This window comes from Kitasatospora cinereorecta (genome assembly GCF_024172095.1).
Classification (GTDB): Bacteria; Actinomycetota; Actinomycetes; order Streptomycetales; family Streptomycetaceae; genus Kitasatospora; species Kitasatospora cinereorecta.
On record NZ_JAMZDX010000003.1, the window covers coordinates 933,014 to 990,684 of the forward strand.

The 57,671-nt window shown below is 72.9% G+C and carries 49 protein-coding genes and 3 tRNA genes (2 of these 52 running past the window's edge); 35 read left to right on the top strand and 17 right to left on the bottom strand.

The window, feature by feature from the left end:
• Both FHR36_RS17670 and FHR36_RS17675 read left to right on the top strand, forming a co-directional pair.
• Positions 1-28 carry the 3' portion of an SCO2584 family spore wall biosynthesis protein gene (locus tag FHR36_RS17670; protein WP_253798278.1) on the top strand. The gene continues 548 nt to the left of window position 1, outside the view, so the window shows 28 of its 576 coding nt (coding positions 549-576); the start codon falls outside the window, past its left edge; the stop codon is at positions 26-28.
• An 89-nt stretch (positions 29-117) separates the two neighbouring features.
• Positions 118-1,185 (top strand): SCO2583 family membrane protein, encoded by a 1,068-nt coding sequence (locus FHR36_RS17675; protein WP_253798280.1) that lies wholly within the window; start codon positions 118-120, stop codon positions 1,183-1,185.
• Positions 1,186-1,222: 37 nt separating this feature from the next.
• On the opposite strand, the gene FHR36_RS17680 is transcribed toward FHR36_RS17675, so the two are convergent.
• Complete coding sequence (locus tag FHR36_RS17680; protein WP_253798282.1) at positions 1,223-2,269, bottom strand: M48 family metallopeptidase; 1,047 nt, start codon at positions 2,267-2,269, stop codon at positions 1,223-1,225.
• Between the two features lie 172 nt (positions 2,270-2,441).
• Between FHR36_RS17680 and FHR36_RS17685 the strand changes: the two genes are divergently transcribed.
• The 8 genes from FHR36_RS17685 (at position 2,442) to FHR36_RS17720 (ending at position 6,807) form a co-directional block, all read left to right on the top strand.
• A complete protein-coding gene (locus FHR36_RS17685; protein WP_253798283.1) occupies positions 2,442-2,588 on the top strand; it encodes a hypothetical protein in 147 nt (48 codons plus the stop codon).
• 140 nt (positions 2,589-2,728) lie between these two features.
• Positions 2,729-2,878, top strand: coding sequence for a hypothetical protein (locus tag FHR36_RS17690; protein ID WP_253798285.1), 150 nt, complete (start codon positions 2,729-2,731; stop codon positions 2,876-2,878).
• A gap of 74 nt (positions 2,879-2,952) precedes the next feature.
• Positions 2,953-3,579 carry a nicotinate-nucleotide adenylyltransferase gene (gene nadD, locus FHR36_RS17695; protein WP_253798286.1) on the top strand — a complete coding sequence of 209 codons (627 nt, stop codon included), beginning with the start codon at positions 2,953-2,955 and terminating at the stop codon, positions 3,577-3,579.
• A gap of 16 nt (positions 3,580-3,595) precedes the next feature.
• A complete protein-coding gene (locus FHR36_RS39930; protein ID WP_253798288.1) occupies positions 3,596-5,380 on the top strand; it encodes an LCP family protein in 1,785 nt (594 codons plus the stop codon).
• Between the two features lie 51 nt (positions 5,381-5,431).
• Positions 5,432-5,872: a ribosome silencing factor gene (gene rsfS / locus FHR36_RS17705; protein ID WP_253798290.1), complete on the top strand. Its 441-nt coding sequence runs from the start codon at positions 5,432-5,434 to the stop codon at positions 5,870-5,872.
• Complete coding sequence (locus FHR36_RS17710; RefSeq protein ID WP_253799387.1) at positions 5,869-6,516, top strand: histidine phosphatase family protein; 648 nt, start codon at positions 5,869-5,871, stop codon at positions 6,514-6,516. The genes rsfS and FHR36_RS17710 overlap by 4 nt, the downstream gene beginning before the upstream one ends.
• A gap of 109 nt (positions 6,517-6,625) precedes the next feature.
• Positions 6,626-6,698, top strand: a tRNA-Ala gene (locus tag FHR36_RS17715).
• Positions 6,699-6,734: 36 nt separating this feature from the next.
• Positions 6,735-6,807: transfer RNA gene (locus tag FHR36_RS17720), tRNA-Ala, on the top strand.
• A 60-nt stretch (positions 6,808-6,867) separates the two neighbouring features.
• Here FHR36_RS17720 and FHR36_RS17725 read toward each other — a convergent pair.
• Complete coding sequence (locus FHR36_RS17725) at positions 6,868-7,764, bottom strand: helix-turn-helix transcriptional regulator (RefSeq protein ID WP_253798292.1); 897 nt, start codon at positions 7,762-7,764, stop codon at positions 6,868-6,870.
• A 101-nt stretch (positions 7,765-7,865) separates the two neighbouring features.
• On the opposite strand from FHR36_RS17725, the gene FHR36_RS17730 reads away from it, so the two are divergent.
• The 6 genes from FHR36_RS17730 (at position 7,866) to FHR36_RS17755 (ending at position 16,240) form a co-directional block, all read left to right on the top strand.
• The gene (locus FHR36_RS17730; protein ID WP_253798294.1) at positions 7,866-9,335 is read left to right on the top strand and encodes an MFS transporter; all 1,470 of its coding nucleotides are present in this window, start codon (positions 7,866-7,868) and stop codon (positions 9,333-9,335) included.
• Positions 9,336-9,400: 65 nt separating this feature from the next.
• Positions 9,401-9,473, top strand: a tRNA-Ala gene (locus FHR36_RS17735).
• A gap of 103 nt (positions 9,474-9,576) precedes the next feature.
• A complete protein-coding gene (locus FHR36_RS17740; RefSeq protein WP_253798297.1) occupies positions 9,577-10,866 on the top strand; it encodes an NsdA family TPR-like regulatory protein in 1,290 nt (429 codons plus the stop codon).
• A 260-nt stretch (positions 10,867-11,126) separates the two neighbouring features.
• Positions 11,127-14,000 (top strand): leucine--tRNA ligase, encoded by a 2,874-nt coding sequence (gene leuS / locus FHR36_RS17745; protein ID WP_253798300.1) that lies wholly within the window; start codon positions 11,127-11,129, stop codon positions 13,998-14,000.
• A 141-nt stretch (positions 14,001-14,141) separates the two neighbouring features.
• The gene (locus FHR36_RS17750; protein WP_253798303.1) at positions 14,142-15,581 is read left to right on the top strand and encodes a hypothetical protein; all 1,440 of its coding nucleotides are present in this window, start codon (positions 14,142-14,144) and stop codon (positions 15,579-15,581) included.
• On the top strand, positions 15,578-16,240 hold the full coding sequence (locus FHR36_RS17755; RefSeq protein WP_253798307.1) for a hypothetical protein: 663 nt from the start codon (positions 15,578-15,580) through the stop codon (positions 16,238-16,240). The genes FHR36_RS17750 and FHR36_RS17755 overlap by 4 nt, the downstream gene beginning before the upstream one ends.
• A 24-nt stretch (positions 16,241-16,264) precedes the next feature.
• Here FHR36_RS17755 and FHR36_RS17760 read toward each other — a convergent pair whose 3' ends face one another.
• Positions 16,265-17,218 carry a helix-turn-helix transcriptional regulator gene (locus FHR36_RS17760; protein WP_253798309.1) on the bottom strand — a complete coding sequence of 318 codons (954 nt, stop codon included), beginning with the start codon at positions 17,216-17,218 and terminating at the stop codon, positions 16,265-16,267.
• Positions 17,219-17,506: 288 nt separating this feature from the next.
• Between FHR36_RS17760 and FHR36_RS17765 the strand changes: the two genes are divergently transcribed.
• The 4 genes from FHR36_RS17765 to FHR36_RS17780 all read left to right on the top strand — a co-directional run bounded on the left by FHR36_RS17765 (position 17,507) and on the right by FHR36_RS17780 (position 23,091).
• On the top strand, positions 17,507-18,313 hold the full coding sequence (locus FHR36_RS17765; protein ID WP_253798312.1) for a hypothetical protein: 807 nt from the start codon (positions 17,507-17,509) through the stop codon (positions 18,311-18,313).
• Positions 18,314-18,445: 132 nt separating this feature from the next.
• A complete protein-coding gene (locus tag FHR36_RS17770) occupies positions 18,446-19,291 on the top strand; it encodes a DegV family protein (RefSeq protein ID WP_253798315.1) in 846 nt (281 codons plus the stop codon).
• 376 nt (positions 19,292-19,667) lie between these two features.
• Complete coding sequence (locus tag FHR36_RS17775) at positions 19,668-20,369, top strand: ComEA family DNA-binding protein (protein ID WP_253798317.1); 702 nt, start codon at positions 19,668-19,670, stop codon at positions 20,367-20,369.
• 232 nt (positions 20,370-20,601) lie between these two features.
• Positions 20,602-23,091 carry a ComEC/Rec2 family competence protein gene (locus FHR36_RS17780; RefSeq protein WP_308199440.1) on the top strand — a complete coding sequence of 830 codons (2,490 nt, stop codon included), beginning with the start codon at positions 20,602-20,604 and terminating at the stop codon, positions 23,089-23,091.
• Between the two features lie 27 nt (positions 23,092-23,118).
• Here FHR36_RS17780 and FHR36_RS17785 read toward each other — a convergent pair whose 3' ends face one another.
• Complete coding sequence (locus FHR36_RS17785; RefSeq protein ID WP_253799391.1) at positions 23,119-23,376, bottom strand: hypothetical protein; 258 nt, start codon at positions 23,374-23,376, stop codon at positions 23,119-23,121.
• 181 nt (positions 23,377-23,557) lie between these two features.
• Here FHR36_RS17785 and holA point away from each other — a divergent pair, with 181 nt between their 5' ends.
• Complete coding sequence (gene holA / locus FHR36_RS17790; RefSeq protein ID WP_253798319.1) at positions 23,558-24,553, top strand: DNA polymerase III subunit delta; 996 nt, start codon at positions 23,558-23,560, stop codon at positions 24,551-24,553.
• Between the two features lie 29 nt (positions 24,554-24,582).
• Here holA and FHR36_RS17795 read toward each other — a convergent pair whose 3' ends face one another.
• From FHR36_RS17795 to FHR36_RS17805, 3 genes are all read right to left on the bottom strand, one after another.
• Positions 24,583-25,206 carry a hypothetical protein gene (locus FHR36_RS17795; protein WP_253798320.1) on the bottom strand — a complete coding sequence of 208 codons (624 nt, stop codon included), beginning with the start codon at positions 25,204-25,206 and terminating at the stop codon, positions 24,583-24,585.
• 496 nt (positions 25,207-25,702) lie between these two features.
• Positions 25,703-25,966: a 30S ribosomal protein S20 gene (rpsT, locus tag FHR36_RS17800; protein WP_253798322.1), complete on the bottom strand. Its 264-nt coding sequence runs from the start codon at positions 25,964-25,966 to the stop codon at positions 25,703-25,705.
• Positions 25,967-26,159: 193 nt separating this feature from the next.
• Positions 26,160-26,465 carry an antibiotic biosynthesis monooxygenase family protein gene (locus FHR36_RS17805; protein ID WP_253798324.1) on the bottom strand — a complete coding sequence of 102 codons (306 nt, stop codon included), beginning with the start codon at positions 26,463-26,465 and terminating at the stop codon, positions 26,160-26,162.
• Positions 26,466-26,604: 139 nt separating this feature from the next.
• Here FHR36_RS17805 and lepA point away from each other — a divergent pair, with 139 nt between their 5' ends.
• The gene (lepA, locus tag FHR36_RS17810; RefSeq protein WP_253798326.1) at positions 26,605-28,473 is read left to right on the top strand and encodes a translation elongation factor 4; all 1,869 of its coding nucleotides are present in this window, start codon (positions 26,605-26,607) and stop codon (positions 28,471-28,473) included.
• Between the two features lie 100 nt (positions 28,474-28,573).
• Here the strand turns inward: lepA and FHR36_RS17815 are convergent, their stop codons facing one another.
• The 4 genes from FHR36_RS17815 to FHR36_RS17830 form a co-directional block, all read right to left on the bottom strand.
• A complete protein-coding gene (locus FHR36_RS17815; protein ID WP_253798329.1) occupies positions 28,574-29,161 on the bottom strand; it encodes a hypothetical protein in 588 nt (195 codons plus the stop codon).
• 90 nt (positions 29,162-29,251) lie between these two features.
• The gene (locus tag FHR36_RS17820; RefSeq protein WP_253798332.1) at positions 29,252-30,322 is read right to left on the bottom strand and encodes an NAD(P)/FAD-dependent oxidoreductase; all 1,071 of its coding nucleotides are present in this window, start codon (positions 30,320-30,322) and stop codon (positions 29,252-29,254) included.
• Between the two features lie 103 nt (positions 30,323-30,425).
• Complete coding sequence (locus FHR36_RS17825; protein WP_253798334.1) at positions 30,426-31,304, bottom strand: sigma-70 family RNA polymerase sigma factor; 879 nt, start codon at positions 31,302-31,304, stop codon at positions 30,426-30,428.
• A 60-nt stretch (positions 31,305-31,364) separates the two neighbouring features.
• Positions 31,365-31,910, bottom strand: a complete 546-nt coding sequence (locus FHR36_RS17830; protein WP_253798336.1) for a MarR family winged helix-turn-helix transcriptional regulator — start codon at positions 31,908-31,910, stop codon at positions 31,365-31,367.
• A gap of 72 nt (positions 31,911-31,982) precedes the next feature.
• Between FHR36_RS17830 and FHR36_RS17835 the strand changes: the two genes are divergently transcribed.
• Both FHR36_RS17835 and FHR36_RS17840 read left to right on the top strand, forming a co-directional pair.
• Positions 31,983-33,308 (top strand): MFS transporter, encoded by a 1,326-nt coding sequence (locus tag FHR36_RS17835; protein WP_253798337.1) that lies wholly within the window; start codon positions 31,983-31,985, stop codon positions 33,306-33,308.
• Positions 33,309-33,379: 71 nt separating this feature from the next.
• Positions 33,380-34,333 (top strand): EamA family transporter, encoded by a 954-nt coding sequence (locus FHR36_RS17840; RefSeq protein ID WP_253798338.1) that lies wholly within the window; start codon positions 33,380-33,382, stop codon positions 34,331-34,333.
• On the opposite strand, the gene FHR36_RS17845 is transcribed toward FHR36_RS17840, so the two are convergent.
• Both FHR36_RS17845 and FHR36_RS17850 read right to left on the bottom strand, forming a co-directional pair.
• Positions 34,309-36,207, bottom strand: a complete 1,899-nt coding sequence (locus FHR36_RS17845; RefSeq protein WP_253799393.1) for an ABC transporter ATP-binding protein — start codon at positions 36,205-36,207, stop codon at positions 34,309-34,311. The genes FHR36_RS17840 and FHR36_RS17845 overlap by 25 nt on opposite strands.
• Before the next feature lie 89 nt (positions 36,208-36,296).
• On the bottom strand, positions 36,297-38,030 hold the full coding sequence (locus FHR36_RS17850) for an ABC transporter ATP-binding protein (RefSeq protein ID WP_253798339.1): 1,734 nt from the start codon (positions 38,028-38,030) through the stop codon (positions 36,297-36,299).
• 272 nt (positions 38,031-38,302) lie between these two features.
• Here FHR36_RS17850 and FHR36_RS17855 point away from each other — a divergent pair, with 272 nt between their 5' ends.
• The 3 genes from FHR36_RS17855 (at position 38,303) to FHR36_RS17865 (ending at position 44,776) form a co-directional block, all read left to right on the top strand.
• Positions 38,303-40,201, top strand: a complete 1,899-nt coding sequence (locus FHR36_RS17855) for an AMP-dependent synthetase/ligase (RefSeq protein WP_253798340.1) — start codon at positions 38,303-38,305, stop codon at positions 40,199-40,201.
• A gap of 70 nt (positions 40,202-40,271) precedes the next feature.
• The gene (gene hemW, locus FHR36_RS17860; RefSeq protein ID WP_253798341.1) at positions 40,272-41,501 is read left to right on the top strand and encodes a radical SAM family heme chaperone HemW; all 1,230 of its coding nucleotides are present in this window, start codon (positions 40,272-40,274) and stop codon (positions 41,499-41,501) included.
• Positions 41,502-41,596: 95 nt separating this feature from the next.
• Positions 41,597-44,776, top strand: a complete 3,180-nt coding sequence (locus FHR36_RS17865) for a discoidin domain-containing protein (RefSeq protein WP_253798342.1) — start codon at positions 41,597-41,599, stop codon at positions 44,774-44,776.
• On the opposite strand, the gene FHR36_RS17870 is transcribed toward FHR36_RS17865, so the two are convergent.
• From FHR36_RS17870 to htpX, 4 genes are read right to left on the bottom strand one after another with little or no spacing between them, the layout of a single operon-like run.
• Positions 44,769-45,599 (bottom strand): DUF3097 domain-containing protein, encoded by an 831-nt coding sequence (locus tag FHR36_RS17870; RefSeq protein ID WP_253798344.1) that lies wholly within the window; start codon positions 45,597-45,599, stop codon positions 44,769-44,771. The two genes, FHR36_RS17865 and FHR36_RS17870, sit on opposite strands and share 8 nt — an antisense overlap.
• Positions 45,600-45,637: 38 nt before the next feature.
• Complete coding sequence (locus tag FHR36_RS17875) at positions 45,638-46,408, bottom strand: DUF2785 domain-containing protein (RefSeq protein ID WP_253798345.1); 771 nt, start codon at positions 46,406-46,408, stop codon at positions 45,638-45,640.
• A 42-nt stretch (positions 46,409-46,450) separates the two neighbouring features.
• The gene (pspAB, locus tag FHR36_RS17880; protein ID WP_253798346.1) at positions 46,451-47,035 is read right to left on the bottom strand and encodes a PspA-associated protein PspAB; all 585 of its coding nucleotides are present in this window, start codon (positions 47,033-47,035) and stop codon (positions 46,451-46,453) included.
• A gap of 50 nt (positions 47,036-47,085) precedes the next feature.
• A complete protein-coding gene (htpX, locus tag FHR36_RS17885) occupies positions 47,086-48,009 on the bottom strand; it encodes a zinc metalloprotease HtpX (protein ID WP_253798347.1) in 924 nt (307 codons plus the stop codon).
• A 186-nt stretch (positions 48,010-48,195) separates the two neighbouring features.
• Here htpX and hrcA point away from each other — a divergent pair, with 186 nt between their 5' ends.
• The 8 genes from hrcA to ybeY all read left to right on the top strand — a co-directional run.
• Positions 48,196-49,269, top strand: coding sequence for a heat-inducible transcriptional repressor HrcA (hrcA, locus tag FHR36_RS17890; protein WP_253798349.1), 1,074 nt, complete (start codon positions 48,196-48,198; stop codon positions 49,267-49,269).
• 70 nt (positions 49,270-49,339) lie between these two features.
• A complete protein-coding gene (gene dnaJ / locus FHR36_RS17895) occupies positions 49,340-50,479 on the top strand; it encodes a molecular chaperone DnaJ (protein WP_253798351.1) in 1,140 nt (379 codons plus the stop codon).
• Between the two features lie 152 nt (positions 50,480-50,631).
• Positions 50,632-51,381: a 16S rRNA (uracil(1498)-N(3))-methyltransferase gene (locus FHR36_RS17900; RefSeq protein ID WP_253798353.1), complete on the top strand. Its 750-nt coding sequence runs from the start codon at positions 50,632-50,634 to the stop codon at positions 51,379-51,381.
• A gap of 72 nt (positions 51,382-51,453) precedes the next feature.
• The gene (locus FHR36_RS17905) at positions 51,454-54,657 is read left to right on the top strand and encodes a S41 family peptidase (protein ID WP_253798355.1); all 3,204 of its coding nucleotides are present in this window, start codon (positions 51,454-51,456) and stop codon (positions 54,655-54,657) included.
• A gap of 143 nt (positions 54,658-54,800) precedes the next feature.
• The gene (locus tag FHR36_RS17910) at positions 54,801-55,154 is read left to right on the top strand and encodes a histidine triad nucleotide-binding protein (RefSeq protein WP_253798358.1); all 354 of its coding nucleotides are present in this window, start codon (positions 54,801-54,803) and stop codon (positions 55,152-55,154) included.
• A 5-nt stretch (positions 55,155-55,159) separates the two neighbouring features.
• The gene (locus FHR36_RS17915; protein ID WP_253798362.1) at positions 55,160-56,077 is read left to right on the top strand and encodes a ribonuclease Z; all 918 of its coding nucleotides are present in this window, start codon (positions 55,160-55,162) and stop codon (positions 56,075-56,077) included.
• A gap of 152 nt (positions 56,078-56,229) precedes the next feature.
• The gene (locus FHR36_RS17920) at positions 56,230-57,333 is read left to right on the top strand and encodes a PhoH family protein (RefSeq protein ID WP_380232536.1); all 1,104 of its coding nucleotides are present in this window, start codon (positions 56,230-56,232) and stop codon (positions 57,331-57,333) included.
• Between the two features lie 14 nt (positions 57,334-57,347).
• Positions 57,348-57,671 carry the 5' portion of an rRNA maturation RNase YbeY gene (gene ybeY / locus FHR36_RS17925; RefSeq protein WP_253798365.1) on the top strand. 171 nt of this gene lie beyond the right edge of the window, so only the first 324 of its 495 coding nucleotides appear in the window; its start codon is at positions 57,348-57,350; the stop codon falls past the right edge of the window.

Below are 57,671 nucleotides of genomic sequence, written 5' to 3' on the forward strand. Positions count from 1 at the left end.
GTCGGTGGCCGCGCTGCGGAGCGGTTGAGCCGCTCCGCACGGCCCGCGCGCCCCGCGCGACGGACCGGTTGAGCCCGGCCCCTCGTACCGCGCCCGGCCCGCGTCTACCCTGGTGTTATGGGTGACCCGCTCGAGCCTCCCGAGGGTACGCCCGAGGGTGGTTCCGGGAACGAGGACGAGTTCCGGTCCGTCGTCTTCGACGAATCGTTCGTGAGGGCTGCCCGGATCCAGGAACTCTCCGCCCGGGAGCGGCTCGGCAACAACTATCAGCGGGCGACCCGACCCAAGGTCGGGCTGGGGCCGATCGGCACCCTGCCCCGGCAGGCCGTCGCCCTGCTGCTCCTGGTCGTGATGGCCTTCGCCGCCGCGGTGTACTTCGGCATCAGCTCACCGCACCGCCAGGTCAGCCCGCCCACCGGCAACCAGCTCACCGAGAGCCTGGTGGCGCTGGCCCCGCTCACGCCGGTCACCGCGGTCGCCGACCCCAAGCACCCGTTCGCCGCCCTCCCGGCCGGCTACGCCGAGGGCACCGCCGGACTCGGCACCCCGCCCGGCTCGGCCACCACCCACTTCACCCGCTCCGAGGTCAACCGGGCGCTGGACACCGTGCAGCGCTACCTGGTCGCCTCCGCGATGGCGCCGACCACCCTGGTGCAGGGCGAGACCGGCGAGGCGCGGGCCCTGGTCACCCCGGGGGAGCAGGCCCAGTACGACGACAGCGTGACCAGCCCCCGCGACGACCAGCACCACGCGGCCACCGGCTGGCTGGTCCGCTTCGACCCCGGGCAGGTGGCGCTGGCCGACAGCAATGTCCAGGCGAAGGGCGCCATCGAGGTCGCCGAGGCCGACAGCGGCACCCTGGAGGTCACCACCGACCACACCTTCGTCTACGCCCTGCGGCCGGCCGGCACCACCAGCGACCCCTCGGTCACCCTCCAGTACGTGCGGCGCGAGCTGCGCTTCGAGCTGGACCGCACCGACCTGGGCTCGGCCCGGCTGCGGCTGGTGGACGCGGTGACCCAGACCGGTCCGACCTCCTGCGGTGCGCAGTCGGCCGGCTACCTGCAGCCCACTCTCGCCACCGCGGCGGGCGTGACGCCGCCCGTCCCGCCCGCCGTGGACCCGGCCGACCACACCGCCGCCGCCTGGCAGGTGTGCGGTGTGCTCGGCCAGCCGGCCCGCTGAGCGGAGTTCTCGGGCGTCGTCTCTCAGGCGTTGTCTCTCAGGCGTCGTCGCGACGGGTACCGGCGCCGGTGAAGGTCTCCCGCAGCTTGCCGCCGACCGTGCCGACCCCCTCGGCCATGTCCCGCAGCAGGCCCAGCAGCGGGTCCTTGCTGTCCTTGACGGACTGCGAGTAGGAGTCGGCGGCGGCCCTCCACTGCGCGCCGACCGAGGCGTCCGGGTCGTCGCCGCGGCGCGGGTAGGCGCCGGCCATGATCGAGCGGTACTCCTCGCTCTCGGCCCACTTCTTCAGCTTGGCCACCCGCACCACCGCGAACGGGTGGGTCTGCGGCAGCACCTGCAGCAGCTTCAGCACGCCGTCGCGCAGGTCGCCCGCGCGGTCGTACTCCTCGGCCTGCTCCAGGAAGGCGTCCACGTTCATCTCGGCCAGGTAGTGGCCGCCGGCCAGCTTCATCAGGCCGCGCATCGAGGCCTGGACGTCCTGGCCGGCGAGCAGTCCGGCCCGGTCGCAGGAGAGCTCGGCCTTGCGGAACCACTCCTTGAGAGCGGTGATCAGCGCCATGATCGCCAGGTTGCCGAGCGGGATCCAGGCGATCCGGGTGGCGATGTTGGTGAGCACCAGCAGCATCGTCCGGTAGACCGCGTGCCCGGACATCGCGTGGCCGACCTCGTGGCCGATGACCGCGCGCAGCTCCTCCTCGTCCAGCAGCTCCACCAGGCCGCTGGTGACCACGATGACCGGGGTGTCCATGCCGATGCACATGGCGTTGACCGTCGGATCCTGGGTCACGTACAGGTCCGGGACCTTCTCCAGGTCGAGCACGTACGCGGCGTCCCGGACCATGTTGAACAGCTCGGGGAACTGCCGCTCCGAGGTCTTCACCGCGCCGGCCAGGTACATCAGTCGGACGCTGCGCTCGGAGACCAGGCCGGCCAGCTTCTTGAGGATGTCGTCGAATCCGCTCAGCTTGCGCAGCGCCACCAGCGCCGAGCGGTCGGCCGGGTGCTCCCAGGCCCGGGTGGAGATCTCCGGGAAGCGCTGCCGGCGCCGGCTGGGCGTGCTGCCGTCCTTGGTCATGTCGGTCATCTCTCGCGTACCTCCCTGTCGATGCCGGCACCGGCTCCCCGGCCGGCCCCCGCTGCTGATGGCTCCAACGTCCGTGGGTCCGTACTCGTCCCCGCTGTCGCGGGGGGCGCCGCCCGGAGCGGCCCGTAAGCGGGGCTACCCTGGCTGTGCCGTACGAACAAGGAGTGCCCCGATGACTGCTGCCGACCTGGTCCACCTGGCCGGACCGATCTCCGACGAGCCCGGCCCCGGGCTCTTCCTGCGGATCGTCCTGATCGCCTCCTTCGTGGGCGTCGGACTGCTGGCCTGGATCCTGCTCCGCGCCGGCAAGAAGAACTGAGGCCCCACCAGGGGTGGACGCGGAGGGCCGCCGAGCGGTTGCGGTGAGCGCCCCCGTACGATGAGCGAGCAGGCCACCGTGGCCCGCATCACTGGCCTCAGTCCACTGGTCTCCATCGAGCCGAGAAGGTCCTGCCGAGCATGAGCACTGCTGCCCTGACCGCCCTCACCCACATCGCCGAGGGCGAGGTCAACCACGACAGCCTCAACCCGTTCCTCACCGGCGGGTCCGCGCTGTTCATCCTGCTGCTGCTCCTCTTCCTGACCACCCGCTTCAACCGCGACCGCTGAGCCGGACGGGTGAGGGCCCCGCGCGGCAGCGGGGCTTTCCCCCCGGTCATCCGGGTCGCGTAAGGTGTGGCGCCATGAGAGAGCAGGCCCAGTCCGTCCGCGCGGGAGCGAAGCGACGCATCGGGGTGATGGGCGGCACCTTCGACCCGATCCATCACGGGCACCTGGTCGCCGCCAGTGAGGTCGCCAGCGCCTTCCACCTGGACGAGGTGATCTTCGTCCCGACCGGTCAGCCGTGGCAGAAGTCCGAGCGCGAGGTCTCGCCGGCCGAGGACCGCTACCTGATGACGGTCATCGCCACCGCGGAGAACCCGCAGTTCTCGGTCAGCCGGATCGACATCGACCGCCAGGGCCCCACCTACACCGTGGACACCCTGCGCGAGCTGCGCGACCTGCACCCCGACTCGGACCTGTTCTTCATCACCGGAGCCGACGCGCTGGCCCAGATCCTCTCCTGGCGCTCCTCCGAGGAACTCTTCGAGCTCGCTCACTTCATCGGCTGCACCCGGCCGGGCCATACTCTTTCGGACACCGGACTGCCGGTCGGCGGGGTCTCCCTGGTGGAGGTCCCCGCGCTGGCCATCTCCTCCACCGACTGCCGGATGCGGGTCGCCAAGGGCGAGCCCATCTGGTACCTGGTGCCGGACGGTGTGGTCCGTTACATCCACAAGCGGGCGCTCTACGCGCCGGCCCAGCCCTGATCCCTGGAGGGACGGCGTGACCGGAGACCGCAGGGGCCCCGAGGACGAGGGCTGGTTCGGCGGACAGCCCCGCCGGCAGCAGCAGCCGTACCCGCAGGAGCAGTACCAGCAGGGCTACGACCCGTACGCGCAGCAGCAGCAGCAACAGCACCAGCAGCAACAGCAGCAGTACTACCAGCAGCAGCAGCCCGGTTACCCGCCGCAGCAGGACTACTACCAGCAGCAGCCCTACGAGCAGCAGCACGCGTACGAGCAGCAGTCCTACGACCAGCAGTCGTACGAGCAGCCGCAGGCCTACTACCAGCAACAGGGCTACTACCAGCAGCAGCCGTACGAGCAGCCGCAGGCCTACTACCAGCAGCCGGCCCAGCCGGTCGCGCCCCCGGCGCCGCCGGTGCAGGCGGCGCCCCCGGTCGTGCCGCCCGCCCGGCCCGCGCCCGCGCCCGCACCCGCGGCGCCGCCGCGCCCCCGCCCGGCCGAGCCGGCGGCCGCAGTGCCGGACGAGCCGTCCGAGCAGGTCGGCGGGCGCTCGGCGCGGTCCGCGGCGGCCGCGGACTCGTACACCACGGGTGAGTTCACCTTCGTCGACGAGGAGTCCACGGACTCCGAGGACGTCATCGACTGGCTGAAGTTCGCCGAGTCGCGCAGCGAGGTGCGGGCCGAGCGCCGCCGCCGGCTGAAGAACCGGCTGATCGGCGCGGCGGTGGTGCTCGCCCTGGCGGGCGGCGCCACCGGCGGCTACCTGTGGTGGACCAAGCACGAGAGCACCTCCACGGCGCGGGCGGTCGGCGGCCGCCAGGTCAACGTGGTCCACCTGCGCGACCTGACCGGCAAGGTCACCACCGCGCTGCTGGTGGACGACGAGTCGGGCCGCAAGGGCACCGTGCTGCTGCTGCCGGACACCCTGAAGCTGCCGAGCAGCGGCGACAGCGCGACCGTCACGGTCGGCCAGGCGATGGACGCGGTGGGCCCCTCGGCGACCCGCGACGGCCTGTCCACGGTGCTCGGCGCCAAGGTGGCCGGCACCTGGCGGCTGGACACCCCGTACCTGCAGCTGCTGGTCGCCCAGCTGGGCGGGGTGCGGGTGGACGTCAATGCCGAGGTGCGGCAGGACAACAAGCCGGACGGCAAGGTGCTGGCCCAGCCCGGCAAGCAGGTGCTGCTGAACGGCGCCGCCGCCGTCGCGTACGCCACCCTGCAGGCCCAGGGGGAGGGCCGGGACGCCCAGATGGCGCGGTTCGGCCAGGTGCTGGAGGCGGTGATCCGGACCATGCCGACCGCGCTCGACCAGGCCACCGACGACGTGCACCGGATGAACTCGGTCGCCGACCCCTCGCTGCCGGAGAAGGCGCTGGCCGGCGTGCTGGCCCAGCTCGCCCAGCTGGCCAAGGACGGCCACCTGTCCACCGCGACGCTCCAGGCCCGCCCCGACGGCACCCTGGACGAGGCCACCGCCGGCGCCCAGGTCAAGGACATCCTCGGCGGCACGGTGCAGAACGCCCAGGGCACCGGCGGCACCACCCGGGTCGCGATCGTCAACGCCTCGGGCAACGACGCCGCGGGCACCTCGGCCGGGGTCCAGGTGCAGAACGCCGGCCTGGACGTGCTGCCGGCCACCAAGGCCAATCCGCAGGCGACCTCCGAGGTCCGCTACGCCGACGACGCCAAGCAGCCCGCGGCGAAGGCCCTGGCCACCAGCCTGGGACTGCCCGACAGTGCGGTGAAGAAGGTCACCGACGCGCAGAACGCGGACCTGGTGCTGGTGGTGGGCAAGGACTACCAGGTGCCGAAAACGCCGTGACAGGCATGAGACCCTGGGAGTCGTATTCGTTGTGCGACCCGGAAGAGCATCGTGACCGTCACCGACCGTAGCCAGGACCTCATCAACGTCGCCGCCCAGGCGGCGGCCGACAAGCTGGCCCACGACATCATCGCCTTCGACGTCAGCGAGGTGCTGTCGATCACCGACGCCTTCGTGATCGCGTCGGCGGCCAACGACCGCCAGGTCCGCGCCATCGCGGAGGAGATCGAGGACCAGCTCCGCGAGAAGCTCGACGCCAAGCCGGTCCGCCGGGAGGGCGAGCGCGAGGGCCGCTGGATCCTGCTGGACTACCTCGACATCGTGGTGCACGTGCAGCACTCCGAGGAGCGGTCCTTCTACTCCCTCGACCGGCTGTGGAAGGACTGCCCCGAGCTGCCGCTGCCCGAGGACGCGCTGGCCACCCGCAACCGCCCCGAGGGCGCCGTCACCGACGCCGCCGGCAATGCGGTCTCCGCCGGGGACGAGAGCTGAGCCGCGCCGCGGCCGGGCCGCGCATCGTCTTCTGGCGGCACGGCCAGACCTCGTGGAACCTGGAGTCGCGATTCCAGGGCACCACGGACATCGAGCTGACCGAGCAGGGCGTGTTCCAGGCCCGCCGGGCGGCGCGGCTGCTGGCGGGCCTCCGTCCCGACCTGCTGGTCTCCTCGGACCTCAAACGGGCCCGGCGGACGGCGCACGAGCTGGCGCGGCTCACCGGCCTGGGGGTGGACCATCACGAGGGCCTGCGGGAGACGTACGCGGGCGAGTGGCAGGGGCTGACCAACGCCGAGATCCGGGCCCGCTACCCGGAGGAGTACGAGGCGTGGTCGCGGGGTGAGCCGGTCCGCCGCGGTGGTGGCGAGCTGGCCACCGAGGTGGCCGACCGGGCCGTCCCGGTGGTGCTGGCCGCGGTCGACAAGCTGCCCGAGAACGGCACCGTCGTGGTGGTCAGCCACGGCGGCACCATCCGCACCATGATCGGACGCCTGCTGGGCATGGAGCCCGTCCAGTGGGAGCGCTTCGGCGGCCTGTCGAACTGCTGCTGGTCGGTGCTGGAACACGGCTCGCGCGGCTGGCGGCTGCTCGAGCACAACGCCGGCACCCTGCCGCAGCCGGTCATCGGCGACGAGACCTGAGGGGCGTCCGGGACGCGATTTCACAGTTCCGGCTCCGACCGGCTAGAGTCTTCCTCGTTCGCAAGCGAGGAACGCAGACCGAAAAGGAAAGCGGGAGTCGCGGAACTGCGGGGCTATAGCTCAGTTGGTAGAGCGATTGCATGGCATGCAATAGGTCAGGAGTTCGATTCTCCTTAGCTCCACTCCGCACCGATGACCGGAGTGGTCGTCAGTGTTGCGGGGCTATAGCTCAGTTGGTAGAGCGATTGCATGGCATGCAATAGGTCTGGAGTTCGATTCTCCATAGCTCCACAGCAGTTCCGCGCAGGCCGCCGCCCGAATCCGGGTGGCGGCCTCCGGTGTTTCCGGGGCTCAGTGCACGTGGTCCACGGGCGGCACCCGCTCGCCGGCCACCAGCCGCTCCATCCGCTCCCGGTCCAGCGCGCTCTCCGGCGTGTAGACCACCAGGTAGCACTCGGGCGCCGCCGGAATGGTCAGGTAGCTCGCCTCGAAGCGCAGCTCGCCCACCGCCGCGTGCCGGAACACCTTCCGGGCGTTCCGCGGCGGTGCCACCTCCTGGCGGGCCCACAGCTCGCGGAAGGCCGGGCTGGCCTCGCACAGGTCCCGCAGGAACTCCTCCCAGGCCGGCTCGCCGACGTGCCGCCCGTACCCGCCGCGCAGCACCCCGACCATCCGGGGCAGCTCCGCGTCCCGGTTGAGGAACGGGTTGCAGCAGTCCGGCACGGTGAAGGCGCACCACATCGAGTTCCGCCGCCCGCCCGGGCCCCGCGGCCGGGTCGCGCCGGGGAACAGGGCGTCGTACGCGGCGTTGTGCAGCAGGATGTCGAACCGGCCGTTGCAGATCGCGGCCGGCAGCGGACTGAGGGCGTCCAGGATCACCTGGGAGGTCCGGTCGAGGGTCGGGGAGGCCGGCCCGTCCTGCGGGGTGCGCACCTCGGCGAGCCGGAACAGGTGGTCGCGCTCGGCGGTGTCCAGCCGCAGCGTGCGGGCCACCGCCGCGAGCACCTGCTCGCTGGCGTTGATCGGCCGGCCCTGTTCGAGCCAGGTGTACCAGGTCACCCCGACCCCGGCGAGCTGCGCCACCTCCTCCCGCCGCAGGCCCGGCGTACGGCGGCGCGGCCCCGGCGGCAGCCCGACGTCCTCCGGTCGGACCCGGGCCCGGCAGGCCTTGAGGAAGGCGGACAGCTCGGCCCGCCTCTCCTGTCGCTGCTCCCGGTGCGGGCGTGCGGCCCCCTCGATCACGCTCATCCCCCCATCCTGGCGGATCGCCGCCGCGCCTGCCGGGTGCTGTCGGTACCAGGATCGGCAGGCTCTAACCACCAGTATTCGCGGGCGCGGAGGATGGATCCATGACGGACCTTCAGACCCGCCCCGCCACCCGGCGGGCCGAGCCGGCGGCGGCCGCCCGCCCCGGCCGGCTGCTCGCCCTGATCCTGACCGGCCAGCTGATGGCGGTGCTCGACGTCGCCATCGTCAACGTCGCGGTGCCCACCATCCGGACCGACCTGCACGCCTCCGGCGCCGCCCTGCAACTGGTGATCGCCGGCTACACCATCGCCTACGCGGTGCTGCTGATCACCGGCGCCCGGCTGGGCGCCCGGCACGGCTACAGCCGGGTCTTCCAGTACGGCCTGGCGGGCTTCACCGCCGCCTCGCTGGCCTGCGGGCTGGCCCCCGGCACCGGGGCGCTGATCGCCTTCCGCCTGCTCCAGGGCGTCGGCGCGGCCCTGATGGTGCCTCAGGTGATGAGCCTGGTCCAGCGGACCTTCACCGGGGCCGCCCGCACCCGGGCGCTCGGCCTGTACTCGGCCGTCCTGGCCGGCGGGATGGCGCTCGGCCAGGTGCTCGGCGGGGTGCTGGTCAGCGCCGACCTGTTCGGTACCGGCTGGCGGCCGGTCTTCCTGGTGAACGTCCCGATCGGCATCGCCCTGCTGCTCGCCGGCCGCCGACTGCTGCCCGCCACCCCGGGCGACCGGTCGCGGCGCTTCGACCTGCCGGGCCTGGTGGTGCTGGCGCTGGCGATCGGCCTGCTGGTGGTGCCGCTGGTGCTCGGCCACGAACTCGGCTGGCCCGCCTGGGGCTGGGCGATGCTCGCCGCCAGCGGCGTGCTGTTCGCCGGCTTCGCGGTGGTGGAGTGGCGGATCGCGGCCCGTGGCGGCCAGCCGCTGATCCCCGGGCGGGTGCTGCGCGCCCCGGGCCTGCTGCCCGCGGCGGTGTCGGTCTTCCTGGTGATGGCCGGCTTCGCGGGCTTCCTGTTCGCCTTCGCGCTGCACCAGCAGGCGGGCCTCGCCCACTCCGCGGTCCGCGCCGGGCTGCTCTCCGCCCCGGTCGCGGTCGGCTTCGGCCTCTCCAGCCTGCACTGGCAGCGCCTGCCGGCCAGGCTGCACGGGGCGCTGCCGGTGCTGGCGCTGGCCCTGGTCGCGCCGGCCTACCTGGCGGTGGGACTGATGCTGCGCGGGGGCGGGGAGATCGGCCTCGCCCCGGAGGCGGTGCTGGCGGCGCTGGGCCTGGTGGCCGGCTGCGCGTACAGCCCGCTGTTCGGCCGGGCCCTCGCCCGGGTCGACCCGGCGGACGCGGCGGACGCCAGCGGCGTCCTGGTCACCCTGGTCCAGCTCGGCCAGGTGGTCGGGGTGGCCGTGCTCGGCACCGTCTTCCTCAGCCGCGTCAGCTTCCCGGCCACCCCGCAGGTGTCCGGCCAGGCGCTGTGGACCACCGTCGCCGCCATCGCCGGAGCCCTGGTGCTGGCCGCCGTGTCGGCCCTGGCGACCAGCCGCGCGACCCGTTCCCGACCCCGCCCGGGCACGGCGGGAACTGATTAGGGCGCAGGCCGTCGACCGTGTACAGTTGTCGATGTCGCCGGGGGAAACGCCGGGGACAGCGACAAGGGGCTATAGCTCAGTTGGTAGAGCGATTGCATGGCATGCAATAGGTCTGGAGTTCGATTCTCCATAGCTCCACCCCAGTTCGAAGGCCGCCACCCACTCGGGTGGCGGCCTTCGGCGTTGTCCGGGAGCCGGGGGGACCTACCGGGCGCCCGACACGGGCCGCTACGGTCGTGGCATGGCCGATCTGGCGCGGAAGCGCAACGAGGAGCTGGCCCGGATACTCCACCAGCTCGGGTGGAGCCCGGAACGGCTGGCCCGCGAGGTGAGCGCGGCGCTGCCGCCGGGACTGGCGATCAGCTCGACGGCGCCGTACAAGTGGCGCGACCGCGGCATGGTGCCGCGCTCGCCGCACGACCAGACGGTCTGCGAGGTGCTCGGCCGGGCCGTCGGCATCGCCGTCACCTACGAGCAGTTGTGGGGCCAGATGGGCTCCAACCGCGGCGCCAAGGTGCTCTCGCCGCGCCTGCTGACCGACCCGTGGACGGCGGACACCGCGCAGACCGCGCTGCGCGAGGCGGGCGCGGACGCGGCGCCGGTACGGCTCACCGACCTGTTCCGCGGCGACGAGCTGGAACAGGCCGCCCGCCACTGGGCCTCCCCGCCGCCGGAGGTCACCGGCGGCGAGGGCGCGCTGCGGATCGCCGCCGAGCAGCTGGCCGACCTGCGGCTGTCGTACGACTCCAAGCAGCGCCTGGAGCGCAGCTACGGCGGCGGGCTGATCCTGGACCTGGCCAAGGCCGAGCTGGCGATGGTGGCCAAGCTGCTGGAACTCGGCTCGTACGACGAACCGCTCGGCCGGGAGTTGTACGGCGCGGCGAGCCGGCTGGCGAAGCTGGTCGGCTGGGCCAACTACGACCTGGGCAACGACGCGGCGGCGCAGCGGGCGTTCGTGGCCGCGCTGCGGGCCGCGCACGTGTCGGGCGACCCGCGGCTGGGGGTGAGCGTGGTGGGCTGCCTGGCGGTGCAGGCGACGTACAACTCCGGCGGCCGGGGCCTGGATCCGGTGGCGATGCTGTCGACCGCGCTGCGGGCGGCGGACGAGGTGCTGACGCCGCGTGAGCGCGCCCTGCAGCTGGGCCGGATCGCCCGGGCGCACGGCAGGAAGGGCGAGCAGATCAGCGCCGAGGCGGTCGCCGAGCGGGCGTTCGGGGCGCTGGACGGCTCGGAGGGGCACGTCCAGGAGCGGGCCGACCTGGAGGGCATGGTGGGGGAGGCGTACCTGTTCCTCGGTGAGCACGAGCGGGCCCGCGGGCTGCTGGCCGACGCGATCTCCGCGCTGTCGCCGGAGCGGGCCCGGGCGAAGGCGCTGCTGATGGTCCGGCTGGCGGACTCCTTCCGGCGCACCGGCGAGCGGGAGGACGCGGCGCGCACGGCGGACGAGGCGCGGCGGCTGGCGGCCGGCATGCAGTCGGCGCGGGTGGCGCGGGCGCTGCGGGAGTTCGACGCGGCGGTGCGGGTGGAGTAGCGGCGCTGCGGCGGTCCGGCATGAGCGGCGGGGCAGGCAGGGCGGCCGTGCGCGGCGGGGTGGAATAGCGCGGAGGGTGCGGTGGGGCTTGCGGTACCCTGAGCCCATGCGAACCGCGTGCCTGCTCCTTAGCCGGCCGCGCTGACCAGGACCGGCCGGATGGCCGGAGTCAGCGTGGCGACCCCTCCTGCGAGGGGTTTTTTGCTTTCCCGGACTGATTCCGCTGTTCGCGACTGACGACGATGGAGCCCTGAAGGACCATGAGCGAGACGACCCCTGCTTCCGGCGCGGCCGAGGCCGCCACCGAGCCCTTCCGCTACGGCGCCGCGCTGGCCGCCGAGATCGAGTCCCGCTGGCAGGACCTGTGGGAGAAGGAGGGGACGTTCAACGCGCCCAACCCGGCCGGTCCGCTGGCCGAGGGCGCGGACGTCACCGCCAAGCCCCACAGCTTCATCATGGACATGTTCCCGTACCCGTCCGGCTCCGGCCTGCACGTGGGCCACCCGCTGGGCTACATCGCCACCGACGTGTACGCCCGCTACCAGCGGATGACCGGCCACAACGTGCTGCACACCCTGGGCTACGACGCCTTCGGCCTGCCCGCCGAGCAGTACGCGGTCACCCACGGCATCCACCCGCGGGTCTCCACCGAGGACAACATCGCCAACATGCGGCGCCAGCTGCGCCGCCTGGGCCTGGGCCACGACTCGCGCCGCTCGATCTCCACGATCGACCCGGACTACTACCGCTGGACCCAGTGGATCTTCCTGCAGATCTTCAACTCCTGGTACGACGAGGCGGCCGGCAAGGCCCGTCCGATCGCCGAGCTGATCGCCTCCTTCGAGTCCTCCGAGCGCGAGGTCCCCGGCGGCCGTGACTGGGCGTCGCTGTCCGGCGTCGAGCGCGACGAGGTGCTGAGCGAGTACCGCCTGGCGTACGCCAAGGAGGTGCCGGTCAACTGGTGCCCCGGTCTGGGCACCGTGCTGGCCAACGAGGAGGTCACCGCGGACGGCCGCTCCGAGCGCGGCAACTTCCCGGTGTTCAAGTCCAACCTGCGCCAGTGGATGATGCGGATCACCGCCTACGCGGACCGCCTGATCGACGACCTGGACCTGCTGGACTGGCCCGAGGCGATCAAGCTGCAGCAGCGCAACTGGATCGGCCGCTCCGAGGGCGCCCGGGTGGACTTCGCCGTCGGCGAGGACAACATCACCGTCTTCACCACCCGCCCGGACACCCTGTTCGGCGCCACCTACATGGTGCTGGCCCCCGAGCACGGCCTGGTCGACACCGTCGTGCCGGCCGCCTGGCCCGCCGGCATCCCGGAGGCGTGGACCGGCGGCGCCGCCACCCCGGCCGAGGCCGTCGCCGCCTACCGCGCGACCGCCGCCGCCAAGTCGGACGTCGAGCGCCAGGTCGAGGCCAAGGTCAAGACCGGCGTCTTCACCGGCGCGTACGCGACCAACCCGGTCAGCGGCGAGCAGGTCCCGGTCTTCATCGCCGACTACGTGCTGATGGGCTACGGCACCGGCGCGATCATGGCCGTCCCGGCGCACGACCACCGCGACTTCGCCTTCGCCCGCGCCTTCGGGCTGCCGATGCGCTGCGTGGTCGAGCCCACCGACGGCCGCGGCGAGGACCCGGCCGCGTGGGACGACGCGTTCGACACCTACGACTCCGTCATCGTCAACTCCGCGCAGGGCGACCTGTCACTGGACGGCCTGCGGGTCGTCGACGCCAAGGCCCGGGTCACCGCCTGGCTGACCGAGCGCGGCATCGGCGAAGGCACCGTCAACTTCCGCCTGCGCGACTGGCTGTTCAGCCGCCAGCGGTACTGGGGCGAGCCCTTCCCGATCGTCTACGACGAGGACGGCGCGATGCACGCGCTGCCCGAGTCAATGCTGCCGGTCGAGGTCCCCGAGGTGGACGACTTCTCGCCGCACACCTACGACGCGGACGACGCCGCCTCCACCCCGAAGACCCCGCTGTCCCGCAACGAGGACTGGGTCAGCGTCGAGCTGGACCTGGGCGACGGCGTGAAGACCTACCGCCGCGAGACCAACACCATGCCCAACTGGGCGGGTTCGTGCTGGTACGAGCTGCGCTACGTCGACCCGGTCAACAGCGCGAAGGTGGTCGACCCGGCCAACGAGGCGTACTGGATGGGCCCGACCGCCGACAAGCCGGCGGGCGGCGTCGACCTGTACGTCGGCGGTGCCGAGCACGCGGTGCTGCACCTGCTGTACGCCCGCTTCTGGCACAAGGTGCTGCACGACCTGGGCCACGTCTCCTCGGTCGAGCCGTTCCACAAGCTGTTCAACCAGGGCATGATCACCGCCGACGTGTTCCGCGACGACCGGGGCTTCCCGGTGCCCGCCGCCGAGGTCGAGGAGATCGACGACGAGTTCTTCTGGAACGGCGAGAAGGTCCGCCGCGAGGCGGGCAAGATGGGCAAGTCCCTGAAGAACGCCATCGCCCCGGACGAGTTCGCCGACCAGTACGGCGCCGACACCCTGCGCCTGTACGAGATGTCGATGGGCCCGCTGGACGTCTCCCGCCCGTGGGACGCCCGCGCCGTGGTCGGCTCCTTCCGCTTCCTGCAGCGCCTGTGGCGCAACATCGTCTCGGAGACCACCGGCGAGCTGGTCGTCACCGAGGAGGAGCCGGACGAGGCCACCCTGCGCGCCCTGCACAAGACCATCGACGGCATGCGCGGCGACATGGCCGGCCTGCGCTTCAACACCGCGGTGGCCAAGGCGATCGAGCTGAACAACCACCTGGTCAAGCGCGGCTCCACGCCGCGCGCGGTGGCCGAGCAGATCGTGCTGCTGGTCGCCCCGCTGGCACCGCACGTCGCCGAGGAGCTGTGGCGCCGCCTGGGCCACGAGCAGTCCCTGGCCTTCGCCGACTACCCGGTCGCCGACCCGGCGTACGTGGTGGACGAGACGGTCACCTGCGTGGTCCAGATCAAGGGCAAGGTCAAGGCCCGTCTGGAGGTCGCCCCGTCGATCAGCGACGCCGACCTGGAGGCGCTGGCCCTGGCCGACCCGGCCGTCGTCGCGGCGATCGGCGACGCCCCGGTGCGCAAGGTCATCGCCCGCGCGCCGAAGCTGGTCAACATCGTCACGGGCTGAGCCCGGCCGCCTCGTCCCCGTCCCCGCCCCCGTCCTTGCCGACGGCCCACCGTCCTCGCTGGTGGGCACCGGCGGGGGCGGGGACAATCGAGGCAGGCGCGTGGAAGGACGATCCACGATGACCCGACGCCTGCCCGTGTGATGTCCCCGCTCTTACGGCCAGCGGAGCTGGTCGGCCGCAGCGCGGTCGCGGTGCTGCTCGGTATCGCGGCCGTGGTGCTCGCCGTGCTCGCTCCGGGCGGCCGCGCCGCAGCCGTGTCCCCTCCGGCGATCTCGCTGTCCGTCGATCCGACCCACGGCGCCGCCGGCAGTACGGCGACCGTCGGCGGCAAGGGCTACGAAAGCTGCCTGGACGTCAGCCTCTCCTGGGACGGCGGCGGCTCCGTGATCCACCCGACGGTGCAGCAGGACGGCAGCATCAGCCGCGCCTTCCCGGTACCGGCGGACGCCCCTCCCGGACCACACACCATCTGGGCCGACTGCACGTACCGGACCCTCGCCGGTGCGCCGAGCGGAGCCGGCGGAGCAAGTGGAGCCAGCGGCGCGGTCGGTGAGCGGATCGGGTCGGTTCGCTACCCGGCGTACTTCACCGTCGACGAGCCCACGTCCCAGGCCCGGCTCACCCTCTCCACCGCGCAGGGCCGCCCCGGCGACGCCGTGGACCTGGTCGGCACCGGCTTCCGGTGCGGCGGCGGGACCGTGCTGGTCAGCTGGGACGCCACCGCGCTCGGGACCCTCACCCCGGCCGGGGACGGCGGATTCCGCACCCGGGCCACCGTCCCGCGGAACGCCGCGAAGGGGCTGCACACCGTACGGGCTGCCTGCACCCAGCGGCCGGACGTCGCCGCCGCGCAGTCGTACACCGTGGTCGCCGCCGGCACCGTCACCACACCGCCCCCCACGCCCGGGCCGACCGTCTCGCCCGCCGACGGGCCGGTGCTCTCCACCGACCCGGCGCGGGGCGACGCCGGGCAGAACGTGCGCGTCACCGGCAGCCGGTTCGGCACCTGCGCCGCGGTCTCCGGCACCGTCCTGCTGTCCTGGGACGGCGCCCCGGCGGCCACCACCGTGACGGTCGGCGACGACGGCAACCTCGGGACCTCGATCGCCGTCCCCGCCGACGCGGACACCGGCTCCCACACCCTGCACGCGGCCTGCGCCGGCCTGCCCGCCGTGGCCGCGGACGCCGCCTTCACGGTCGGCGGGCAGGACGGCATGCCCGTCCTGGCCCCGGCCCTCGGCGGCGGCCTGCTGCTCGCCGGCGCGGCCGCCGTCACGCTCGGCCGGCGCCGCGGGCCGCGCTGGGCGTCCCAGCACATCGCCGCGGAACAGCGGACCGGCCGGCCGGGCGGCGTCCAGGTGGAAGAGACGGCGGTGGAGGGCGGGGACCGCACCCGGACCGTCCGGCTCCAGCCCCACCCGGACCCGGGCAGCCAGCAGTTGGAGGAGCCGGGTAGCCCTGGCGGGACCGAGGAGGAGCCGGGTAGCTCTGGCCGGACCGAGGAGGAGCCGGGTAGCTCTGGCCGGACCGAGGAGGAGCCGGGTACCCCTGGCCGGACCGAGGAGGAGAAGGACCGATGACCACGACCGCCCTCGAACCGATCACCGTGCGGGACTTCCTCTTCGACGGCGAGCGGGTCAGCCCGGTCGACGCGATCGAGCAGTCCCTGCACCAGTACGGCACGGTCGGCGCGCTGCTCGGTGGCGTCCGGCGGCTGACCGGCTCGGCCGGGCGCGCCGTCGAGCACGAGGTCGCCACCGTGACCGACGGCCTGCTCGGCCTGGACCTGCTCGATGCCGTGGCCGGCGGCTGGAGCCGCCACGCCGCCCTGCGGGCCGCCGCCCGGCGGACCAGGGACGCACCCGGCAGCGAGGAGGTGGTCGCCCTGGCCACCCACCGGATCACCTCCCGCCACCGCCCCCAGGTCGAGGTGCTGGTGGACGGAGCGCCGGTCGGCACGCTGGAGGTGGACGTGGACCTGGCGTTCGAGCTGGTCGGACTGGTCGCCGTGGTCCGCCGCGCCCGGCTCACCGCGCTCCGGACCGGGCAGTGCACCCTCGGCGGCCGTCTCGGCGTCCAGGGGCACCTGGTGACGGAGCGCAAGCGTCAGTACGACCTGCCGGGCGCGGTGCGGATGCGGGACGGCCTGCGGCTGCTGCCGTCCGAGCCGCCGCCCGGGCCCTCGTACAGTCCCGGTCCGCCGGTCGATCCGTCGGTGCGGCCGACGCAGGCGATGTGAGCGCAGGCATGGTGAAGACGGACCCTACGGCGCAGCCGCGTGGAGGCGGTCGGCGAGGGCCCGGATCCGGTCGAGCAGCTCCGGCGGCTCGTGGGCGGTGAAGGGGAAGCCCAGCATGGCGATGTGGAAGGAGAGGCCGTCGAGGGAGTTGGAGCCGGCCCGCAGCGTGCAGCTGTGGTCGTCGATCGGCTCGACCAGCGCCGAGGTCGGGGTGGTCCGGGCGGCGACCTGCGCCGCCGGGGCGTGCACGGTGAAGCGCGCCTGGTACCGGTACTGGCCGACCGCGACCTCCCAGGACGCCCAGCGCCGGACGTCCTCCTCGGGCGGCTGACGCGGCGTGAACCGCGGCCCGTGCGGCGGACGCAGCGTGATCCGGTCGACCCGGAAGTTGCGCCAGTCCGCCCGGTCCACGTCGTACCCGACCAGGTACCAGCGCGGGCCGGAGTGCACCAGCCGGTGCGGCTCCACGTCGCGGCGGCTCTCGGCGCCGTCGTGCGTGCGGTAGTCGAAGCGCAGCCGCTCGTGGGCCCGGCAGGCGGTGGCGGCGGCGGTGAGCGTCGCCGAGTCGACCGTCGGGCCGTTCGACGCCAGCGTGACCGTCGCGGCGGCCAGCGACTCGACCCGGTGGCGCAGCCGCGACGGCATCACCTGCTGCAGCTTGGCGAGCGCCCGCACCGAGGACTCCTCGATCCCGGAGATGGTGCCGCCGGCCGCAGTCCGCAGCCCCATCGCGACCGCGACCGCCTCCTCGTCGTCCAGGAGCAGCGGCGGCATCTCCGCGCCCGCGCCGAGCCGGTAGCCACCGGCCACGCCCGGGGTGGACTCCACCGGGTACCCGAGCGAGCGCAGCTTGTCGACGTCCCGCCGGACCGTCCGGACGTCCACGTCGAGCCGACCCGCGAGGTCGGGGCCGGTCCAGTCCCGGCGGACCTGGAGCAGCGAGAGCAGTCTGAGCAGTCGGGCCGAGGTCTCCAGCATGCCGTCCAGTCTGGCAGCGAACGCGGACGGTCACTGTCCGCGTTCGCGCGGGAGGGGTGGTGTGGCTCGGGGCGGCGGGGCTCCGGAGCGGTGCGGCTCGGACCGGCGTGGCTCGGAGCGGTGTGCCCCCGACCCCGAGGGCGTCCCTGATCGGACCCTGATCTCCGCCCGGGGCAGGCGCCAGAACCTCCTGCGCGTCCGACTCCCGGGCTACGGTGGAAACCCGGCAGTCGCACGAGGCCGCATCCGGCGGCCCGGAGCCGGACACGGGCGGAAGGTGGGGTCCCGATGGACGCGCTCGGTGTGGTGGTCGCGCTGGTCCTGCTGTTCGGCGTGACGCTGGTGGCCATGGCCGTGGTCGGCACCGTCAAGGCCGCCAAGGCCGTCGCCGCCAAGGTCGAGAAGCACGAGGCCAACGCCCGCCGCGTGGTCGAGAACGCGACCCTCCGGGCGAAGACCTACACCCGGCCCGGCGAGCAGGGCCGCCTCGCCGCCGTGCGGCTCACGCTGCGCACTGCCCTGGACTCCACCCGGCAGGTCCTGCAGAGCGGTCTGCCCGCGGACGAGCAGCTCACCGAGTCCCTGCAACTGCTGGCCCGGCTCGACGCCCACGCCGCCGAACTCGACGGCGAGCTGCGGATGCTCGAACGCGAGCCGGAGCCGGCCCGGCTCGCCGCCAAGCTCCCCGAACTGCGCGAGCGTGCCGAACGCATCACCCACGCCGCCGACTCGCTGCGCTGGGCCGCCCAGGACCGGATGCGGCGCTTCGCCGACGAGGAACTCGCGCGACTTGCGAAGGAGTGCGAGAACGAGGCCGGTGCGCTGCGGCACTGGACGCCGGCGAGTGCGGATGAGGGTACGGGTGCCGGTGAGGGTGTATCGGCCGGCGAGGGGGCGGGGGAGCGGAAGGCCCCGTCCGCCGACCGGGAGCGGACCGAGCAGGGCGCCGCGGGCTCGCGGCAGGGCCTGACCGCCGGCCGACCGGCCGGCGCGGAGGAGATCCTCGGACTGGCTGCCGAACCGCTCGCCCGCCTCGCCGATCGCTTCCGCAAGCCGGGCCGCCCCGGACCGGCGGCGGCCGACCGCCGGCCGTGACCGGGGGCGCGCGGGTCGTTCGGGTCGCTACCGGTGTGCGGGTGATCCGGGTCCCGAGCCTGGTGGTCCTGCCTGCGGATTCGGGTGGCCCGGCGCTGTCCTCCGGACCCGACGGGGAGTAACCTCCGGCACATGCTCGGCCACCTCGCACTTGTCACCGATTCCACGGCCTACCTGCCCCAGGACGCCGTCGACCGCCATCGGATCCGGGTGGTGCCACTGAGCGTGGTTGTCGGGGACGAGGTCCGCACCGAGGGCATCGAGATCTCGCCCAAGGACGTCGCCGAGGCGCTCCGGTCCAAGCACCGCGTCACCACCTCCCGGCCGAGCCCCGAGACCTTCGCCGCCGCCTACCGCGCCGCTGCCGAGGCGGGCGCCACCGGCATCGTGTCGGTGCACATCTCCGCCGAACTGTCCGGCACCGCGGAGGCCGCCCAACTCGCCGCCGCCGAGGTGGACATCCCGGTGCGGGTGGTCGACAGCCGACTGGTCGGGATGGCGCTGGGCGCCTGTGTGCTGGCCGCCGCCGAGGCGGCCGAGGCCGGCCACGACCTCGACGAGGTGGCCGCGGCCGCCACCCGGCAGTCCGGGCTGACCAGCGGATTCTTCTACGTCGACACCCTGGAGCACCTGCGCAGGGGCGGCCGGATCGGGACGGCGCGCGCCCTGGTGGGCTCCGCGCTGGCCGTGAAGCCGCTGCTGCACCTCTCCGGCGGCCGGATCGAGCCGCTGGAGAAGGTGCGGACGGCGTCCCGGGCGATCGCCCGGCTGGAGGAGATCGCCGTCGAGTGCGCGGGGGAGCAGGAGGTGGACATCGCCGTCCACCACCTCGCCGCCGAGGACCGCGCCGAACCGCTCGCGGAACGCCTGCGCGAGCGCGTCCCGGGCCTGCGGGAGCTGTACCTGAGCGAGGTCGGTGCCGTCATCGGCGCCCACGTCGGGCCGGGGCTGCTGGCGGTCGTCGTCTCACCGCGCTGACGAAACTCGCTCGTTCGGGCGACAGGAGTTGTCCACAGGGCCGAGTTGTCCACAGGGAGTGGACGAGTTCTGACGGAGGGTCGGGTCCGGCCGTACGGTCCTGGGCATGAAGACGCCCCTCCTTGCCCGCACCTCCCGGCGCCGGCAGACCACTGCGACCGTCCGTGACCGCCTGGCCCTCCTCCTCGCCTTCCCCGACCCGGCCGGACCTGCCGTGTCGTGCGCTCCTGCGGCGCTCCTGCCCGCCGAACCCACGGGAAGGCCACCGCCGTCGGTCGTCGACGGTCCCGCGGCAACCGATGCCCGATCGCCGTGGCCCTCGGGTGCGCCCTTGACCTCGTTCTCGCCGTTTCCCCTGCCGTCGACCGAGCCGCCGATGTCCGAACTGCCCGATCCCGACTCCGATTCCGCTGCCGATTCCCCTCCTGATCCCGCTCCTGATCCCGCTCCGAAGCGGCTTCCGCTCTTCCTCTCCCCGGCCGTCGTCCTCGACCGGCGTGCCGTCCTCGGCCTCGCCGTGCTGCTCCTGCTCGCCGTCGGCTACGGCGTTCAGCACTTCTGGCTCAGCCGTCCCCACCCCGTAGCGATCCCGGCAACCACTGCCACCACCTCAACCACCCCGGCCGAGCCCGCACCTGCCAGGGGCGGTTCCGTCCCGCCCGCCACGACCGGTTCGACCGTGGTCGTGGACATCGCGGGCAAGGTCCAGAGCCCGGGCCTGCGCACCCTGCCGGGCGGCTCCCGCGTCGCCGACGCCCTCCGGGCCGCCGGTGGACCGCTGCCCGGTACCGACACCGACTCCCTCAACCTCGCCCGGATCCTCAACGACGGCGAACAGATCCTGGTCGGCGGTCCGCCGCCCGCCGTCGGCCCGTCCACCCCCGGTGGCCCGGTCAGCCTCAACCGGGCCACCGCCGAACAGCTCGACACCCTCCCCGGCGTCGGCCCCACCCTCGCCCGACGCATCCTCCAGTACCGGCAGGACCACGGCCCGTTCCGCTCCCTCGACCAGCTTCGGCAGGTCCCCGGCATCGGCGCCCGGAAGTACGAGGACCTCAAACCGATGCTCACTCTCTGACCACCATCCGCGCCCTCGTCCCGCCCCCGTCCCGTCCCCGTCCCGTCCCCGCTCTTCGGCCGAGGGAGGTGCCGATCTGTCCACCACACCCGACTCCCGTCCGCCCACGGATCTGCGGCTGCTCCTCCCGGTCGCCGCCGCGTGGGCCGCCACCGCCGCCGTCCTCGGCGCCGACGCGCGGCACCACCCCCGACTGCTCCTGGGCGCAGCCCTGGCCGCCGTCCTGGCGCTTGTGCTGCTCGCCACGGACAACCCCCGGCACCACCTCTCCCGTCTGCTCGCCGCCGTCCTCCTCACCTCCGCCGCCGCGACCACCACCACCGTGCTGCACACAGCCGACCTCCACCAGGGGCCGATCCCCGCCCTGGCGACCGCCGCGACCACCACCACCGCCGCGACCACCGCCGCGACCACCGCCGCCGCCGCCGAACCGACCGCCGCCGAACCGACCGCCGCCGAACCGACCGCCGCCGAACCGACCGCCGCCGAACCGACCGCCACCGAGCTCACCGTCGACCTGACGGTGGCCGGGGATCCCCGGGGGCGTACGGCCCACGCCCGTGGCACCGCACCCGCCCAGGCCCTGCTCACCGTCCCCGCCGTCGTGGACCGGGTCGGGGCGACGGCGACCCACACGCCCGTCACCGTCCTGGTGCGCAGTCAGGACGCAGGTTCCTGGCGCGATCTGGTGCCGTCCACCCGCCTGCGGGCCGACGTCCGCGTCGCACCGTCCGACGATCCGTCACGGCACCCGTCCGCTGCCGCACTCCTGACCGCCCACGGTCCTCCGCACCTGCTCGCCCCGCCCGACCTTCCGCAGCGCGCTGCGGCTCGCCTCCGCAGCGGTCTGCGCGCCGCCTGCGACCACCTCCCGCCGGACACCCGCGGTCTGCTGCCCGGGCTCGTCGTCGGAGACACCTCCCGGCTCCCGGACGACCTGGCGGACGCCTTCCGGGCCACCGACCTCGGGCACCTGACCGCGGTCAGCGGCGCCAACCTCGCGATCGTCCTCACCGTCCTGCTCGGTTCGGCCGCCCGCCCCGGGACGACCACCACCGACGCCGACGGCGTGATCGGTACGGTCGGGCGCGGCGGACTGGCAGGCCGGCTCGGGCTCTCGCTCCGCACCACCGCCGCCCTCGGCACCGCACTGACCTTCGTCTTCGTCACCGTCTGCCGACCGGACCCGAGCGTGCTGCGCGCCGCCGCGACCGGACTGATCGGGCTCCTCGCGCTCGCCACCGGCCGTCCCCGCCACGGGCTGTCCGCGCTCGCCGGAGCCGTTCTCGTGCTGCTCCTGGCCGACCCGCTGCTCGCCCACTCCTACGGCTTCCTGCTCTCCTCCCTCGCCACCGCCGGGCTGCTCACCCTCGGGCCGCGCTGGACGGCCACCCTGCGGGCCCGCCGCTGGCCGCCCCACCTCGCCTCCGCGGTCGCGGCCACCGCCGCCGCCCAGGCGTTCTGCGCCCCCGTGACGATCCTGCTCGCCCCTCGGGTCAGCCTGGTCGCCCTGCCGTGCAATTTGCTCGCCGAACCCGCGGTCGCCCCGGCCACCCTGCTCGGCTTCGCCGCCCTCGCCGTCGACCCGCTCTCCCGTCCGGCGGCCCGTTTCCTCGCCGACCTCGCGGCGGTACCCGCCGGCTGGCTGGTCACCGTGGCCCGGCACGGATCGGCGCTGCCGGGCGCCGTGCTTGCCTGGCCCGGCGGACTTCCCGGTGCCCTTCTGCTGGTCGTGGTGACCGTCGCACTGTGCTGGGCCGCCCCGCACCTGTGGCCGCACCCGCGCCCGGCAGTCCGCGACAGCACCGGGCATACCCGATTCGGACGCAGGCGGCGGCGCGTCCTTGCCGTCCTCGCCGCAGTCCTGCTCGCCGCGGTACTCCTGCGGCCACCCGCCCTCACCCGGATCGCCACCGGCTGGCCCCCACCCGGCTGGCGGTTGGCGTCCTGCGACATCGGCCAGGGTGACATGACGGTGCTCCCCGTCTCCGCGGACAGCGCGGTCGTGGTGGACGCCGGCCCGGACCCGAAAGCGGCCGACGCCTGCCTGCGGGAGCTGGGCATCACCCGGATCCCGCTCCTTGTCCTGACGCACTTCCACGCCGACCACGCCGAGGGTCTGCCGGGCGTGCTCCACGGCCGGGCGGTCGGAGCGATCGAGGTCACCACCCTGGACGCGCCGCCGGGCGAGCGGGCCCGGGTGACCCACTGGGCGGCCTCCGCCCACATTCCGGTCGTCCGCGCTCACCGCGGCGAACGGCGAACGGCCGGCCCGGGCCTGTCCTGGGAGGTGATCTGGCCGGACGAGGACGCCCCGGCCGCGGACGCCCCCGGCCCCAACAACGCCAGCGTCGCACTGCTCGCCACGGTCGGCACCGGACCCGACCCGCTCCGGATCGCCCTGCTCGGTGACCTGGAGCCGGCCGCCCAGGCCGCCGTGCTCGAACGCGGACCGCCGCCCGGTCCGGTCGACGTGCTCAAGGTCGCCCACCACGGCTCGGCCAACCAGGACTGGAACCTGATGGCCGCCCTCCGGCCACGCCTGGCGCTGATCTCCTGCGGCGCGGGCAACCCCTACGGCCACCCGTCCGCGCACACGGTCACCGGCCTGCGCGCCCTGGGCGCCACCGTCCTGCGCACCGACCGGAACGGAGACATCGCCGTGCTCGGCACCCACCGGGAACTCTCCGCGGCGACCCACCCCCATCCGCCCAGAACCTGACCGGCCCCGGGCGGTGCGGGGCGGACGTCACTCCTGCTCGCGCCAGCCCTCGTTCTCGGCGGCGAGCTCGTCGAGCCGGGCCAGCAGCTCGGCCGTCCAGCCACCCTCCTCGGGAGCCTCCAGCACGACCAGCCACTGCACGTCCTCGGCGTCGTCCTCACCGGCGAGGGAGTCCCGGACGACCTCGACGTCCGACAGTTCGGACCACCGGGCGGAGAGTTCCTCCGCCACCTCCTCGGCGGCGTCGCGGTCGGGCAGGACGAGCAGCTGGCGGTCAACGTTCACGGTCACCGCACCATTGTCCCGACCGCCCGTTCGGACCGGAAGCCACCCTCCCCGTTCCGTGATCACCACAACTGCCCGACTGCATCCAGCCGCACCCGACCGCACTCGACCACAGTCAGCCGCACCCGACCGCCCTCGCGCGGCGTCGGCCTGTCGGCGCCGCGTGGGATGCTGGTACGCGATGGCCAGGAAGAGTGCACCCGACGACCTGCTCGCCCCGCTGACCGTAGTGGTCGGCCAGGAGGAGCTGCTGCTCGACCGCGCGGTCGCCGAGGTGGTGGCCGCCGCGAAGGCGGCCGATCCGGAGACCGACGTCCGCGACCTCGCTCCCGGGGCCCTCCAGCCGGGCCAGCTCGCCGAGTTGACCACACCGTCGCTCTTCGCCGAGCGCAAGGTGATCGCCGTCCGGGCCGCGCAGGACCTGTCCGCCGACTCCGTGAAGGAGATCAAGGCGTACCTGGACAGCCCGGCCGAGGAGGTCATCCTGGTGCTGGTGCACGCCGGCGGCGCCAAGGGCAAGGGCCTGCTGGACGCGGCGAAGAAGGCCGGTGCCCGCGAGGTCCAGTGCGCCAAGCTGACCAAGGCGTCCGACAAGCTCGCCTTCATCCGCAACGAGTTCCGCACCCTCGGCCGCTCGGCGAGCCCCGAGGCCTGCCAGGCCCTGCTGGACTCGCTCGGCAGCGACCTGCGCGAGCTGGCCGCCGCCTGCAGCCAGCTCACCGCCGACATCGAGGGCACCATCGACGAGACGGCGGTCGCCCGGTACTACAGCGGCCGCGCCGAGGCCACCGGCTTCGAAGTGGCCGACCTGGCCGTCACCGGCCGCGCGGCCGAGGCGCTGGAGCGCCTGCGCTGGGCCCTGGCTGTCGGCCAGCCGCCCACCGGCATCACCTACGCGCTGGCCTCCGGCGTGCGCTCGATCGGGCGCCTGGCGACGGTCGGGCGGAACATGCGTCCGGCCGACCTGGCCCGCGAACTGGGCATGCCGCCGTGGAAGGTCGACCGGGTCAGGCAGCAGATGCGCGGCTGGACGGGCGACGGCGTGGCCGCCGCACTGACCGCCATCGCCCAGGCCGACGCCGCGGTCAAGGGCGGATCCGACGACCCGGCGTACGCGCTGGAGCGGGCCGTGGTCGCCGTCGCCCGGGCCTCCCGCGCGGGCGCCCGGCAGTACTGACGGGTCCGTTCCCCCACCCCCCGCCGGGCTCAGGCCGCGCCGCCCAGCGCCCGCAGCAGCTCCCGCCCGTCGGTGAGCAGCGCCTGCCGCACCTCCTCGCGGTCCGGCGCCGTCCCCTTGCCCTCCTGGTAGGAGCCCGACCAGGAGGCGTAGAGCGTCGTCCCGCGCTGGCGGACGTACAGCACCTGGGTGACGTAGTGCCAGGTCCGGTCGGAGCGGCCGGGGTCGTCCAGGTAGCCGGTGTACGCGTCGTCGCCTAGGCCCGGCACTGCGGTGACCTGGTACTGGCGCTGCTGCAGACCGTCCCGCTGCGCCTCGAACTCGGGCCGCGGGTCGACCGCCTTGTGCAACTGGGCCTGGAGGTAGAGCGAGTAGTAGTCGCTGTCGTTGCCGGCCTTCTTGCGGTACTGGCTGCAGTACATGTCGTCCAGCGCCCGGTTGCGGGTGGTGTAGTGGTACGGCGTGCCGGACGGGGTGGGGTAGAGCCGGCCGAAGGCGTTCAGCGGGGCGGCCGCGCACAGGTCCTCGACCACCCGGTACCCGTCCGCGCCGGGGGAGGCCTGGGCCCGGTCCCGGACGATGGCGGGCACGCTCAGCACGGCCGCCGCCCACACCGCCGAGGCCACCACGGCGCCGCCGACCGCCCACAGCAACCCGCGCCCCCGGCCCTGCGGCCGCCCCCGCCCGCCCGGACCCGCTCCGCCGCCCGCTCCTGCGGCTCCCACCGCTGCCGCCGCTCCCGCTGTTCGGACCGCGGCCGGCCCGGCGGTCACCGGGACGGGCTGGTACCCGCCCACGAGGTGCGGTGGTGGAGTGGACATCGCGGACGGCCCCCGGCGGCTGGTTCGACTGGCTGACAGGTGCGTCGAACCCTATCGGTGATCGCGCCGTCGCCGTGGGTGACATTCCGGGATGGGTGGGGTCGGCCGGACGGGGCCGGAAACGACTGCTGCCCGCCCGGTGTGAACCGGACGGGCAGCAGGTGAATCTCGGAGTACCGCACCCGCGTGGCGAACGCAGGCCGCGTGCGGTACGGGGTCGTGCACCTCGTCGGGCTTCCGGGTAGAGGGCCGGAGTCGCCCGGGAGGGGTGGTCGGCGGGGTGCGGGTAGAGGGCCGCAGGTCACGCCGTCCGGGTCAGGCGCGTGAATCAGGCAGCGGTGTTGACGCGCTTGGTGATCGCCGACTTCTTGTTGGCGGCCTGGTTCTTGTGGATGATGCCCTTGCTCACGGCCTTGTCGAGGGCGCGGGAGGCGGCGCGAGCCAGCTCGGTGGCCTTCTCGGTCTCACCGGCGGCAGCGGCCTCGCGGGCCTTGCGCAGAGCGGTCTTCAGCGAGGACTTGACGGCCTTGTTGCGCAGGCGCGCCTTCTCGTTGGTCTTGTTGCGCTTGATCTGGGACTTGATGTTCGCCACGAAGGAGCCTCAGTCTGTGTGATTCAGATGCTTGAACGGGGCGCACCCGCGGCCGCGGACCAGCTGAGAGGGCATGCCGAGGGCAGGTGCAGCGCCCAACGCTACCAGGGGGTGACTGCCGGGCCCAAACCGGCAGGGCCCCGCGCCGCCACCCGCCAGGACCGCGCGCCGCCACCTGGCGCGGCCCGCGCCGCTACGCCTCCAGTAGGGGCTCGCCGTAGTGCTCGACCTCGGGGAACGGCTCGTAGAAGTGGTGCAGCAGGGCCCGCCACTGCTGGTACTCGGCGGAGCGACGGAAACCCTCGGTGTGGTTCTCCAGGGTCTCCCACTCGACCTGGAGCAGGAAGCGGGAGGTGCGGCCCTGGTCGAGGCAGCGCCGCAGCCGGAGCGAGCGGAAGCCCTCCTGGGCCGCGATCAGGGGCCTGGCCTGGGCGAACGCCGCGAGGAACTCGTCCTCGCGGCCGGGCAGGACGTCGAGCAGCGCGCTTTCGAGGATCATGGGCGGCCATCGTAGGGATGCGCCGGCCGTGCGGCACCGGGTCCGTCCCCGGCGGCCGTGGTAGAGCTGAACGGCGGTGGGGCCCGCGGTCGTGGGAAGATGGTCGGAGCCATATCGACGTGACGAGAATCGGATCAAGGTGCCCGCGACCCCCAGCCATGTGCCAGAGCCCAGCCGTACCGACCCGGCGCTGATCCGCAACTTCTGCATCATCGCCCACATCGACCACGGCAAGTCGACGCTCGCCGACCGGATGCTGCAGATCACCGGCGTGGTCGACCCGCGCCAGATGCGTGCCCAGTACCTCGACCGCATGGACATCGAGCGTGAGCGCGGCATCACCATCAAGTCGCAGGCCGTCCGCCTGCCGTGGGCCCCGAATTCCGGTCCGAACGCGGGCAGCACGCACATCCTGAACATGATCGACACCCCGGGTCACGTGGACTTCACGTACGAGGTGTCCCGCTCCCTCGCCGCGTGCGAGGGCACCATCCTGGTGGTCGACGCGGCCCAGGGCATCGAGGCGCAGACCCTCGCCAACCTGTACCTGGCGCTGGAGAACGACCTCACGATCATCCCGGTGCTCAACAAGATCGACCTGCCGGCCGCCCAGCCGGAGAAGTACGCGGCCGAGATCGCGCACATCATTGGCTGCGACCCGGAGAGCGTGCTCAAGGTCAGCGCCAAGACCGGCCTCGGCGTCGAGGACCTGCTGGACCACATCGTCGACAACATCCCGGCCCCGGTCGGCGCCGCGAACGCCCCGGCCCGCGCGATGATCTTCGACTCGGTGTACGACTCCTACCGCGGTGTGGTCACCTACGTGCGTGTCGTGGACGGTCAGCTGACCAAGCGCGAGCGGATCGCGATGATGTCCACCGGCGCCACGCACGAGCTGCTGGAGATCGGCGTCATCTCGCCCGAGCCGAAGGTCGCGGACGGCCTGGGCGTCGGCGAGGTGGGCTACATCATCACCGGTGTGAAGGACGTCCGGCAGTCCAAGGTCGGTGACACGATCACCTCGATGCACAAGGGCGCCACCGAGGCGCTCGGCGGCTACAAGGACCCACGTCCGATGGTGTTCTCCGGCCTCTACCCGCTGGACGGCTCGGACTACCCGCTGCTCCGTGACGCGCTCGACAAGCTGCGGCTGAACGACGCCGCGCTGGTCTACGAGCCGGAGACCTCGGTCGCCCTCGGCTTCGGCTACCGATGCGGCTTCCTCGGCCTGCTGCACCTGGAGATCATCCGGGAGCGCCTGGAGCGCGAGTTCAACCTCGACCTGATCTCCACCGCCCCCAACGTGATCTACCGCGTGATCATGGAGGACGGCACCGAGCACACGGTCACCAACCCGAGCGAGTTCCCGGTCGGCAAGATCGCCGAGGTGTACGAGCCGATCGTGCGCGGCACCATCCTGGCGCCCAACGAGTTCGTCGGCGCGATCATGGAGCTCTGCCAGTCCCGCCGCGGCGCGCTCCAGGGCATGGACTACCTCTCCGAGGACCGGGTCGAGCTGCGCTACACCCTGCCGCTCGCGGAGATCGTCTTCGACTTCTTCGACCAGCTGAAGTCCAAGACCCGCGGCTACGCCTCGCTCGACTACGAGCCCATTGGCGAGCAGACCGCCAACCTGGTCAAGGTCGACATCCTGCTGCACGGCGACGCGGTGGACGCGTTCTCCGCGATCGTGCACAAGGACAAGGCCTACAGCTACGGCGTGATGATGGCCGGCAAGCTGCAGAAGCTGATCCCCCGGCAGCAGTTCGAGGTGCCGATCCAGGCCGCCATCGGCTCGCGGGTGATCGCCCGTGAGACGGTCCGCGCGATCCGCAAGGACGTCCTCGCCAAGTGCTACGGCGGTGACATCTCGCGTAAGCGCAAGCTGCTGGAGAAGCAGAAGGAAGGCAAGAAGCGGATGAAGATGGTCGGCCGCGTGGAGGTCCCGCAGGAGGCCTTCATCGCCGCGCTGTCCACCGACGCCGAGGCGCCGAAGGACAAGAAGTAAGGGTAGGAATCGAAGGCCGCCTCCCCGGAAGGGGGCGGCGGCCTTCGGTCTGTCGGCGGTCTTCGGTCTCACGGCAGCCTTCACCGGACGGACCGGTGGTTCAGCGGGTGGCCGGGAAGTCGGGGTCGACGACGATGTCCGCCTCGGGGGCGTGCCGGCGGACGGCGGCGAGCAGGGCGGCGGTGTCCAGCTGCCAGCCGTTGACCGCGCGGCTGGCGTTGATCAGCTCGACCGGCTTGCCGGTCAGGGCCGTGCCGACGCCGCCGCCCCGGGTGCCGCCCAGCGGGGGCAGCCCGGGACGCCGGTGGACGCCGACGTACGGGAGCTTCTGCAGGCCGACGTGCTGGATCCACAGCTCGACGCCGACCACGTCCTGCCAGGGGACGGTGACCGTGGTGGCGGCGTAGCGGGCCGGGGAGCCGCCGAGGAGGATGCCGGACCGGTCGACCCGGAGGGCGACCTTGCCGCTGAGCGCGTTGACCACCATCAGGACCCCGCCGGCACCGAACAGGAGGAGGCCGGAGATCTGGATGGCGAGCGCCGGCAGGTCGATGCCGGCCACGCGTACGTTCTCGCCGGGGTCCATCAGCAGGAGGACGACGACGAAGAGGAGCGAGACGGCCACCGTGAGGGTGGTGCGGCGGTTCCAGCCGAAGCGGGTTTCGTAGGCGAGGTCGGTGTCAGGCACCCGCAGGAGTGTGCCAGGCCCGCCCGGCGCAGGGAAGATCTTTTCTGCGCCGGGTCGGCCCGGGCGGGTGGCTCAACGGAACCGGGTGGCTCAGCGGAGCCCCATCAGGACGCCGTTGACGATGGCGGCCTTGGTGAGCCGGGCGGCGACGCCGGTGAGGATCCGCGGGCGCATCGAGTCGTCCGGGTGGATGAGCTGGACCAGCCCGTTCCGGCGGCCGAGGCTCAGGCACTGGGTGGCGTACGTGAAGCGGTAGGGCCGGTCGGTGCCGCCGCTGAGCAGGGTGCCGACGTAGCGGCCCATCGGCAGGGCGGTGGCGCAGCCCATCCGCAGCAGGCCGATGCCCGGGAGGTCGACGGCGGCGGCGTCGCCGACCACGTGGACGTCGGGGTCGGAGACGGAGCGCAGCCGGTCGTCGACCAGGGCGCGGCCGCGGTCGTCGACGGCGAGTCCGGCCCGGGCGGCGAGGGGGTGGGGTTCCATCGAGGCGGCCCAGGCGACCAGGTCGGCGGGGACCGGTCCGGCGGTGGTCTCCAGACCGGTCGCGGTGACGGCGGTGACCTCGGTGTTCTCGTCCACCCGGACGCCGAGGCCGGCCATCACCCGCAAAACGTGGGCCCGGCCGCGGTCCGAGAACCAGCCGCCGACCCGGTCCGCGGCGACGATCCGGATCTGCCAGGCGGGGTGGGCCTCGGCGAGTTCGGTGGCCAGTTCGATGCCGATGGCGCCGCCGCCGACCACGGCGAGGGTGCCGGGCGCGGGGGCCTCGGCGATCCGCCGGTGCAGCTCGGCGGCCCGCTCGACCGGGTACGCGTGCTCGGCGGCGCCGGGGACGCCGTGCCAGGCGGTGCGGCTGCCGAGGGCGTACACCAGGGTGTCGTAGGCGAGGGTCTCGCCGGTGTCGGTGAACACCTTGCGGTGGTCGAGGTCCAGTTCGGTGACGGAGGCCCGCAGGTGGGTCACCCGGCGGCCGCGCAGTACCTCGGCGATGGCGGGCCGGCGCGCCGGGCGGCCGGCGGCGGTCTCGTGCTGGCGCACCCGGTGGGCGAACCGCTCCTCGGGAGCGACCAGGGTCACCGTGTCGTCGCCCCGGCCCGCACGGGCGGCCGCGGACAGTCCGGCGTAGCCCGCACCCACCACGACGATGTGCTTCCCGGTCATCTCGTCCTCCTCGTTCGGCGCTCTCGGCGCGTTTCGGGAAGGAGACGGGAGAGGGTGCCGCGGTGTGACGGTGACGTGCGTCACACCACGGTCGCGCGGTCGGTCACGCCACGGCGGTGAGCTTCTCCGGGTTGACCACCACGTAGGCCTCGGCGATCCGGCCGTCGGCCACGGTGAAGGCGAGCACGCCGGCCACCACGCCGGGGGCGGCGTGGACGACCAGGCCGAGCTGGCCGTTGACCTGGGCGAGTTCGAAGGTGGCCTCGGGGGTGACGAACCTGGCCATCAGGCCCATGATCAGGCGGGAGACCCGGTCGGCGCCGACGATCGGGCGGACGCCCGCGCTGACGATGCCGCCGCCGTCCGAGTGCCAGACCACGTCCGGGTCAAGGACGGACAGCAGGGCCTGGATGTCGCCGCCGGCGGTGGCCGCGGTGAAGGCGGCGACCGCCTGGCGGTGCTCGGCGGCGTCTACGGTGGCCTTGCGGCTGCCCTCGCGGACCCGCTTGCGGGCCCGGGAGGCGAGCTGGCGGGTGGCCTGCGGGGTGCGCTCCAGGGTGGCGGCGATCTCCTCGAAGCCGACCGCGAAGACGTCGTGCAGCACGAACGCGGCCCGCTCGGCGGGGGTGAGCTGCTCCATCACGGTCAGCATCGCCATCGAGACCGACTCGCCGAGTTCGGCCTGCTCGGCGGGGGAGTGCTCGGGGGCCACCACCGGCTCCGGCAGCCACTCGCCGTAGTAGGCCTCGCGGCGGACCCGGGCCGAGCCCAGCTGGTCGTAGCAGAGCCGGGTGACGACGGTGGTCAGGTACGCGCGCGGGTCGTCGACCGAGGCCCGGTCGGCCGCCTGCCAGCGCAGCCACGCCTCCTGCAGCACGTCCTCGGCGTCGGTCACCGAGCCCATCAGCCGGTAGGCGACGGAGCCGAGGTAGCGACGGTGGGTCTCGAAGGCGTCCGCGAAGGTCGATTCGACGTCAGTCACCCCGCCACGGTAGCGCGTTCGGGTGCGACCGTCCTCGGCGCCCGGCGGGTGCGGACCGGGTCAGGAGGCGGTGGCGGCCAGCAGGCGGCGGAGCAGGCCGTTGAGGGTGTCGAGCTCCTCGGGGGTGAGGTCGGCCACCGTGCTCTGCTGGACCTCCATGCCGGCGGCCACGGCGTCGTCGATCACCTGGCGGCCCTTCGGGGTGAGGGTGACCCGCAGGCCGCGGCGGTCGTTCGGGTCGGGGGAGCGGGTGACCAGTCCGGCGCGCTCCAGCTTGTCCAGCCGGCCGGTCATGCCGCCGGTGGTCAGCATCAGGGTGGCGGTCAGCTCGCGCGGGGAGAGCGAGTACGGCTCGCCGGCCCGGCGCAGGGTGGCCAGCACGTCGAACTCGCCCCGGCCGATGCCGAACGGCGCATAGGTGTCCTCCATCAGGTCGCCCATGGCCTTGCCGATCCGGTAGATCCGGCCGTAGGCGGCCATCACCTCGGTGTGGGGGGCGAGTTCGGGGCGCTCGCGGCGCCACTGGGCGGCGATGGCGTCGACGGCGTCCGGCTGGACGGGGCCGGGACGGGCGGGGCCGGGCTGGACGGGGCTGGGCTGGCTCATGGCTTCAGCATGGCACACATTGCTTGGCGGTGAGTGGCTTGACGACAAGTAGCTTAGTGCTAAGTTACTTGCATGCTTTCGAACTCGACCTCGCGACGCTTCCCCGGCGAGCGCAGCCTGCTCACCGGCACCGCCATCGACGCCCTCGGCAACGGCATGTACATCCCGTTCAGCCTGGTGTTCTTCCGGCACGTCACCGGGCTCCCGCTGCCGGTCATCGGCCTGGTGCTCACCGTCACCGGCCTGGTGGCGATGGTCTCCGTGCCGTTGATCGGCACCGCGGTCGACCGGTTCGGCGCCCGCCGGATGCAGCTCGCCCTCTACACCGTGCGCGGCCTCGGCTTCGCGGCGTACCCGTTCGCCGGCTCACTGCCCGCCTTCGCCGCCGTCGCCCTGATCACCGCGGTGGCCACCCGCGGCTTCCCGGCCGTCCAGCAGGCCCGGCTCGGCGAACTGGTGGACGGCGCCGACCGGGTCCGGATCCAGGCACTCACCCGCAGCCTCGCCAACGCCGGACTCGGCGCCGGCAGCCTGGTCGCCGCCCTGCTGGTCGGGTACGCCGGGGACGGCGGCTACACCGTCGCCGCCTGGCTGAACGCCGCCTCCTTCCTGGTCGCCGGCCTGCTCGCCCGCCGCGTCCCCGCCGGCGGACCGGCCGCCGAACCCGACGCCGGGACCACCCCCGCCGCGGCCACCTCCGCCGCGACCACCCCCGGCGCCGCCGCGCCCGGCGCCCGCCCCGGCTACCGCGCGGTCTTCGCCGACCGGCCGTTCCTGCGCCTGACCGCCGCCAACTTCCTGATCGCCCTCGGCTACGCCTCGCTCTCCGTGCTGCTCCCGGTCTTCATCACCGGCGTCCTGCACAGCCAGGCCTCGGTCACCGGCATCGCCTTCGCGGTCAACACCGTGCTGTGCGCCGCCCTCGGCGTCCCGGCCGGCCGCCTGGTCAACCGGTTCGCCGGACGGCAGCGGGCGGCCGCCGCCGGAGCCGCCCTGTTCGCCGCCGCCTTCGCCGGGCAGGCCCTGCTGGTCCCGTTGGCCGGCCACTGGACCACCGCGGCGCTGATGGCCGCCGTCGTGGTCGCCACCCTCGGCGAGATCGTCCACAACCCCGCCGCCTCCGCCCTGGTCGCCGACGCGGCACCGGCCGCCCTGCGCGGCCGCTACATGGCCGCCTACCAGCTCTCCTGGTCGCTCTCCGGGGCGATCGCGCCCTCGCTCTTCACCGGCCTCTCCGCCCTCGACGGCCGGCTGCCCTGGCTGCTGCTGACCGTCACCACCCTGCTCGGCGCGGCCGTCCTGCTGCGGACCGGCGCCCCCCGCCCGGCCGCCACCGCGGCCACCGCTCCCGCCACTGCGGCTGCCGCCCCCGTCGCCACCCCCGCCGTCGCCCGCTGACGACCCGTCGACGCGTCGACCCGTCGACCCCACCCCACCGACCGCACCGCACCGACCCGAAGGGAACCGTCGTGCGTACCGTGCTGCTCACCGCGCTCGCCCCGCTCGCCTGGGGCTCCACCTACGCCGTCACCACCGAGTTCCTGCCCGCCGACCGGCCACTGCTGACCGCCACCCTCCGCGCCCTGCCCGCCGGCCTGGTGCTGCTGGCCGTGACCCGGGTGCTGCCGAAGGGCGTCTGGTGGTGGCGCTCGGCCGTGCTCGGCGCGCTCAACATCGGGGTGTTCTTCGCGCTGCTGTTCGTCGCCGCCTACCGCCTGCCCGGCGGGGTGGCCGCGGTGCTGGGCGCCGTCCAGCCGCTGCTCGCCGCCGGCCTCGCGGTGCCGCTGCTGGGCGAGTGGGTCAGCCGCCGCGCCCTGCTGGCCGGTGTCACCGGCGTGTTCGGGGTGGCGCTGGTGGTCCTGAAGGCCACCGCCCGGCTGGACGCACTCGGGGTGCTCGCCGGTGTGGCCGGCGCCGCCGCGATGGCCGCGGGCACCGTGCTGACCAAGCGCTGGGGGCGCCCGGAAGGCGTCGGACCGCTCGCCATGACCGGCTGGCAGCTGACCGCCGGCGGCCTGCCGCTGCTCCCCGCCGCGCTGCTGGCCGAGGGGGCGGTCCCGGCCCTCACCGCCACCAACCTGCTCGGCTACGGCTACCTGGCCGCGGTCAACACCGCGTTCGGCTACTGGATCTGGTTCCGGGGCATCGGCCGGCTGCCCGCCACCTCGGTGGCGTTCCTCGGCCTGCTCAGCCCGGTCTCCGCCGCCGTGATCGGCTGGGCCGCGCTCGGCCAGGCGCTGACCGCCCTCCAACTGCTCGGCATGACCGTCGCCCTGGGCTCCACCGTCCTGGGCTCCACCCTGCGGGGCTCCGCCGCACCGGCCCGCCGCCGCGCCCCGGGGAACGCCGAAGGGGAGGCCGATCGCTCGGACCTCCCCCTCGAACGCCGCGACCGGGGTCAGTCGACCTCGGCCACCGCCTGAGCGAACTGCGCCTGGTAGAGCCGGTGGTAGGCGCCCTGGGCGGCGATCAGCTCGTCGTGGTTGCCCTGCTCGACGATCGAGCCGTTCTCCATCACCAGGATCACGTCGGCGTCCCGGATGGTGGAGAGCCGGTGCGCGATCACGAAGCTGGTCCGACCGCTGCGCAGCCGCGCCATCGCCCGCTGGATCAGCACCTCGGTGCGGGTGTCGACCGAGCTGGTCGCCTCGTCGAGGACCAGGATCGACGGCTGGGCGAGGAACGCCCGGGCGATGGTGATCAGCTGCTTCTCGCCCGCGCTGACACCGGTGCCCTCGTCGTCGAGGACGGTGTCGTAGCCGTCCGGCAGGGTGCGCACGAAGCGGTCCACGTGCGCGGCCCGGGCCGCCTCGATCACCTGCTCGCGGGTGGCCCCGTCGGCGCCGTACGCGATGTTGTCGGCGATGGTGCCGCCGAACAGCCAGGTGTCCTGGAGGACCATGCCGATGCCGGAGCGCAGCTCCTCGCGGGTCATCGCGGAGATGTCCACCCCGTCGAGGGTGATCCGGCCGCCGCTGACCTCGTAGAACCGCATCAGCAGGTTGACCATGGTGGTCTTGCCGGCGCCGGTGGGGCCGACGATGGCGACCGTGTGGCCGGGCTCGACCTTGAGCGAGAGCCCGTCGATCAGCGGCTTCTCCGGGTCGTAGCGGAACGAGACGTCCTCGAAGGCGACCCGTCCGTGCAGCTCGTCCGGGCGCTCCGGGGTGACCGGATCGGCGGTCTGCTCGGGGGCGTCCAGCAGCTCGAAGACGCGCTCCGCGGAGGCGACGCCGGACTGCACCAGGTTGGCCATCGAGGCGACCTGGCTGAGCGGCTGGCTGAACTGCCGCGAGTACTGGATGAACGCCTGCACGTCACCGATGGACAGCGCGCCGGACGCGACCCGCAGACCGCCGACCACCGCGACCAGCACGTAGTTGATGTTGCCGACCAGCATCATCGCGGGCTGGATGATGCCCGAGATGAACTGCGCCTTGAACGAGGACGCGTACAGCGCCTCGTTCTCCTGACGGAAGATCTCGGCGGCCTCCTTCTGGCGGCCGAAGACCTTCACCAGGGCGTGGCCGGTGTACATCTCCTCGATGTGCGCGTTCAGCTTGCCGGTGGTCTTCCACTGGGCGATGAACTGCGGCTGGGCCCGCTTGCCCATCTTGGCCGCGACCACCACCGAGACCGGGACCGACGCCAGGGCGATCAGCGCCAGCAGCGGCGAGATCCAGAACATCATCGCCAGCACGCCGACGATGGTGAGCAGCGAGTTCACCACCTGGCCCAGCGTCTGCTGCATGGACTGGCCGATGTTGTCGATGTCGTTGGTGACCCGACTGAGCACCTCGCCGCGCGGCTGCTTGTCGAAGTAGCTGAGCGGCAGCCGGGAGAGTTTGGCTTCGACGTCCTGGCGCAGGCGGAAGACCGCCCGGTTGATGGCGAGAGCGGCGAGCCGGCCCTGGAAGACGCCGAAGACCAGCGCGACCAGGTAGACGACAAGCACCCAGAGGAGGACCGTGCCGATGGCGCTGTAGTCCATGCCGTGGCCGGGGACGAAGTCGACCGAGCTGAGGAGATCGGCCACCTTTCCCTTGCCCTTGCCGTGCTGCGCAGCGACGGCCTCGGCCTTGCTGCTGTAGCCGGCGAACGCCTTCCCCAGCGAGCCCTCGACGATCAGGTTGGTGGCGTCGCCGAGCAGCTTCGGGCCGGCCACCGAGGCGGCGACCGAGAACGTGCCGAGTGACAGCACCCCGATCAGCAGCGGCCGCTCGCGCTTGAGCAGGCCGAGCATCCGCTTGCCGGAGCCCTTGAAGTCCTTGGACTTCTCGGTGCCCTGCCCGCCCATGAACCGGCCGGGCCCGGCCGGGCCGCGGCGGGCGGCGGCCTCCTGCGAACTGCTCCCGCCGCCGTCGGAGCCCTTCTTCTCCAGCGTGGTCACGCCGCCTCCTGCTCGGTGAGCTGGGAGAGCACGATCTCCCGGTACGTCGGGTTGTCGGCCATCAGCTCGCGGTGGGTGCCGGAGCCGACCACCGCGCCCTCGTCGAGGACGATGATCCGGTCGGCGTCCCGGATGGTGGAGACGCGCTGGGCGACGATGACCACCGTGGCGTCCGAGGTCTCGCCGGCCAGGGCGGCGCGCAGCCGGGCGTCGGTGGCGTAGTCGAGGGCCGAGAACGAGTCGTCGAAGAGGTAGATCTCGGGCCGGCGGACCAGGGCGCGGGCGATGGCCAGGCGCTGGCGCTGGCCGCCGGAGACGTTGGAGCCGCCCTGGGCGATGGGCGCGTCCAGGCCCTCGGGGAAGCGCTCGACGAAGTCCTTGGCCTGGGCGATCTCCAGGGCCCGCCAGAGTTCCTCGTCGGTGGCGTCGGGCTTGCCGTAGCGCAGGTTGCTCGCGACGGTGCCGGTGAACAGGTACGGCTTCTGCGGGACGAAGCCGATCACCTCGGCCAGCCGGTCGGGGGCGATCTCGCGGACGTCCACGCCGTTGACCAGGACCTCGCCGCCGGTGGCGTCGAAGAGCCGGGGGACCAGGCCGAGCAGGGTGGACTTGCCGGAGCCGGTGGAGCCGATCACCGCGGTGGTCTCGCCGGGGCGGGCGTCGATCTCGATGCCGCGCAGCACCGGGGCCTCGGCGCCGGGGTAGCGGAAGTCGACCTGGCGCAGCTGGAGGGTGCCGCGGGCGAGCAGTTCGCTGACCGGCGCGGTGGGCGGGACGACGCTGGACTCGGTGGACAGCACTTCCTGGATGCGCTCGGCGCAGACCTCGGCGCGCGGCACCATCATGAACATGAAGGTGGCCATCATGACGCTCATCAGGATCTGCATCAGGTAGGACAGGAAGGCGGTGAGCGCGCCGATCTGCATCCCGCCGCTGTCGATCCGGTGCGCGCCGAACCAGAGCACGGCGATGCTGGAGACGTTCACCACGCCCATGACCAGCGGGAACATCAGGGCCATCAGCCGGCCCACCCGGAGGGAGTAGTCGGCGAGCTCCCCGTTGGCGGCGCCGAAGCGGCGCTGCTCGTGGTCGTCCTTGACGAAGGCGCGGATGACCCGGATGCCGGTGATCTGCTCGCGCATGATCCGGTTGACGCCGTCGATCCGGGTCTGCATGCCGCGGAACTGCGGGCGCAGCTTGCGGACCAGCAGCACGACGACGACGCCGAGGGCGGGCACCACGGCCAGCAGCAGCGCGGAGAGCGGCACGTCCTGGTTGAGCGCCATGATGATGCCGCCGACGCACATGATCGGCGCGGCGACCATGAGGGTGAAGGCCAGCAGGACCAGCATCTGGACCTGCTGGACGTCGTTGGTGGTCCGGGTGATCAGCGAGGGGGCGCCGAACTGGCCGAGCTCCTTGGCGGAGAAGCTCTGCACCCGGTCGAAGACGGAGGCCCGGATGTCGCGGCCGACGGCCATCGCGGTGCGGGCGCTGTAGTAGACGGCGGCGATCTGGCAGACCGCCTGGGCGAGCGAGACGCCGATCATCGCCGCGCCGACGCGCAGGATGTAACCGGTGTCGCCCTTGACCACGCCCTCGTCGATGATGTCGGCATTGAGGGTCGGCAGATACAGCATGCCGATGGTCGAGATGAGCTGGAGGAGGACCAACAGGGAGATGGGTTTCGAATAGGGCCCGAGATGGGCCCGTAGCAGTCGGATCAGCACCGTGACACTCTCGTCTTCGACGTGGGATTCGCGCATCCCAAATTACGGAACCTGTGGACGGGTACGGAACCTGTGGACAGGGACCGCCTGTGGAGAACCTGCACTGCCGCCGCGGCGGCGTGCCAGCTGGCCGTACCCCCTTACGGAACGGCTTTCCACCCCCTAGGCTGCTGATTGCCCTCTTGTTACTCGCTGGTTAAGAAGTCGGCCGGCAGGTCGCCCCCCACGGCCGCCGCTCTCACTCTCCGCCACCCGCCCCCCGGAGGTCCTCGTTGAGTTCCGCGCAGTCCATGATCGAGCGGCGTCCGCCCTCTGTGGCTCACCTCTTCCTCAGCAGGGTAAAGGCCACCCCCGACCGTGAGGCCTACCGGTTCCCGGTTCCGGTCGACGAGCACGCGGCCGACGGCGCCCCCGGCGCCGAGCAGTGGCGCTCGCTGACCTGGGCGCAGACCGCCGAGCGGGTCAAGGCGGTCGCCGCCGGCCTGATGGCGCTCGGCATCGAGGCGGAGGACCGGGTCTCGATCGCCTCGGCCACCCGGATCGAATGGATCCTCGCCGACCTCGGCAACATGTGCGCGGGTGCGGCGACCACCACCATCTACCCGAGCACCAACTCGGACGAGACCGCCTTCATCCTGGCGAACTCCGGCAGCCGCGCGCTGTTCGCGGAGAACGTCAAGCAGCTGGAGAAGGCCGTCGAGCAGCAGGACCAGCTGCCCGACCTGCGCTGGGTGGTGCTGTTCGACGCCCCGGCCGAGCTCCCGCCGTACCAGGGCCTGGAGGTGCTCACCCTCGCCGAGCTGGAGAAGCGCGGCGCCGAGTACCTGACCGGGCACCCGGACGCGATCGAGAAGGCGGTGGACGCGCTCGACAAGGAGCAGCTCGCCACCCTGATCTACACCTCCGGCACCACCGGCCGTCCCAAGGGCGTGCGCCTGGTGCACGACTGCTGGGCGTACGAGGGCATCGCCCAGGAGGAGAGCGGCCTGCTGGCCGCCGACGACGTGCAGTTCATGTGGCTGCCGCTGTCGCACGTGTTCGGCAAGACGCTGATCTCCGGCCAGATCTCCACCGGCCACGTGATGGCCGTGGACGGCCGGGTCGACCGGATCATCCACAACCTCCCGGCCATCCGGCCGACCGTGATGGCCTCCGCGCCGCGCATCTTCGAGAAGGTCTACAACGGCATCGCCGGCCGGGCCCGGGCCGAGGGCGGCGCCAAGTACAAGATCTTCCAGTGGGCGGCCAAGGTGGCCCGCGACCACGCCCGGGTCAGCCAGGCCAACCGGATCGCCACCGGCAGAGACAGCGTGCCGTTCGCGCTCGGGGTGCAGCACGCGATCGCCGACAAGCTGGTCTACGCCAAGATCCGTGCCGCGTTCGGCGGCCGGCTGCGCGGGGCGGTCTCCGGCAGCGCGGCGCTGGCCCCCGAGATCGGCTACTTCTTCGTCGGCGCCGGAGTGCCGATCCTGGAGGGCTACGGCCTGAGCGAGACCAGCGCCGGCTCCTGCGTCAACCGGTCCGAGGACGTCCGGGTGGGCACCGTCGGCAAGGCCCTGCCGGGCACCGAGGTGCGGATCGCCGAGGACGGCGAGATCCTGCTGCGCGGCCCGGGCATCATGCGCGGCTACCACAACCTGCCGGAGAAGACCGCCGAGGTGCTGGAGCCGGACGGCTGGTTCCACACCGAGGACATCGGCGAGCTGTCGGCCGACGGCTTCCTGCGGATCACCGACCGCAAGAAGGACCTGTTCAAGACCTCGGGCGGCAAGTACGTCGCGCCCAGCGAGGTCGAGGGCAAGTTCAAGGCGATCTGCCCGTTCGTGAGCAACGTCCTGGTGATCGGCAACGGCCGCAACTTCTGCACCGCGCTGATCGCCCTGGACGAGACGGTGATCATGCCGTGGGCGGCCGACCACGGCCTGGCCGGCAAGTCCTACGCCGAGGTGTCGGCCGCGCCGGAGACCCAGGCCCTGATCAACGGCTTCATCCAGCGGCTCAACGGCGAGCTGCAGCGCTGGCAGACGGTGAAGAAGTTCCACCTGCTGCCGCGCGACCTGGACGTGGAGCACGGCGAGCTGACCCCCAGCCTCAAGATCAAGCGCCCGGTGGTCGAGCAGACCTACGCCGACGCGGTCGCCGAGATGTACGCCGGCGCCAACGAGGCCTGATCCGCCTCCGGGCACCCCCGTCCCGTACGGCCCGCAGGGAAACCCCGGGCCGTACGGGACAATGGGTTCCATGCCCTCCGCACTTCCCGACGGCGATCCGGTGCCGTCCGACGGTTCCCTGCCCGCCCACGCCCTCGCCGGGCTCGGCACCCGACCGTTCGGCTTCTACGTGCACGTGCCGTACTGCGCCACCCGCTGCGGCTACTGCGACTTCAACACCTACACCGCCACCGAGCTGCGCAGCTCCGGTGCGGTCGCCTCGCAGGAGACGTACGCCGACAACCTCATCGCCGAGGTGCGGCTCGCCCGGAAGGTGCTCGGGGACGCGGAGCTGCCGGTGCGGACCGTCTTCCTCGGCGGCGGCACCCCCACCCTGCTGCCCGCCCGCGACCTGGTGCGGATGCTGGCCGCGATCCGCGAGGAGTTCGGGCTCGCCCCGGACGCCGAGGTGACCACCGAGGCCAACCCCGAGTCGGTCGATCCGGCGTACCTGGCCGAGCTGCGCGAGGGCGGCTACAACCGGATCTCGTTCGGCATGCAGAGCGCCCGGCCGCACGTGCTGCAGCTGCTCGACCGGCACCACACCCCGGGCCGCCCGGAGGCCTGCGTGGCCGAGGCCCGCGCGGCCGGCTTCGAGCACGTCAACCTGGACCTGATCTACGGCACCCCCGGGGAGTCCGACGACGACTGGCGGGCCTCGCTGGACGCCGCCATCGGCGCCGGCCCCGACCACGTCTCGGCCTACTCGCTGATCGTCGAGGACGGCACCAAGCTCGCCGCCCGGGTCAAGCGCGGCGAACTGCCGATGATCGACGACGACGTGCACGCCGACCGCTACCTGATCGCCGAGCAGGCGCTCGCCGCCGCCGGCTACTCCTGGTACGAGGTCTCCAACTGGGCCACCACCCCCGAGGGCCGCTGCCGCCACAACGAGCTCTACTGGACCGGCGCCGACTGGTGGGGGGCCGGCCCCGGCGCGCACAGCCACGTCGGCGGAGTCCGCTGGTGGAACGCCAAGCACCCCGCCGCCTACGCCCAGGCCCTCGCCGAGGGCCGCACCCCGGCGCTCGCCCGCGAGGTGCTGGCCGAGGAGGACCGCCGGGTCGAGCGGATCCTGCTGGAGCTGCGCCTGGTCGACGGCTGCCCGGTCGAGCTGCTGACCCCGGACGGCCGCCGGGCCGCCGAGCGGGCCGTGGCCGACGGGCTGCTGGAGGCCGCCGCCTTCGCGGCCGGCCGGGCGGCGCTGACCCTGCGCGGGCGGCTGCTGGCCGACGGTGTGGTTCGCGATCTGGTTGACTGAACGTCAACTGATCATGATGTGATTCTCCCTTCGTCTTCGAAGGGGGAGTCGTGGGCAGAAAACTGCTCAGATCATCCGTATTTCTCATATTCCCGATGCTTTTTGCACTGATCGCTCCGGTGCCGGCCTTCGCCGCGACCTTCTCGGTATGGGTGCAGAACGGTTCGGACCGGGTCTTCTCGTCGACTCCGGTGCCGACCGCGCCGGCCACGGCGGTCACGCTCTACGCGGCGCGCGGTGAGACCCAGGCGGCGCAGATCGCGGTGCGGTCCGGCTCGTCCGTGGACGGGCTGTCCGTCCAGGTGGGGGACCTCACCGGCCCCGGCGGGGCGGTCATCCCGGCCTCGGCCGTCACGGTGAACCGCGAGTACAACCACCGCAACGTCTCGAAGGTCGGTGGGTACGAGAACCCGCCGGACGGCGGAAACGCCTACTACGACTCGTTCTTCGGGAACGATCCGTATCAGTTGCCCGCGAACCTGACGCAGCCGTACTACTACAGCGTCGCCGTGCCCGCGGCCCAGGCGCCGGGCGGCTACACCGGCAGCGCAACCGTGCGCAGCGCGGCGGGCAACGTGACCGTTCCGGTCCGGGTGACGGTCTACGACGTCACCATTCCGCCCGCCAACCAGTCGACCTTCAAGATGCACAACTGGTTCGGCTCCGCGGGCTGGGACTACGACGGCACCATCAAGGCCATCCCGCTCCAGTACGGCGTGACGATGTACGACCCCAACTGGTGGAAGGTCATCGGCAGCATCGCCACCGACTTCGCCAAGCACCGGAACAATGTGGTCTACACGGACTTCCAGGGGCTGGCGATGCAGGACTCGACGTTCGACGCCAACGGGAACGTCACGCTGGGCTGGGCCACGTACGACCGCTTCGTCCAGACCTTCATCGACGCCGGAGCGCTGCAGTACATCTACACGCCGCCGATGATCCGGGGCGACGGCAAGGCGCCCAAGCTGGTCGAACTCGGGCCCGGCCCCGGCGGCGCCGTCATCGTCGAGGCGGACGCCGGCAGCCCGCAGGCGACCGCCTACCTGGACTCGGTCTACGCCCAGCTGAAGACCCACCTGGACGCCAAGTGCCTCGACCAGCAGTCGCCCTGCCCCGCCGGGCGGCGCTGGAGCGACGTGCTCTACGTGAGCGCCGTCGACGAGCCGCTGACCAGCCAGCAGACCGACGCCGCGAACTGGCTCTACGACCGGTTCCACGCGAGGTTCCCCAACGGGTCCACCAACGAGGCCCAGTTCCTCAACATGCCCGCCGACCACCGGAGCCTGTCCACGCTCACCCCGATCCTGAGCCGGGACGACTACGACAAGAACGTCGCCTACCTCCAGAGCCAACGGCTGGCCGGCAAGGACCTGTGGGTCTACACCTGCTCGGCGCCCACGGACGAGCGCCTCAACCGCTTCATCAGCTACCCGCTGGCGGAGACCCGGTTGCTCCCCTCGATGGTGACGAGCATCGGCGGTGACGGCTACCTGCACTGGGGCTGGAACTACTGGACCTACCTGGACCAGCCGGGCAAGTTCATGGACACCTTCGACGGCGACAACGACGGCGACAACTACCTCGTCCGTCCGGACAAGGCGCACTACGGCATCTACGACAGCCTGCGCAGCGAGAACCTGCTCCAGGGCCTCCAGGACACCGAGCTGCTGCACCAGTTGGCCGCCGCCAAGCCGGTGGCGGCCCGCGCGCTGCTCAACACGATGATCACCAACACCCAGGTGTACACCCGCTCCGGCGCCGACCTGGAGCAGCGGCACAAGCAGATCCTGGACGCGCTGGTCGCCCCGGGCGGGGACGTGAAGTTCCCGTTCGCCGACGACTTCGGCTCCGGCACCGACGCCAACTGGCGCCACACCGGCGGCTCCTGGTCGGTCACCGCGGACCACGCGTACGTCCAGACCAGCACCGACACCAGCACCTGGGACGTGGTCTCGGCCGTCGCCGGGCGCGCCTACGGCGACCTGGCGGCCTCGGTCGACCTGCAGATCACCGGGGTGAACGCGGCCGACGGCGGGAACACCGACTGGGCCGGCGTGGTGGTCCACGGGCTGAACCCGACGGACATGGACACCGGCTACCTGGTTGCGGTGCGCAACACCGGCGAGGCGTTCGTGTACCGCAGCGGCAGCACGCTGGCGCACGCCCAGATCCCGGGCTACAGCGCCGGGCAGCAGGTCCACCTGCGGGTGGTCAGCCGCGGCTCCACGCTGCAGGTGTACGCGGGCGGCGCTGCGCCGCTGCTGACCGTCACCGACACCGGCTACCCCGTGGGCAGCTTCGGGCTGGCCACCGGTGGTGCGAGTGCCCGGTTCGACAATGTCCGGATCAACCCGATGGCCAACCCGGTCGAGGGTGCGGCGGTCAGCGTCTCCAGCAGCTACACCGCGGACGCCTGGAGCCCGCAGAACGCGGTCGACGGCCGCCGCGACTCCGACATCGCCGTCTCCAACGGCTGGACCAGCGCGGGCAGTTCGAGTGCCGACCACACCGAGTGGATCCAGACCGACCTGGGCGCGGTGACCCCGCTGAACCGGGTCGACCTGTTCCCCCGCAATGACGGCTCCTCCACCGGCATGGGCTTCCCGGTGGACTTCACCGTCCAGGTGTCGGCCGACGGTTCGAACTGGACCACGGTGGCCAACCGGACCGGCTATCCGCGTCCGGGCACCGGCGCCCAGTCCTTCCCGTTCCCGACCACCGGCGTGCGCTACATCAAGGTGACCGGCACCAAGCTGAGCGCCGACCCGCACGGGACGTACTACCTGCAGCTGGCCGAGATCGAGGCGGCCGGCGGCGACCTGGCGCTGGGCCGGCCGGTCACCTCCTCCAGCGCGGTGGCGGACGACGGCAGCGGCTGGAACCGCCGAGCCGCGACCGACGGCGCGGTGGCGTCCGACCTCGGGTACTCGATGGGCTTCAGCAGCCAGGGCGGCGCCGCCCAGCACCCCGAGTGGGTGCAGGTCGACCTGGAGGGCACCGCGCCGATCAGCCGGATCGACCTGACCGCGCGCACCGACGGTGCCAACACCGGCCTGGGCTTCCCGGCCGACTTCACCCTGCAGACCTCGGCGGACGGCACCACCTGGACCACCGTGGCGACCCGGACCGGTTACCCCCGGCCGGACGCGACCGCGCAGTCCTTCACCTTCGCCCCGGTCTCCGCCCGGTATGTGCGGGTGTCGGCCAGCCGGCTGACGGCCGACCAGTTCGGTACGTACTACCTGCAGCTCGGCGAGATCGCCGTCAGCTGACGACGGTCACGAAATCGATCAACTCCTCGACCCGGCCCAGCAGGGCCGGGTCGAGGTCCTTGTAGGAGCGGACCGAGCCGAGGATGCGCTTCCAGGCGGCCGGGGTGTCCACCGGCCAGCCGAGCCGCCGGCAGATGCCCTCCTTCCAGTCCTCCCCGTACGGGACCTCCGGCCACCCCGGGATGCCCACACTGGCGGGCTTCACCGCCTGCCAGACGTCGATGTACGGGTGGCCGACCACCAGCACGAGCTCGCCGGTCACCTGCGAGGCGATCCGGTGCTCCTTGGTGCCGGGCAGCAGGTGGTCCACCAGCACGCCCAGTCGGCGGCCCGGACCGGGCCGGAACGCCGCCACGATGGCCGGCAGGTCGTCGATGCCCTCCAGGTACTCCACCACCACGCCCTCGATCCGCAGGTCGTCGCCCCAGACCCGCTCGACCAGCTCGGCGTCGTGCCGGCCCTCCACGTAGATCCGCGACTCCCGGGCCACCCGCGCGCGGGCGCCCGGTACGGCGACCGAGCCCGACGCGGTCCGACCGGGCCCGCGCTCCGGCGTCGCGGCCGCGGTGGGCCGCACCAGGGTCACCACCCGGCCCTCCAGCAGGAAGCCGCGCTCCACCATCGGGAAGACCCGGTGCTTGCCGAACCGGTCCTCCAGGGTCACCGTCAGCCCCTCGGCGGTCTTCTCGCAGCGCACCACCGCGCCGCAGAAACCCGTCGCGGCCTCCTCGACCACCAGGTCGCGCTCGGCCGCGACCTCGGGGGCGGGCTGTTGCCGCTTCCACGGCGGGGTCAGGTCCGGTCCGTACTCCCTGCTGCGCATCTGCCGGAGTCTACGGCGCGGGGGTGCGGGCCGGCCGGTCAGCCCGCGTACGGCGCGGCGACGGCCAGCACCGCGGCGACCCGCTCGCGGACGGCGGCCGCGTGCCGCAGCGGCCGCACCCCGCCGTCCGTCCAGCCGGGCCGCACCCCGCGGTCGGCCAGCAGGTAGAGCACCCGCAGCGTCCGCAGGGTGTTGGAGGCGAACGGGGGCATCGGGCCGGGCTCGCCGTCCGCGAAGGTGGCGGCGACCGGCTCCAGCCAGGCCACCGACGCCTCCTCGGTCAGCTCCTCGCGGGTCAGCGTCAGGGCCAGGGCGAAGCCCAGCCGGTCGTCCTCCATCGCGTCCCAGACGTGCCCGGTCGGCGCCAGCAGCCGCGCCGCGCCCAGCTCCAGCAGCGCGGCCGGGTCCGCCCCGGGGTGCAGGCCGAAGGAGCGCAGCAGGTCGGCGCCGTGGGCGACGGCGTGCAGCCAGCCGAGGGTGTCGTCCCAGCCGCGCAGGTCCCGCTCGGCCGGGTACCAGCGGGCGAACGCGGCCAGCCACTGCGGCCGGTAGGCGCCCGCCTGCACCAGCTTGGCGAGGACCAGCGGGGCGAAGGTCCTGGCCTGGATCTCCGGGTCCGCGAAGCGCTCGGCGAGCTCGTCCCCGAGCGCCAGCCGCGCGGCCGGGTCCAGCTCCGGCACCCACCGCGCCAGCAGCGGGTACGCCCGCTCGTCCCGCTCCACCGGATCCGGCGACCGCAGCGCCGCACTCACCGCCGCCACCGCCTCCGGGGTGGGCGCGGCCGAATCGATCCCACTCCAGTCGATCATGGACCGGACCCTACCCCCGCCCGCCCCGGCCCCGCCAGGGATTCACAGACCGGGGGCGCCCCAGACCGGGAACCAGCGGCTGAGGTCGGTCTCCAGGCGGAGGTCGTTGCCGAGCATGGCCTTGATCTGGAGCTCGACCGGGCTGTTGCGCTTCTCGTCGCCGCCGGGCATCGGGGCGAAGGGGTAGAACGTGCCGCGCTTGTAGAGGTAGACCAGGCCGAGGGCCTGGCCGGCGTCGTTGCGGAAGGCGACGATCGAGCAGAGCAGCTGCGGGCCGAAGCCGTTGGCCTCCAGCTCGCTGTTGACCGCGTGGAGGTCGTTGACCAGGTCCGGAAGCTCCTCGGGGGTGTGCCGGGCGAGCAGCCAGGTGTAGCCGTAGGAGTCCTGCGAGACCTCGACCGGGACGCCGCCCTTGCCGGTGTCCGCGTCCAGCAGGGCGCGGACCTGGGCCTGGACGTCGGCGAAGGCCCCGCCCTCGACCGCGGCGAAGCAGACCGAGCCGAGCCCGGTCGGGCGGAAGCCGGCCGCGGCCTCCAGGGTGAGGGCGGCGGAGGGCACGCCGAACAGCTGGTCGAGGTCGGGCCGGACCGGCTTGCTCCGGCCGAACAGGGTGTCCAGGAATCCCACGGGCGGCGGCTCCAATCGGGCGACGGGAACGAAGACTGGCCGGAAACGGACTACTTGCCGAGCTCGCTGGACAGCTTCGCCAGCTGGGCGAGCCGCTGCTCCAGCGAGGGGTGGGTCGAGAACAGCTGGCTGGCCACGTCCTTGGGGCTCAGCGCCGGGGCGAAGTAGAAGGCGTTGTACGGCTGCGCCTGGCGCAGGTCCTTGCTGGGGATCGCGGCGATCTGTCCGGTCACCTTGGTCAGTGCCGAGGCGAGGGCACTGGGCCGGCCGGTCAGCTGGGCCGCCGCGCGGTCGGCCGCCAGCTCGCGGTAGCGCGAGAGCAGGCGGGTGAGCAGGAAGCTCAGTGCGTACACCAGCATCGAGGCGACCGGGATCAGGATCAGCGCGATGGCGGTGTTGGGGTCGTTGCTGTTGCGGTTGCTGCTGCCCAGGAAGCCGCCGTACAAGGCGATCCGGGTCATCGCGCCGGCCAGCACGCCGAGGAAGCCCGCGACGGTCATCACCGCCACGTCCCGGTGGGCGACGTGCGAGAGCTCGTGCGCCAGCACACCCTCCAGCTCCTCCGGTTGCAGCCGGCGGAGCAGGCCGGTGGTGACGCAGACGACCGCGTTCTGGGGGTTGCGGCCGGTGGCGAACGCGTTGGGCATGTCGTTGTCGGCGACCGCCACCCGGGGTTTGGGCATGTCGGCCAGCGCGCAGAGTCGGTCGATCGCGCCGTGGAGCTGGGGGTACTGCTCGGGCGTCACCGGGTGGGCTCCCATCGCCCGCTCGGTGATCTTGTCGCTGAACCAGAACTGGGCGACGAACAGTCCGCCGGAGACCAGCACGATCAGCGGCCAGGCGCCGCGCAGCAGCACGATCAGCAACCCCGTGAAGCCGACGTAGACCAGGCCGATGAGGAACATGGTGGTCACCATCCGACCGGTCAGACCCCGGTCGGGGGCGAACCGGGAGTGCTGCTGAGACGTCGACATCGCTGCTCCTCCTCTGTGGTTCCTGACTTCGATGCTGCCACTCGGACGAGGATCACGTCGGCGCCCCGTTCCTGCCGCCGGACCCGGGCCTTACACTGGCAGGTACGGTTCTGGCACTCTGCCTTCCGGAGTGCCAGCCAACCGGGACAGCTACCCGCTCAACGGACGAAGACGGAGGTGCGTGCCATGTCGGACGAGAACAAGCCCGACGCCCGCCTGTTCGACACGCGCCCGTCCGTCCGCCCGCTGGACGAGCGGCGCCTGGCGGTGCTGCGCGCCATTGTCCAGGACTACGTGGGCACCGAGGAGCCGGTCGGCTCGAAGGCCCTGGTCGAGCGGCACAGCCTCGGCGTGTCGCCGGCCACCGTCCGCAACGACATGGCGGCCCTGGAGGACGAGGGGTACATCCAGCAGCCGCACACCAGCGCCGGCCGGATCCCGACCGACAAGGGCTACCGGCTGTTCGTCGACCGGCTGGCCGAGGTCAAGCCGATGTCCGCACCCGAGCGGAGAGCCATCCGGCACTTCCTCGAGGGCGCGGTCGACCTGGACGACGTGGTCGCCCGTACGGTCCGGCTGCTCGCGCAGCTGACCCGGCAGGTGGCGGTCGTCCAGTACCCCTCGCTGACCCGTTCGACCGTGCGGCACATCGAACTGGTCGCGCTGACCCCGGCCAAGCTGATGCTGGTGCTGATCACCAACACCGGCCGGGTCGAGCAGCGGATGGTGGACTGCCCGGGCTCGGTGGGGGAGACCCTGCTGGGCGACCTGCGGGCCAAACTGAACGGCATGGCGGGCGGCTGCCGGCTCCCCGAGGTCCCGGTGGTCCTGGAGGACCTCCCGGCCGGCTTCGAGGCGGCCGAGCGGCCGATCGTCAGTGCGGTGCTCGCCACGCTCTTCGAGACGCTGGCCGAGCAGAACGAGGAGCGGATCATGCTGGCGGGCACCGCCAACCTGACCCGCTTCGGACACGACTTCCCGCTCACCGTCCAGCCCGTGCTGGAAGCGCTGGAGGAACAGGTCGTCCTGCTCCGCCTGCTGGGTGAGACGGCGGAGTCCGGGATGACGGTCCGGATCGGCCACGAGATCTCCTACGAGGGGCTCAATTCCACCTCGATGGTCTCCGTCGGTTACGGTTCGGGCGACCAGAGCGTGGCAAAGCTCGGGGTGATCGGTCCGACCCGGATGGATTACCCGGGCACAATGGGGGCGGTGCGAGCGGTGGCACGGTACGTGGGTCAGATCCTGGCCGAGTCGTAACACGGCGCCGGCCGCGGCCGGCGCAGTCGATCGCAAGCACTTCTAGAGGCGGAACAAACCGGAGCATTTGGTGGCCACGGACTACTACGCGGTACTCGGCGTCCGACGCGACGCGGGGCAGGACGAGATCAAGAAGGCGTTCCGACGCCTGGCACGCGAACTGCACCCGGACGTCAACCCGGACCCGAAGACGCAGGAGCGGTTCAAGGAGATCAACGCCGCCTACGAGGTGCTCTCCGATCCGCAGAAGCGCCAGGTCTACGACCTCGGCGGCGACCCGCTGTCGCCCGGCGGCGGAGGCGCGGGCGGCTTCGGAGCCGGCGCGGCCGGCTTCGGCTTCTCCGACATCATGGACGCCTTCTTCGGCGCCGCCACCGGCCAGCGCGGACCGCGCTCCCGGACCCGGCGCGGCCAGGACGCCATGATCCGGCTGGAGATCACCCTGGAGGAGGCCGCCTTCGGCACCACCAAGGAACTCCAGGTCGACACCGCCGTCACCTGCACCACCTGCTCCGGTGAGGGCGCCGCCCCGGGCACCACCGCCCAGACCTGCGACATGTGCCGCGGCAAGGGCGAGGTCTCCCAGGTGACCCGCTCCTTCCTCGGCCAGGTCATGACCTCCCGGCCCTGCCCCCAGTGCCAGGGCTTCGGCACCGTGGTGCCGACCCCGTGCCCGGAGTGCGCCGGCGACGGCCGCGTCCGCGCCCGCCGCACCCTGACCGTCAAGATCCCGGCCGGTGTCGACAACGGCACCCGGATCCAGCTGGCCGGCGAGGGCGAGGTCGGCCCCGGCGGCGGCCCGGCCGGCGACCTGTACGTCGAGATCGCCGAGACCAGCCACAACGTCTTCCAGCGGCGCGGCGACGACCTGCACTGCACGGTCACCATCCCGATGACCGCCGCGGCGCTCGGCACCCAGGTGCCGCTGCAGACCCTGGACGGCCTGGAGGAGGTCGACATCCGGCCCGGCACCCAGTCCGGCCAGTCGATCCCGCTCCACGGGCGCGGCATCACGCATCTGCGCGGCGGCGGCCGGGGCGACCTGATAGTGCATGTCGAGGTCCAGACGCCGACCAAGCTCGACCCGGAGCAGGAGGACCTGCTGCGGCGGCTCTCCATCCTGCGCGGCGAGGAGCGGCCGTCCGGCCAGTTCGCCCCGGGGCAGCAGGGGCTGTTCTCCCGCCTCAAGGACGCCTTCAACGGCCGCTAGGCCCACTGATCAGGGCAGCACCACAGGGGCGCGAGGAACTGCGCGACCGACCATGCACTCAGGTGGAGCGTGGCTGGGCGCGCAGTTCTCCCCCAGCCTTCGGCCGGGAGGTACCCCCACGCGCCCCTGGGTTCACGTTTAAGGAGCACTCATTGACCGCGCCGGTGTTCGTCGTCGAGAGCGCCGTCCTGGCCGGAGTCGCGCCGGGCGCGACGGTGCGCCTCGACGGGCCGGAGGGCCGGCACGCCGTCGCGGTGAAGCGGCTGGAGGCCGGCGAGGCGGTCACGCTGGCGGACGGGCAGGGCCGCGGGGTGTACGGGACGGTGTCCGCCGTCCACGGCAAGGACGCGCTGGACGTGGCGGTGGCCGAGGTCCGCGACGAGCCGCAGCCCAGCCCGCGGATCGTGGTCGTGCAGGCCCTGCCCAAGGGCGACCGCGGTGAGGTCGCGGTGGAGACGATGACCGAGGTCGGCGTCGACGTGGTGATCCCGTGGGCGGCGTCCCGGTGCATCACCCAGTGGAAGGGCGAGCGCGGCGCCAAGGCGCTGGCGAAGTGGCGGGCCACCGCGCGGGAGGCGGGCAAGCAGTCCCGCCGGCTGCGCTTCCCGGAGGTGCGGGAGCTGATGACGACCCGCCAGCTGGCGCCGCTGCTGGCGCAGGCGGCGCTCGCCGCCGTGCTGCACGAGGAGGGGGCGGAGCCGCTGGCGGCCGCCGCGCTGCCGCCGGGCGGCGACATCGTGCTGGTGGTCGGCCCGGAGGGCGGCGTCGCGCCGGAGGAGCTGGCGGCGTTCGCCGAGGCGGGCGCCCGGCCGTACCGGCTCGGGCCGTCGGTGCTGCGGACGTCCACCGCCGGGGTGGCGGCCGGCGCGCTGCTGCTGGGACGCACCGGCCGCTGGAGCTGACCCTGGACGCCGGGCCCGCCGGATCCCGTAATTCGGCGCCCTGGCGTCCGTGCGCTGCCTATCGTGGCGGATGTGACAGATTCGCAGCGCGCCTACCTGCGCCACCCGCACCTGTACGGCGACCTGGTCACCTTCGTCGCCGAGGACGACGTCTGGCTGGCCCCGATCGGGGGTGGCCGGGCCTGGCGGCTGACGGCCGACCAGGTGCCGGTCGGGCACCCGAGGTTCTCCCCGGACGGCCGGCTCATCGCCTGGACGTCCACCCGGGACGGCGCCCCGGAGGTCCACGTCGCGCCCGCCGACGGCGGCCCGTCGCGCCGGCTGACCCACTGGGGCAGCCCGCACACGGTGCTGCGCGGCTGGACGGCCGACGGCCGGCCGATCGCCACCACCACCGCCGGACAGGCGACCCTGCGCCGTACCTGGGCGGCGGCCGTTCCGCTGGACGGCGGACCGGCCGAGCGGCTGCCGTACGGTCCGGTCTCCGGCCTGGCCCAGGAGCCCGGCGGCGAGCGCACGCTGCTGGTCTCGGCGTTCGGCCGGGAGCCGGCGATGTGGAAGCGCTACCGGGGCGGGCAGACCGGCAAGCTGTGGATCGGCGTACGGGACTTCGAACGCGTCCACGCCGGGCTGGACGGCCACCTCGAGTCCCCGCTGTGGGTCGCCGGGCCGGACGGCTCCAGGATCGCCTTCCTGTCGGACCACGAGGGCGTCGGGCAGCTCTACTCCAGCCGCCCCGACGGCAGCGACCTGCGGCGGCACAGTGACGGCGGGTTCTACGCCCGCAACGCCTCCACCGACGGCACCCGGGTGGTCTGGCACAGTGGCGGCGACCTCTGGCTGCTCGACGACCTGGACGGCGCGCGGCCGCGCCGCCTGGACGTCGCCCCCGCGGGCCCGCGCACCCGCCGCCAGCCCCATCCCACCTCCGCGGCCGGACAGCTCGACGCGGTCGCGCCGGACCGCACCGGCCGGGCCAGCGCGGTGGTCGTCCGCGGCACCGTGCACTGGCTGACCCACTGCGAGGGGCCGTCCCGGGTACTGGACGAGACCCCCGGCGTCCGCAGCCGACTGGTCCGGATCGTCCCCGGCGAGGACGGCGCTCAGGGCGCCGTCTGGGTGAGCGACGCCGAGGGCGACGACGCGCTCGAGTACGCGCCCGCCGTGCTCGGCACCGAGCGCCGCCGACTGGCCGCCGGCCGGCTCGGCCGGGTGCTGGACCTCGCCGTCTCCCCGGACGGCAAGCAGCTGGCGGTCGCCTCGCACGACGGCCGGCTGCTGCTGGTCGCGGTCAGCGACGGCGCGGTGCACGAGTTGGCCCGCAGCGGCGACGGCGAGGTCAGCGGCCTGGTCTTCAGCCCCGACTCGGCGTGGCTGGCCTGGTCGCAGCCGGTGCTCGGCCCGTGGGCGCTGCGCCAGATCATGCTGGCCGACCTCACCTCCCGGACCGTCAGCGAGGCCACCCAGCAGCGCTTCCACGACTACTCGCCGGCGTTCACCGCCGACGGGAAGCACCTGGCGTTCCTGTCGGTGCGCAACTTCGACCCGGTGTACGACGCGCACGTCTTCGACCTGTCCTTCCCCGCCGGCACCCGCCCGTACCTGATCACGCTGGCCGCCGACACCCCGTCGCCCTTCGGCCCGCAGCGGGCCGGCCTCGGCCCCGGCGGCGAGGACGACGAGCCCAAGGACACCGAGAAGAAGGACGAGCCCGCCGTCCCGCCCACCCGGGTCGACCTGGACGGGATCGCCGACCGGATCATCCCCTTCCCGGTCCAGGGCGGCCGCTTCGGCAGCCTGCGGGCCGCCAAGGACGGCGTGCTGTGGACCCGGCTGCCGTTCGTCGGTGAACTCGGCGACAGCGCCGCCTCGCTGGAGGACGACCACCCCCGGGCCACCCTGGAGCGCTTCGACCTCAAGAAGCGCCGCGCCGAGGAACTGGTCGCCGCGCTCGACGGCTACGCGGTCAGCGGCGACGGCAGCCGGCTCGCCGTGCTCGACGACGACGGCCTGCGGATCCTCCCCGCCGACCACAAGGCCGGGGACGACGACGACCTGGACGTCGACCTCGCCCGGATCCGGGTCACCGTCGACCCCGCCGCCGAGTGGCGGCAGATGTTCGCCGAGAACGGCCGGCTGATGCGCGACAACTTCTGGCGCGCCGACCTCGGCGGCGCCGACTGGGCCGGCATCCTCGACCGCTACCGTCCGCTGGTCGACCGGATCGGCTCGCACTCCGACCTGGTCGACCTGCTCTGGGAGACCGTCGGCGAACTCGGCACCTCCCACGCGTACGTCATCCCGCCCGGCCGCGGCGCCGAGGCCGCCCGCCGGCAGGGCCTGCTCGGCGCCGACCTGGTCCGCGACGGCCTGCAGTGGCGGATCGGGCGGATCCTGCCCGGCGAGTCCTCCGACCCGCGGGCCCGCTCCCCGCTGGCCGCGCCCGGCGTGGCGATCCGCCCCGGCGACGCGATCACCGCGGTCAACGGCCGACCGGTCGACCCCGTCACCGGCCCCGCCCCGCTGCTCGCCGGCACCGCGGGACAGCCGGTCGAACTCACCGTCACCGGCAAGGACGGCAGCGGCGAGCGCCACCCCGTGGTGGTGCCGCTGGCCGACGAGGAGGCCCTGCGCTACCACGACTGGGTGGCCGGCCGGCGGGCCGCCGTCCGCGAACTCTCCCACGGGCGGCTCGGCTACCTGCACGTCCCCGACATGCAGAGCGCCGGCTGGGCTCAGCTCCACCGCGACCTGCGGGCCGAGATGTCCCGCGAGGGCGTCGTCGTCGACCTCCGGGAGAACCGCGGCGGTCACACCTCGCAACTGATCATCGAAAAGCTCGGCCGGAAGATCATCGGGTGGGACCGCGCCCGCGACATCGACCGCGCCGACCCGTACCCGGCGGACGCGCCGCGCGGCCCCGTGGTGGCCCTCGCCAACGAGTTCTCCGGCTCCGACGGCGACATCGTCAACGCCGCCATCCAGGCCCTCGGCATCGGCCCGGTGGTCGGCACCCGCACCTGGGGCGGCGTGATCGGCATCGACAGCAAGTACAGCCTGGTCGACGGGACCCTGGTCACCCAGCCCAAGTACGCGTTCTGGCTGGAGGGCTACGGCTGGGGCGTGGAGAACCACGGCATCGACCCGGACGTCGAGGTGCACGTCACCCCGCAGGACTGGGCCGCCGGCCGCGACCCCCAACTCGCGGAGGGCGTCCGCCTCGCGCTCGCCGCGCTGGCCGAGGCGCCGGCGAGGACTGCTCCTCCGTTGCCGTGAACCACTGAAGGGGCGCGGGGAACTGCGCGACCGGCCATCGCTCTACCTGAGTGCACGGCCGGTCGCGCAGTTCCTCGCGCCCCCGGGTTCACCGGCTAGGCTGACGGACCGTACTGATCACCGCTCAGCGCGAGGAGACCGAGATGGCCGGCGAGCCGCAGTCCGACTGCCTGTTCTGCAAGATCGTGGCGGGCGAGATCCCGGCGACCGTGGTCCGCAAGACCGAGCGCACGCTCGCCTTTCGGGACATCGCCCCCAAGGCGCCGACCCACATCCTGGTCATCCCGCACGTGCACTACCCGAACGCCGCCGCGCTGGCCGCCGCCGAGCCGGAGATCGCCGGCGAACTGCTGGCCGAGGCGGGCCGGGTGGCCGAGGACGAGGGCCTCGCCGATTACCGGCTGATCTTCAACACCGGTGCGGGCGCCGGTCAGACCATCTTCCACGCGCACGTCCACGTGCTCGGCGGCAAGCCGATGACCGAGAGCATGGTCTGACCCAGGTGTCGCAGCGCGAACTCGTCGTCCTGGGCACCGCCAGCCAGGTGCCCACCCGGACCCGCAACCACAACGGCTACCTGCTGCGCTGGGACGGCGAGGGGCTGCTCTTCGACCCGGGCGAGGGCACCCAGCGGCAGATGCTGCAGGCCGGGGTGTCGGCCACCGGCATCACCCGGATCGCGGTCACCCACTTCCACGGGGACCACTGCCTGGGCCTCGCCGGGGTGATCCAGCGGATCAACCTGGACCGGGTCCCGCATCCGGTGGACGCCTACTACCCGGCCACCGGCCAGGTGTTCTTCGACCGGCTGCGGCACGCCACCGCGTACTTCGAGACCGCCGAGCTGCGGCCCCGGCCGATCGCCGACGCGGGCCCGCTGGACGCCCCGGGCGCGCCGTTCGCGCTGGAGGCGGTCCGGCTCTCCCACCCGGTGGACTCCTTCGGCTACCGGCTCGTCGAGCCGGACGGCCGCCGCCTGGACCCGCAGCGCCTGGGGGCGCTCGGGGTGCGCGGGCCGCTGGTCGGCCGGCTGCAGAAGGAGGGGCGGGTCGAGGTAGACGGCCGCACCGTCACCCTGGACGAGGTCAGCGAGCGGCGGCCCGGCCAGCGCTTCGCGTTCGTGATGGACACCCGGCTCTGCGACGGGGTCGGGCAGCTCGCCGAGGGCGCCGACCTGCTGGTCATCGAGGCGACGTTCCTGGACGCCGACGCCCACCTCGCCGAGGACCACGGCCACCTGACCGCCGCCCAGGCCGCCCGGGTCGCCGCCGAGGCGGGCGTGCGGACCCTGGTGCTCACCCACTTCTCCCAGCGCTACCCGGACCTGGACGGCCACCTCGCCGAGGCCCGCAAGCACTTCGACGGCGAGATCGTGATCGCCGAGGACCTGGCCAGGGTCCCCGTCCCGCCGCGCCGATGAGCGGAAAACCATTCGCTTCCCAAGGTCATCAGGCGGACCATCGAACGCGCTGCGCCGCTCCGGCGAACACCTGCGCGGCGTACCCTGGTGACCCGGACAGCCCGAGCGCCATTCACACGAGATTGGGATGAGGCAGGCCACAGCGCCGACCCATGAGTGACACACCGCAGACCCGAACCAACGGACAGCAGCGCCCCGACGCGGCGGCCAGCACCCGGATCGTGATTCCGGAGAAGCACCCGATGGTCACCCTGCTGGGCGCTGCCGACTCGCTCCTGCGAGTGATCGAGCGCGGCTTCCCGGACGCCGACATCCACGTCCGGGGCAACGAGGTGACCGCCACCGGAGACCGCGCCGAGATCAAGCTCGTCGAGCAGCTCTTCAACGAGATGATGCTGGTGCTGCGCACCGGCCAACCCCTGACGGAGGACGCCGTGGAGCGCTCCATCGCCATGCTCAGGAGCGCCCAGGACGACCCGGCCCACCCGGCGCCGTCCGAGGTCTTCACGGCGAACATCCTGTCCAACCGGGGCCGCACCATCCGCCCCAAGACCCTCAACCAGCAGCGCTACGTCGAGGCGATCGACAAGCACACGATCGTCTTCGGCCTCGGCCCGGCCGGCACCGGCAAGACCTACCTGGCGATGGCCAAGGCCGTCCAGGCCCTCCAGGCCAAGGAGGTCAACCGGATCATCCTGACCCGTCCGGCGGTCGAGGCGGGCGAGCGGCTGGGCTTCCTGCCCGGCACGCTGTACGAGAAGATCGACCCCTACCTGCGCCCGCTCTACGACGCGCTGCACGACATGATGGACCCGGACTCGATCCCCCGCCTGATGGCGGCCGGCACCATCGAGGTCGCCCCGCTCGCGTACATGCGCGGCCGCACCCTGAACGACGCCTTCATCATCCTGGACGAGGCCCAGAACACCTCGCCCGAGCAGATGAAGATGTTCCTGACCCGCCTGGGCTTCAACTCCCGGGTGGTCGTCACCGGTGACACCAGCCAGATCGACCTCCCCGGAGGCACCCGCAGCGGCCTGAAGGTCGTCCAGGAGATCCTGGCCGACGTGCCGGACATCCACTTCTCGGTGCTGACCAGCACCGACGTGGTCCGGCACAAGCTGGTCGGCCGCATCGTGGACGCCTACGAGCGCTGGGACGCCCAGCAGGAAGCCGACGAGGCCGCGACCCCGCGCAAGCCCGTCCAGCGGCGCGGCGCCCGCGCGCCCCGCCAGTCCCATCGCACCGAAAGCTGAGTACCGAACCCTCCATGTCGATCGACATCGCCAATGAGTCCGGCTGGGACGTCGACGAGGAAGCCATCCTCGACATCGCCCGCTACGCCCTCGACAAGATGCGGATCCACCCGCAGTCCGAGCTGTCCGTGATCATCCAGGACAGCGAGGCGATGGCGGAGCTGCACGTCCAGTGGATGGACCTGCCCGGTCCCACCGACGTGATGTCCTTCCCGATGGACGAGCTCCGCCCCGGCAAGGAGGGCGAGGACCTGCCGCAGGGCCTGCTCGGCGACATCGTGCTCTGCCCGGAGGTCGCCGAGCAGCAGGGCAAGGCAGCGCCGTCGAAGCACTCCATG

Bases quoted from the DNA above. Each gene is read 5' to 3' on its own strand.
- FHR36_RS17820 (WP_253798332.1), bottom strand. From the start codon at position 30,322: ATGACCGGGAAGCACATCGTCGTGGTGGGTGCGGGCTACGCCGGACTG.
- FHR36_RS17920 (WP_380232536.1), top strand. From the start codon at position 56,230: ATGAGTGACACACCGCAGACCCGAACCAACGGACAGCAGCGCCCCGAC.
- FHR36_RS17865 (WP_253798342.1), top strand. From the start codon at position 41,597: ATGCTTTTTGCACTGATCGCTCCGGTGCCGGCCTTCGCCGCGACCTTC.
- leuS (WP_253798300.1), top strand. From the start codon at position 11,127: ATGAGCGAGACGACCCCTGCTTCCGGCGCGGCCGAGGCCGCCACCGAG.
- FHR36_RS17760 (WP_253798309.1), bottom strand. From the start codon at position 17,218: ATGCTGGAGACCTCGGCCCGACTGCTCAGACTGCTCTCGCTGCTCCAG.
- FHR36_RS17740 (WP_253798297.1), top strand. From the start codon at position 9,577: ATGGCCGATCTGGCGCGGAAGCGCAACGAGGAGCTGGCCCGGATACTC.
- FHR36_RS17755 (WP_253798307.1), top strand. From the start codon at position 15,578: ATGACCACGACCGCCCTCGAACCGATCACCGTGCGGGACTTCCTCTTC.
- FHR36_RS17805 (WP_253798324.1), bottom strand. From the start codon at position 26,465: ATGATCCTCGAAAGCGCGCTGCTCGACGTCCTGCCCGGCCGCGAGGAC.
- FHR36_RS17910 (WP_253798358.1), top strand. From the start codon at position 54,801: ATGGCCGGCGAGCCGCAGTCCGACTGCCTGTTCTGCAAGATCGTGGCG.
- FHR36_RS17685 (WP_253798283.1), top strand. From the start codon at position 2,442: ATGACTGCTGCCGACCTGGTCCACCTGGCCGGACCGATCTCCGACGAG.
- FHR36_RS17725 (WP_253798292.1), bottom strand. From the start codon at position 7,764: ATGAGCGTGATCGAGGGGGCCGCACGCCCGCACCGGGAGCAGCGACAG.
- FHR36_RS17870 (WP_253798344.1), bottom strand. From the start codon at position 45,599: ATGCGCAGCAGGGAGTACGGACCGGACCTGACCCCGCCGTGGAAGCGG.
- FHR36_RS17765 (WP_253798312.1), top strand. From the start codon at position 17,507: ATGGACGCGCTCGGTGTGGTGGTCGCGCTGGTCCTGCTGTTCGGCGTG.
- FHR36_RS17835 (WP_253798337.1), top strand. From the start codon at position 31,983: ATGCTTTCGAACTCGACCTCGCGACGCTTCCCCGGCGAGCGCAGCCTG.
- FHR36_RS17690 (WP_253798285.1), top strand. From the start codon at position 2,729: ATGAGCACTGCTGCCCTGACCGCCCTCACCCACATCGCCGAGGGCGAG.
- FHR36_RS17770 (WP_253798315.1), top strand. From the start codon at position 18,446: ATGCTCGGCCACCTCGCACTTGTCACCGATTCCACGGCCTACCTGCCC.
- FHR36_RS17730 (WP_253798294.1), top strand. From the start codon at position 7,866: ATGACGGACCTTCAGACCCGCCCCGCCACCCGGCGGGCCGAGCCGGCG.
- FHR36_RS17845 (WP_253799393.1), bottom strand. From the start codon at position 36,207: ATGGGCGGGCAGGGCACCGAGAAGTCCAAGGACTTCAAGGGCTCCGGC.
- hrcA (WP_253798349.1), top strand. From the start codon at position 48,196: ATGTCGGACGAGAACAAGCCCGACGCCCGCCTGTTCGACACGCGCCCG.
- FHR36_RS17750 (WP_253798303.1), top strand. From the start codon at position 14,142: ATGTCCCCGCTCTTACGGCCAGCGGAGCTGGTCGGCCGCAGCGCGGTC.
- FHR36_RS17830 (WP_253798336.1), bottom strand. From the start codon at position 31,910: ATGAGCCAGCCCAGCCCCGTCCAGCCCGGCCCCGCCCGTCCCGGCCCC.
- FHR36_RS17675 (WP_253798280.1), top strand. From the start codon at position 118: ATGGGTGACCCGCTCGAGCCTCCCGAGGGTACGCCCGAGGGTGGTTCC.
- holA (WP_253798319.1), top strand. From the start codon at position 23,558: ATGGCCAGGAAGAGTGCACCCGACGACCTGCTCGCCCCGCTGACCGTA.
- hemW (WP_253798341.1), top strand. From the start codon at position 40,272: ATGCCCTCCGCACTTCCCGACGGCGATCCGGTGCCGTCCGACGGTTCC.
- FHR36_RS17680 (WP_253798282.1), bottom strand. From the start codon at position 2,269: ATGACCGACATGACCAAGGACGGCAGCACGCCCAGCCGGCGCCGGCAG.
- FHR36_RS17775 (WP_253798317.1), top strand. From the start codon at position 19,668: ATGTCCGAACTGCCCGATCCCGACTCCGATTCCGCTGCCGATTCCCCT.
- nadD (WP_253798286.1), top strand. From the start codon at position 2,953: ATGAGAGAGCAGGCCCAGTCCGTCCGCGCGGGAGCGAAGCGACGCATC.
- FHR36_RS17875 (WP_253798345.1), bottom strand. From the start codon at position 46,408: ATGATCGACTGGAGTGGGATCGATTCGGCCGCGCCCACCCCGGAGGCG.
- htpX (WP_253798347.1), bottom strand. From the start codon at position 48,009: ATGTCGACGTCTCAGCAGCACTCCCGGTTCGCCCCCGACCGGGGTCTG.